Consider the following 57671-nt stretch of genomic DNA (forward strand, 5'->3'; position numbering starts at 1 on the left):
TAGCTGACTGTGTAGGGTCTCAACAGATTGCCAACTAATTTGCACAAAGCTAAGAGCCACCTAGAAGACCTGAGGAAGGCTGATTTTGCCTGCTGATTTTAACTTTGCTTATCTCTATGTTCCCGACAATTCCCCCACCTGCCATCGTCCACTCAATTCCCCAGAACATTTCTAATGGTAAATCTCCGAAGGAGATCGGCATCTTTAGCATTACTCGTGAATCTATTGATGAAAAACGGATTGCTTTAAGTCCATCAGTACGCGATCAACAACAAAAGCCATCGAGTGCTGATGCACAATCAAGCGTTAAATCAGATGCAAAACTGCTGGGACAACCGTTATCCATTGACTTACAAGATATAGAGTTTTTAGTTACAGAACCTCCATCTGTGCATATTCCGGCAACGCAGCCTGAGACTGTCCCAAAGATTGTACCTGAGTCTTTGGCTTCCGAAAAAGCGAGTCCAGTTGAACCTGTGACTGTTGCGCCTACTGGTTCCGAAAAGGCGAGTCCGGTTGAACCTGTGACTGTTACGCCTACAGGTTCCGAAAAGGCGAGTCCGGTTGAACCTGTGACTGTTGCGCCTACGGTTTCAGCAAATTCCGCCACTTTGCCAACAAGCGATGCGAAGATGCAGACACCAGAACCGAATCTGTCTCCCATTGCTCAGGTGCCGGAGGGCTTTACAGTATTTCCGGTGGGTATCAACATTGGCGGGCGCAACGTCAATGACGGGGTTTCTGTTCGGGGGCAGGAAAATAGCTCGAAAGCGCTCGATCTAGAACATTGGTTATTGCCCTATGATGCCGTGGTGCAAGCACTGAAATTAAGCACAAAAGTATTACCCGACAATCAAATCGAATTACGATCGCCCAGTCTTGCCGTTCGTATCGATCCTGCCAAACTCCACACCGATCCAAAATTGGGTCTGGTTTTTTCAGTGGGGGAGATGCGATCGCTATTTGGAGTTCAGGTTGAGTTTGATCTCAAAGAGTACGCGATTGTGTTTGACGCACCCTGGTTGACGGCACCGGAAGAAAGCTCATCACTGGAAGAGGCTCCTGTGCAGCTTGAAGGGCTACCCCGAATTGCATCGCCAGATATTTCTCTAGCTGCGATCGAACAAGGGGTCGGCGTCAGTGGTGGAGATTCAACCCCAACTGCTTTCCGCGGAGACTTGACTGCGGTGGGTAGCATTTTGGGCGGCAGTTGGTTTGTGCGAGCAGACCAGCCCAAACTATTTAGTTCCAATAGCTGGCGGATTACAGATGCGCTATTTCAACGCCAGACCGATGCTAATGATTATTTTGTGGGTACTCAGCCCCCCTTCTGGCAGAACCTCAGCCCTAACGACTATGTAGGCTTTACCTTCATTCAGCGCCAGGGCTACACACCACCGCCACAATTTTATGGCGAAAGCGATCCGCGCCAACGCCTGCAAGCAGCACAGGTGGGACGAACGGTGTCCGGGCAGGCAGAACCAGGGACTTTAGTGCGATTGGTAAAAGGATTTAGCGATCGCATCATTGCCGAAACCCTGGTGGATTCGTCTGGCGTGTATCGGTTTGAGAATCTCAAATTGGAAACCCCAGCGCTGGGCGGCTACTACCAGGTCTTCCTCTATCCCAAAGGACAATTAACTGCCCAACCAGAAATTCGAGACGCGACGTTTTCCAATTTAGCTGGTCAACTTCCTGCTGGTGCTTCCGCGTTGATCGTTTCCGGTGGAGTGAATCGAGATTACAGCAAACAGGATAATAACAATCTCTTTGGCGATTTTTCCACATTTCGGGGTGGCATTGCTCAACGATGGGGCGTCTCGAATAGCGTGACGCTAGGCGCAGGCACTGTCTACGATCGGTCTTTAAGAGGACTAGCCGAACTCTTCTGGCAGCCAGAAAATGTCCCCTTCAAGGCAGCAGTTTCAGCTCTAAGCGGTAGCGATAATTCAGCATGGGACATCAATGCAGATGTCAGTTACGACCCATCGCAAAACTTCAGTGCCCGGTTCACCCACGATCGCTTCTCTAGCCGATTAGATGCCTATTGGCAACTGGCTCAAGGCATCACCTTACTGGGCAACACCAATAGTAATGATGCCACCTCTGGAGGTATTCAACTAAACTTCAGTGGCAGAGATTCTTTTACCTTTGCCCGCCTTACCTTTGACACCAAAAGTCACCTGCGCTGGAATCTGATTCAACGGTTGGGAAAACTTGAACTGAACTCTATCGGCAATGAAATCAGTTCCCAATCGGCACTAAGTTTTTACCTGGGAAAGCACAGCGATTTTACAACTGGACATTCCTTAGTTCTCGGCTACGACACCTACAACCAAAATAGCAATGACGATCTAGTTAATCTCGCTTGGCGTTATCGCTCAAAAGAACGTTCCATTGATGGCACGCTGTTATGGGAAGCCCAATTAGGCTATGGTATCGGCTCACGGGGTTCTGGCGTACTTGCCTCTGTGGGCACTACAATCATCCCTGGCGTAATGCTCCGCGCCCGCTATCAGGGCGTATCAGTGACAACAGGCGAATCGACTTTTGGTATCGAGTTAGTATCGGGGCTGAATCTTCAAGGTGGTATCACTCCTGGGGATCGTCATGCCAACTATTTACGGACTCAGGGTGGTATTCTGGTGCAGCCGTTCTTTGATCGCAATAACAACGGCCAACGCGATGCAGGTGAGGAATTTTACACAGATCCCGATCTCGTGACGATCAATAATCAAATGGTTCAAGCTGCTAGGACACAGGTTGAGAGCGATCGCATCCTGCTACGTTTGCTGCCCAACACCTATCGTCTGGATCTGGATGCAGCAGGGCTGCCCCCCGATTGGCAGCCAGCAACCAGTGCTTATGCAGTTGAGGTTGTGGCTGGTAGCTATACTCCTGTGCTAGTTCCCCTCGTCCCTGCCTATTCGCTCTCAGGCATTGTCACAGATAGCCACGGAACCCCATTGAGTGGTGTCCGAGTCGAAGCAATTCAGGTTGGCTCCGGCGTGGATTCCGGGCAGCGGCTCATATCAGTTACAAATGATGCCGGGGTCTACTTTATAGAACACCTGCGGCAAAGTAGTTATACGTTACAGGTGAATGGCAAATCCATTCAACCGAGTACAATCAAGCTAACCGAAACGTCTCCACCCTTTCAAGAACTCAATTTGCAACAATTAGAAATATCTGCTGTGTTGCAAAAACCATGACATTAACTCGCTTTCACCAACCATCTTCAGATGACTCAAGTATTTTACGCTTAACCCGGATTTCTCACAAAGAGATAAAAAAGGGGGTCAAAAACTGCGAAAATTTATATATAGTAAGTATTTCAGCAGTTAGAAGTATGACCCCATCTTCAACAGATCGTATACCAAAACAGTTCAGATTTGAACAGCCAAAGTCAGTCCCAGTGGTTGCTTAAGCTGAAGTTAAATTCCTTTTTATGTATTTCTAATAAATGATACTTTGGGCTTGGGTTGATTCAAGTTTTGTTTTGGAATGCAGGCATTTTATGAACAGAGCATTCTGATTCGAGTACCAATACAAATAGAGTAACTATTATAGCTTAATAACTGCGGCTTTATACTTAATTCATCTTTGCGCCTAAATTTTGATTGATGATATATCAAAAAAAAGCCTCACATCAGGTCATGTAAATTAATTTTTTACTGCTTGTGAGAACTGCGGGCTAGTATTGACAAAATCTACTCTTTTTTAACTTTAGGACTTACGCAAAATATCTCTCAAACTCTCATTTCTCTGTGACGCGCCAGTTGCTTCAAGTCGGGAAACCCGCCCAACGCACTGGCTTCTCTGCGCCTGGAGTGGTAGCCTGCGGCAAGCCGCTCCGCGTCTACGATTTTCCGTTAGCTGTACGTAAGTCCTGAACTTGTGACAAATGGATACAGACTGGTTTTCAAATTTTCGGACAAGTCTATTCATTACAGGAGTTAGATGCGTTCGCCTTGGATGGGGTAGCCCTACCAGCTATGAGTTCCATTTGATTTGTAGGGATTATAACAGTGAAGACTGTACCTATATTTACTTGACTGCATACCTTAATTTCACCGCCATGCAGGTCAATGCATTTTTTGACAATTGAAAGCCCTAAACCTGTTCCGGGAATATTCCCTACATTCTTAGCCCGATGAAAGGGCTTAAACAAGTGGTCTCGATCGTCATCGGGAATCCCAATACCTCGATCTTGAATTTTGAAGATCGTTTCTTCATTTTGACAAATCAGGTTGAAGTCAATTGCGCTTGCTGCAAAGGAATACTTGACAGCATTCGACAACAAGTTAGTCAAAATAGATTGGAGTAACTTTTTGTCGAGTTGAGTATAACTATTGCTGCCTGCGTTCCGTTTGTCGGTAATAAACAGCGTAATCTGATGGCTAGGGGCACTCAGTTGTATTTCTTCTACTAGATCGTGGCAAAACTGCATAACATCGATCGCAGTTGGCATGAATTCCACTTTCCCACCTTCTACGCGGTTAATCATCAACACATCGTCTAGTAGTTGGGTAATATGAGTGATAGATTTTTGGACGTGCTGAAACTGCTTTTGGCTTTGGTCTGGATTGAGGCGGTGTCCATAGTCTTCTAAGATGCCGATGGAAGATGACACGATCGCCAATGGCGTGCGGAACTCGTGAGAAGCCATTGAAATAAAGCGCGACTTCAATTCATTTAGTTCTCGTTCTTTCTCTAGTGCTTTACGCACTTCGGCTTCTGCTTGTTTTCGCTCGGTGATATCTCGACAGGTGATCACAATGCCTGCTACATTTGGCTCATCTAGGAGGTTTTTCGCGATCGCCTCAAAATCATGCCAAAAACCATCCGCATGATGCAAACGAAATTCTACTGTTGTTTTTTGAGATGGATTATCAATGGCTCGATACAGCAGCGCTGACGCAGAAAGGCCATCGTCTGGGTGGACTAACTCAGGAAGATTTTTAGCAATCCAATCTTCTGGCTGATGTCCTAGAATATGCATCAAAGAAGGGCTAACATAAACAACCCGTCCACTTGATTCTAAGGTAGCGATGATATTCGATGCATTTTGGAGCAACGAGCGAAATCGCTCTTCACTTTGCTGCAATATCTCGGCTTTAGCCAGTTTAATCTCGGTTTTAATTAGTTGAGATTGTGCCTGCTGCAACTGTTTGAGAGCTTGTTCTAGCTCCTGGTTTGCTGCTTCTAACTGAGCTGGACTCGATAACGCTAGCGCCTTAGGAATCAGAGGAATGAGTTCCAAAGCTGTATACATTGAAACAAGGGCTGTCAAGGCTTTGACTACACCTGACAGCCAGTAAGTTGGATACCATAATGTCCAGATATCCATCAGATGTCCGGTGCCACAGGCAATAATGAAAGCACCAAACATCAGAAATATCCAGTTAAACGGAATATCGCGTCGTTTGGAGACAAAGTAGACGAGCAAGCAGGGAATAGAGAAGTAGGACAATGCAATCACACTATCAGAAAGCACGTGCAGCCACACCAATCCTGGTTTCCAGAGATAGCAATGTCCGTGTGGAATAAAACTGTTTGAATTTAAAAGAGGATGGAGTAAATCTAGCATCTTGAAGCCTCTTCTCAAGTCCTTCAATATGATTCAATTTGTATCTGGCCGATCTTCTTGAGAAGTGAGTCGCATTGGCAATGCAACCCGAACAATAGTCTGTTCGCCAGTTATGCTTTCGATTGTCAACTCTCCTCCATACAATTCAATTAAGCGTTTTGAAGTAACTAGCCCTAACCCAGCACCATTGTGTTCGTACAACTTATGATGAAACTGTATATAAGCACCCACATTCTTAATTTGCTCAGAGGTCATGCCACGACCGCGGTCTATTATATAGAGCGAATAAAGGTTATTGCTTGGAAGGCCAAGGACACTGACTTTAGAACCTGACAGAGAAAATTTGAAAGCATTGTTAATCAATTCTTTCATAACTTTCTTGAGACTAGTAGGTGAAATCTGTACGGCTTCATCTTGTAGATCGATCTCTAAATCTGATGTTCGCTGTGCATTCTGGGCTTCCTGGTATGCAGTCTCTTCAACTATCATTTTGAGAGAGGTCTTAGGGGCATATTCTCGGAAACTAGCAACTTTTTCTGCATCAGATAGGGTTACTTCGAGTTTGGCGTAGAGCAAAAAGTTTTGAGTCAAGCCATAAAGCTGCTTGCCGGATGTATAAACTGCCTCGATCATTTCTAATTTCTCAGTATCTGACGTACATTCCCAGTCTTCGATTAATAACTGTGGTAATGCAATAATAGTTTGCAATGGCGTATGCAGTTCGTGGGGTAATGACACCGTAATCGTGTTACACAACTGCTGAAATTTTATTTGGTTCTTTTGAGCAATCATCGTTTGCTTTTTGAACTGAACCTCAATTGCTCGTCGCAGTTCAGAAGGAGTGAAGGGTTTGGTGAGATAGTCATCCGCACCTAGTTCCATTCCGTATCGCAAATCAGTTCGATCGGCTTTAGCGGTGAGAAAAATCACAGGGATAGTGGCCATTTTCGGGTCTTGACGGAGCGATTGGACAAACTCGTAGCCATTTAATTCCGGCATCATCACATCGCAAATAATCAAATCTGGCATCTCTTCTTTGGCCTTTTGCAAGCCAATCAAGCCATTCTCAGCCGTAGTTCGATAAAACCCTTCAAACCCTAAAATTGAGGCAATATTCTCGCGGACTTGAGGTTCATCTTCGACAACTAAAATCTTTTTGAGAGTAGATTGCATGATGATTTTTCCTTATGCTGCTAGAGTAAGATGTTTAAATGAAGCTACTACTGATTTTTCGTAATTTGCTGATTGGATTTGTTTCCCCTTTAAGGGACTTCCAAGTAAAAAAATATTCCATAGCAGAGGGACAAGGAAGACAAGGGGGACAAGGAAGAAAATAAGTCTAGTTGAGTAAACAAATTGGATAATTTATTTTTTGGAGTTCTTTAATTCGGAATGCAAGCCAGAGCGCGATGATGGAAGCACATAAGGCAAAAAGAATCGAGGCAATAATAAAAAGCAAATTATAGTCAGCCGTTCCCTCAAGTCTCATAGCAGACATGCCGGTGTAGTGCATTGCGCCAACTCCACTTCCTAGTAAAATTCCCCCTATGACCAGATTGAAGATTGTCTCTCGGTAGCTGGTAATAAACAATGCTCCTCCTGATGCAGCGATCGCCACCATTAGGGACAAAATAACGATAGGCAGATCGTAAAAAACTGGGACAGGGAACTGGTAAGCCAGCATAGCAATAAAGTGCATTGACCAAATTCCAATGCCCATTGCAGCCGCACCTCCAGCGAGCCAAAAAAGACGTGTCAGATTACGAGCTGCCATGATTCGTCCTGCTAGGCCGAGTGCTGTATAAGCAGCAAAGACAGCAATGCAGAATGAAAGGATCGCGAGGCAAATATCGTAGGTTAGCGTCATAATTAAACCCTGAACAATGAGAGTGGAGTTGAATTTAAAACTCTACTCTTTAACATTAGGGCTGAGAGGATTGCCCTTAAAAGAGAGTAATTCCTTAATCTTTAATGGATTTTGCCTTTGCGGTATTATTTACTTAAGTGCATCAAGAACAAATTTTTATCAGTATTGGGGGAAGTACTGGATGCTAAATACTGTTTTCGTAGAATTACTGTGAAACTTATACCAATTCGCAATTCCCTGCTTTTGGCAATGGGCTATGCTCTAAGCGCAGCTATACCGCAGGCTTTATGCAATGAAGATGGGTCAGATATGGCAAGCCTTTTGGGGTTTGAATATGTTGCCTTATCTCGTTGAACCAAGAATCCTCATGCCTTTAGGCACAGGAGTGTCAATGAGCGAAAATTGGTATTAGCCACTTAATTTACTGACTTAGCTTTCTGAGAATTCAGTATAAGCCGAGAGACTGCTTTTGCAGAATAGGCTAGACTGAATCGTTAAACCAATCTCTAAGTAGTAAGTAAGTCGGCACAATAAAACCAAATTGTGTAGATAAAAGTAAACAAGGGTCAAACTTTTTTCCCCCTGCCCCCTGCCCCTTTTCCTCTTGTTGACCAACCCGATGTTTCTCATCTCAGTATTGTGGCTGGAAATGTTATGTTCTTGCCCCGCTCATTTCTGTTAAGGCTTGTCCTAGAAAACACGATCGCGCCGCCCATCACTGTTGCCCCAGATGTGCTGGTGACAGATGCGATCGCACTTTTGAGTTCCAGTTCTGCTTTGCCTGCAAGTGGCAATGATTCCGCCACGATTAACTGCACTGGCTGTTTGGCTGTAGTGAGCCACAACCAACTGGTGGGACTGTTCGGCGAACGAGCCGCGATCCGCTTGGTTGCCAGTGGGCGATCGCTTGCTGGAGTCACTTTAGCAGAGGTAATTGAACCACCAGCGATCGTTTTACGGCAATCTGAGTTAACTAATCCTGAAGTTGCCCTGAATCTCTTACGACACCACCAGCACTTGCCTATATTAGACGACAACGGGCAGTTACTTGGGCTGCTGACCTACGAGAGTTTATGCCGTTTGCTGCAACTTGTAGAACTTGGGCAGGCAGATGAGCCATCAATCGCAGCTTTGAAACTTCAGACAGAGCAATTGCAGCTGTTGATGGCAGTCTCAACGCGGATTCGGGCTTCGCTGAGTTTGTCAGAAATACTCGACGCCACGGTGTCTGAAGTGCGGCAGTTTTTGGATTGCGATCGCGTGTCGGTCTATAAATTTTTGGAAAATGGGCATTTTCAAGTGGTGGCAGAGTCGCTGGCCGCCAATCAACGCTCCTTTGTCAGCGAAGCGATTTACGATCCTTGCTTTGCTCCAGATTGGACAGAACGATACGGCAAAGGGCGAGTGCGAGTGGTTTCTGATATCTATACGGCAGAGATGACCCCCTGCCATGTTGAGTTATTAGAGCGCTTGCAGATTAGAGCTAAAGTTCTGGTGCCGGCGATCGTTAACAACCAATTTTGGGGACTCGTTAGTGCCAGTGAATCGGCTGTACCTCGCCATTGGCAAGCGTCTGAGGTCGCATTTTTAGAACAACTTGCCATTCAGGTGGCGATCGCCATTCAACACAGCGAAGCGGCAACCCGATTCCAGCAACAAGGGCAAGAGCTTACCGCATTGCTAGATCGTTCCCCTGACGTGATTTTTCGGCTCAATCGAGACTTACACTACCTCTATGTCAACGCAGCAGTAGAGGTCGAATTGGGCTACGCGCCAGAAGCACTGATTGGTCAACCACTGCTCGCTGCCACCCTTGCCCCAGAACATCTTGCTGATTGGCAAACTCTCACTCAACAAGTAGCAGCAACCCGCCAAGAACAAACGATTGAATATCAACTTCGCCTTCACTCACGCTCCATCTGGTTTCAAACCCGTGTCGTTCCAGAATATGACATGGATGGAACCGTTACGTCGTTTTTGTGCGTGGCGCGCAATATTACCCAAAAGAAGCAAGCTGAAGCTAGACAAGCCGCCTATATCAACGTCTTGCTAGAGTGGCAAAACCGCCATCATGCTGCCCAGCTAGCCACTAAACAAGTGCTGTATGAATGGGATACATCCTCCGATCGTATGACGTGGGGCATCAATGCCGAGCAGGTGTTTGGCTATAACGCCTCTGAAATGCCCCAGACATCAGCCGATTGGTTTGCTAATATTCACCCAGAGGATGAGAAACAGGTACAAACAGCCGTCGCAGAGTATTTTGAGCGTCAGGGACATCTCTACTTGCAATATCGGTGGCAACATCAGGCTGGGCATTACATCTGGATTGAAACTCAGGCACAGTTTTTTGCAGATGCTAACGGCAACTTAACTCAGATTATCGGGTATGTCACTGATATTAACGACAAAAAAAGGTTAGAAGCCGAACGCACGCAGCTAGAAACTGACCTCAGAGAAAGCGAAGCCCAACTCCGACAAATTTTTGACAACAGTCAGGATGTGTTTTTTCTCAAATCCCTCGATAGTAAGCAGATGATTTATACCAGCCCAGCCTGGGAATATCTTTACCAAACGCCGTTGCAGCAAACCTATGACAATCCTCAAGCTTGGCTCGATTTTATTCATCCAGACGATCGCGATGCCGTAGTCACGTTTAACCAGCAAGCTTGTCAAGGGAAAGAAGTTTGCTCCTTTGCCTATCGGATTATCCGTCCCGATAACTCCATTCGCTGGCTGTGGAACCGCAGCTTTCCGATTCGCAACGAAGCCGGAGAGATTTACCGTCTTGCTGGGGCCAACATCGATATTACTGAGCAAAAAAAACTGGAACTGGAATTAAGCGTAGTCAAAGAACGCTATCAACTCGCCATTCGGGGTATCGGCGAAGGAGTTTGGGATTGGGATATTGTCAGCGATCGCATCATTGGCAGCGATCGCTATTGGGAAATTTTAGGCTACTCACCCCCAGATAAAAACGCCTCCAAGTTTGCCTATGAGGTGCTTAGGGAAGAGATCCATCCCGACGATCGCGATCTGATGCAATTAACCTTACAGCGCCACCTGCAAGACCATTTGCCCTATGAAGTAGAATTTCGCAGACGTAAGCAATCAGGTGAGTATATTTGGTGTCGTTCTCGTGGAGAGGCAATCCGGGATCAAACTGGCAAGCCGATTCGCATGGTGGGAGCGATCGCAGATATCACAGAACGGAAAGTAATGGCAACTGCTCTACAAGCTAGTGAAGAAACCTTGCGCCTGGTTGTCAATACAGTTCCGGGAGTGGTTTATACCTATTGCCGTTCTGTGGATGGAACGAAAAGTTTTCGATTTATTAGCCAAGGCATTATCGAGCTTTGCGATCGCACCCCAGAGGAAATCCTCAACGACTCCCAAGTGCTTTGGCATCTGATTGTTCCAGAGGATGCAGAGAGGGTGCGGGATTTGATTGACCAATCTGCTGCAATGCTCACCCCTTGGACGGCGGAGTTTCGCCTGATAACTGCTAGCGGGGTCTTAAAATGGGTTTCCGGTGATTCCATCCCCTCCCGACAAGCAGATGGTAGCATTATTTGGCACGGCATTCTAATTGATATTAGCGATCGCAAGCACGCCGAAGCCAAACTGCGTCAACAGGAAGAATTTCTCCGTACCATCTACACAGGAGCAGAACTGGCGATTTTTGTGATTGAGGTGAGCATAGATCGAGAATTTCGCTTCCTGGAATTCAACCCTGTGGCTGAACGATACGGCTCAGTTACCTGCGAAGAAATTCAGGGTAAAACGCCAGAGGAAGCATTTGGTGAGGCGGTCGGTTCAGCAATCCGGCAAAAGTATGACCTATGTCTAAAATCGGGTCAGAAGATCAGCTATGAAGAATATCTTCCTTTTCCAGAGGGTTCAATTTGGGCGCTCACCAACCTATTTCCAATCCGGAGCGAAGCGGGAAATATCCATCGCATCATTGGTACAGCTATTAATATCACTGATCGCAAACAGGCTGAAGCCGCTCTGCGAGCGAGTGAACAAACCTTAAGTCAGGTCATGAATACCGTGCCTGGAGCGGTTTTTAAATATCGGCGGTCGGCGGATGCGGCAGATGGTTTTGTATTTATCAGCCAGGGCATTGTCGATCTGTATGAGCATACACCGGAGGAAATCCTCAACAATGGATCAATCGCCTGGGATATCGTCCTACCCGAAGATATGGAGCAGATGAGTGCTTCGAGAGACCGATCGGCAGCAACCCTCGAGCCGTGGGAAATGGAGTTTCGCATCCAAACTGCCAGCGGTGTCTTGAAGTGGATTTTAGGACATTCTATCCCCTCCCAAGAAGAGGATGGCAGTATTGTCTGGTGTGGCATTTTCACCGATATTAGCGATCGCAAACAAGCCGAGCTAGAACGCCAGCGCAGCGAAGCTGTGCTTCAGGCATTGATCGCCGCATCTCCAGTTGGGCTAGCTCTGTTCGATCGCGAACTGCGCTACCTCTATGGCAACGAGGCATTAGCCAAAATCAACGACCTGCCGTTAAGCGAGCATTTGGGACGCACCTTATGGGAAGTTGTGCCGGAAATGGCATCTCAGTTTGGCCCCATGCTGCTCCAGGTTATAGAAACCCAAGTACCAATTATAAATATGGAGTTTAGCGGTGAGGTCAGTCCCGGTGCATTTCGCAGCGCCATCTCCAATCACTATCCCGTTTGTTTACCCAATGGGGAAGTAATCGGCGTTGGCGTATCCGTGATGGACATCACCGAACTTGTCCAGGCACAACAACAACTGAGGGAAAGTGAAGCCCGGTTCCGTACCTTGGCAGACAACATTTCTCAGTTTGCCTGGATAACTGACGAACATGGCTCGATTGAATGGTATAATCAGCGCTGGTTTGACTACACAGGCACCACACTGGCACAAATGCAGGGCTGGGGATGGCAGCACGTACATCACCCCGATCATGTCGAGCGGGTAGCGAAGAAAATTAGCCACTGCTTTGAAACAGGCGAAATCTGGGAAGATACCTTTCCTTTGCGTGGCCGAGATGGGCAGTATCGCTGGTTTCTCTCTCGTGCTATTCCCATCCGAGATGAACAGGGTAGGGTGTTGCGGTGGTTTGGCACCAATACAGACATCACCGAACAAAAACAAACCGAAGTTGCTCTGCAAACAAGTGAGCAAATGCTGCGTCAGCTTACTAATATGGTGCCTGGAGCCGTCTATAAATATCAGCGCTTGCCGGATGGGTCAAATAACTTGATCTTTATGAGCGAAGGTATTGTCGATTTGTATGAATATACGCCAGAGGAACTCCTCAAGGATGTGCAAATCGTGTGGGATATTATTTTCCCAGAAGATATAGAAAAAATCGGCGCTTCCATCGATCGATCGGCTACAACGCTCGAAGCATGGGAGATGGAGTTTCGCATCAGAACTCCTAGCGGCATCTTGAAGTGGATTTTTGGACATTCTATTCCCTCTCAGGAAGAAGATGGCAGTATTATTTGGTTTGGTATACTTACGGATATTAGCGATCGCAAACAAACAGAACTGGCGCTGCAAGCAAGCAACCAGCGTTATTTAAATTTGGCTGAACTATCACCAGTTGGTATTTTCCACACTGATGCCAACGGAGACTGTCACTATGTCAATTCGCGCTGGTGTCAATTAGCAGGACTCTCCGCCGAAGAAGCAATGGGTATGGGGTGGACGCGAGCGCTGCACCCCGAAGACCGGGATTGGGTCTATTACAACTGGCAATTAGCAGTCCAGTCCCGGACTCCCTTTTTAATGGAGTATCGCTTTCAAAGACCAGATGGAAAGATGTACTGGCTGTTTGGTCTGGCGGTCGCGGAAACTGATATCACTGGCAAAGTCACTGGCTATATCGGAACGATCGCTGACATCACCGAGCGCAAATTCTCCGAACAAGCCCTGCAAGAGAGCGAACGACGCTACCGCGACTTGGCAGAAGCGATGCCCCAGATGGTCTGGTTGTCAGATGTCACGGGTGCTGTTTACTACTTAAATCGGCGTTGGTATGACTACACAGGGCAAAGTGAAGCTGAGGCAATGGGATTGGGTGCAGCAGCAGTGGTTCATCCCGATGAGCGCGATCGCACCCTCCAGGAATGGGCACAAGCGATCGCCACTGGCAGTTTATTTGAGTGCGAATATCGCCTCCGTCACCATCAAGGACTATACCGCTGGTTTCTGGGGCGGGGAATACCAATCCAAAACCAATCAAGAGAAATTACAGGCTGGGTAGGCACAGTTACTGATATCGATGACTTTAAACGCGCTCAACTGGAACGCAAACAAGCCGAGCTGGCTTTGCAAGCTTCAGAGGCAAAACTGAATGATGTGTTGAACAGTGCAGGTGCGTCAATTGGGCATTTTCGATATTATCCAAATGGTTTTTGGGAAACTGATTATCACTCTAAGGGATGCGAACGAGTGTTTGGCTATCGACCAGAGGAATTTCTGGCGGAAGTTTGGTTATCAAACATTGTCCCAGAAGATTGGGCAGTCATACAGGAGCGGATGCAGGCGGCGATTAAAGCCGAGAGAGAAACCACACTTGAGTATCGTTTTTATCATCCAGATGGCTCGACTCGATGGGTTTTAGATACGCTGACATCTCGCTGGAATGAGAGCAATCGCTGCTGGGTTGTAACGGCAATTGGTACAGATGATAGCGATCGCAAACACGCAGAACTGGAACTACAAAAGCTTAACCAGGAGCTAGAAGCCAGAATTGCTCGCCGCACAGCAGCATTGAGTGAGAGTGAGGTGCGCTATCGGTCTTTGTTTGAACAGGCAGCTGTCGGCATTAGCCAATCTCACCCATCAGGACGTTATATCCAAGTCAATCAACGCTTTTGTGAACTGACTGGCTATACTCAATCTGAGCTACTGGATATGTCTTGGCAAGACTTGATCCATCTAGAAGATTTAGAAGTAATCCAAGGTGAGTTGGCTCATTTACATCACGGTGAGTTGGCATCAATAACCCTTGAAATCCGCTATATCCGCAAAGATCGTCGGCTAAAATGGGTTAGTCTTACAGTATCGATGCTGTATAATGCTGCGGGTACACTCATTGCTGACTTGGCGGTGGTGGAAGACATTAGCGATCGCAAGCATATTGAGAAACAACTCCAAAAGAGCGAAAAGCGCCTTAAAGAAATCATTTCTAAGACAGTTGATGGCATCCTGATTCTGAATTCCCAAGGACAGATTCTTTTCAGCAATCCGGCTGCCGATCGAATTTTCAATCGCCAAAAGCCAGACTACCAGGGTGCAGATTTGGGAATTTCCATCACGCTCCAAAAGACGTTTGAAATGGAGATTCCGCATCCCACTGGCAGGGTGACTACAGTTGAAGTGCGCGTTGAGGAAATTACCTGGCAGAATCATCAAGCCTTTCTAGCCGCAATCCGAGATATCAGCGATCGCAAGCAAGCTGAGATGGCGCTGCAAGCGAGTGAGCTTTCCTATCGCACCCTGGCTGAAAACCTACCGGGAATTGTCTACAAGCTGTATCCTGCTGAAAATAATACATTTGTTTTTTTTAACGACCACTTAACGGCGTTATTCCACCTTGACCCCCTGGATCTCGCCAATCAAGGCACTCTCTGTCCAGTCAACTCGCTGATTGTACCAGAAGACCGCGATCGCGTTATCGAAGTCATTCAAGGGGCGATCGCCAATCAACAGCCCTTTCAGGTCGAATATTGCATTTACATCCCTGCAACCCAAGAAAAGCGATATTTGCTCGAACAAGGCAGCACCGTAACTGACGACATTGGACAAGCACTGCATATCGTTGGCATTATTTTTGATGTCACCCAAATCAAACAGACTGAGGAACAACTTCGGAAAATTAACGAACGACTGACCATTGCCAATGCAGAACTAGCCCGTGCGACTCGCCTCAAAGACGAATTTCTGGCGAATATGAGCCACGAACTTCGTACCCCCCTCAATTCCATCTTGGGACTGTCTGAAGTCTTGCAAGAAAGAACTTATGGGAATTTAACCGAACAACAACACCATACCTTAACCACAATTCAAACCAATGGGCAACATTTATTAGAACTAATTAATGACATTCTCGATCTAGCCAAAATCGAATCCGGTAAGCTAGACCTACAAATAACACCCGTTTCAGTGGAGCAACTTTGTCGCAGCACAATTCCTTTTATCCAACAGCAAGCCTTCAAAAAGCAAATTAGTTTTACCCTCGAACTGTCTCCCAATCTGCCTGACATTGAGTTAGACGAACGACTGATACGCCAGGTATTAATCAACCTGCTGACCAATGCCATCAAGTTTACACCCAATGGTGGTGCTGTCATCCTCAAAGTGCAAGGCAATGCAGCCGAACAAACAATGAGCTTCAGCACCATCGATACGGGCATTGGCATTGCTCCAGAAAACATTGACAAATTGTTTCAGCCCTTTGTTCAAATCGATAGCAGCTTATCTCGGCGTTATGCTGGTACGGGGTTAGGTTTAGCCTTAGTCCGGCGGATTATCGAACTACACAAAGGCTCCGTGAAAGTTCGTAGCACCGTCGGTCAAGGCAGCGAATTTATAGTGATACTTCCCTGGAAACAGGTCAATCAGCTTAACTCAGACAAGCCTGTCCATCGCACCACTGCTATTGCCGAAATTGCTTCACCCTTCTTACTTGTAGAAACAAAAAATACAGCAGAGAATGTAGTAAAGAAACCTGTTGTTCTCTTGGTAGACGATAACCTCGATAACATCGAGACGCTACAAGCTTATTTAGAATTGAAAGGGTTTAACATTGTGGTTGCCCGCAATGGTTTGCAAGCGATTCATCTCACCCAAATGCAGTCTTTCAACTTGATTTTGATGGATATTCAAATGCCAGATATGAATGGACTAGAAGCGATTCGCCAAATTCGATCGCAGGAGCAATACAAGCACACTCCGATTTTGGCGGTAACGGCTTTAGCCATGTCAGGGGATAAAGAAAAGTGTTTAGCCGTTGGAGCGAATGATTATTTGACCAAACCCATCAGTCCCATCCATCTCGTCAACACGATGAAGAAATATCTCCAGTTGTGCCAACTGAATATGTCTGGTAGTGATATCATGTCCGGCTAATCAGTTGCGTCCATTAAAGTTATTTTGAAGGCTAGTACAGCACGGCGTAAATAAAGCAACCATTAGTAATATCATGTCCGGTGAAAGACTTATCATTAAGGCAGCAGAGGTGCAGAGGGGCAGGGGAGCAGAGGGGAGGGGTTTTTGGGTTTTGTGCATAGATTCGGGAATTATAACTAATTATCCGGACATGATATAACAGACAAAAAGCTTATACCAATTTGAAAAATGTTTGCGACAGATGAATTGATAGAAGCTATACGCAGACAGCAATTCCCAATCTAAAATCCAAAATGGTATTACAATAAGAGTTTTTGCACCTTCTGCCCTCTGCCTCCGTACTTCTGCCTTCATGTACTAGGAGTATAATCAATTTGGCTCAGTCTGGTTTACACTTTAGGATTGTTCGTGCATGAGTGAATTTGAAATAGTCAATCAAGAACTGACGATTCTATTAGTGGATGACGAACCCGATAATTTTGAAGTTATCAGCGGCATTCTATACAATTGTGGCTATCATTTGGGATATGCATCGAGTGGTGTTAGTGCCTTAGAACGGCTACAAAGAAGTCAGCCCGATTTGATTTTGCTCGATGTGATGATGCCAGGGTTAAATGGCATTGAGCTGTGCCGTCGCATCAAGACTAATCCAAATTGGAAGCATATTCCGATCGTTATAGTCACTGCATTGAATGGGAAAGAAGATTTAGCCCGTTGCCTCGAAGCTGGCGCAGATGATTTTCTCAGTAAGCCTGTAAGTGCATTAGAGTTACGCGCCAGAATTCGCTCGATGCTCCGCATTAAGCAACAGTATGATGCCCTCAAAGCTTCTCTACAAATGCGATCGGACATGGCAAATATGATTGTACACGATTTGCGTAATCCTCTGACTAACATTGTTTTGTCTTGTGAAATACTCAGCCGAGCGAATTTGCCAGAGCAATGTCAAATTCGGATCGATCGCATAAAAATAGCGGAACAACAGTTGCGATCGCTAACCGAAAGCCTACTGCTCATGGCAAAACTAGAGTCAGGAAAAATGCTCGTAAATCTGGAGACAATCGAGCTGAATCGCCTGATTGATAGTTGTATCAGCGATATACAGGCGATCGCCAATCAAAAAATGATTCAGATAATTTCCCACCTCCCAGAACCCGAAAGACCGATTTACGCCGATAAGCTCGTGATGCGTCGAGTTTTAGACAATTTATTATCAAATGCAATTAAATTTTCTCCGTCTAAAAGTCAAGTTACGGTGCAAGTCAATTATTTAGACGAGCTGACAACCCAGATTCGAGTGATTGATATGGGTGTTGGAATCAGTGACGAACTCAAGCAAAAAGTCTTTGAAAAGTATGAAATTGGGACTCTGATGAAAAACATCGAGCAAGTTGGCTTGGGCTTGGCATTTTGTCAGATGGCGATCGAAGCTCATGGCGGCAAAATCTCAGTGGAAGATAATCAGCCTCAAGGGTCAGTCATTTTAATAGAAATCAGCAATCTCCTTCTAGGAGCAAAACACGCTTATTTTTGAAACAGGGCGATCGCTCGGTTGAAGATTAGAGCTTGAACAATAAGGAATAATCAGAAGTTTTGCCGTACAAAATAATACGTTGTCAAGAGAAAAATGGTTATACTTTCTTCAAAGCTAGGTGATATAAGATATTGCTAGTAGTCATACGAATTCGCAATTCAAAAATCCTTACTTGATAAGAGTTTCCAGTTTTGGATCTGTTTCAGGATTTTAGTGAATTGGTATCACAGAAGTTTCTTGTCAAAAACTCTGGTTGTATAAAAATAAAAAGCATAGCTTCGATAACCGTATTGTAAGTTTAAGTCAACCATATACGTCCGAATGGCACTAATAAAAGCGGGGAAAATCGTGGAATGTGCCGCAAAACTGTCTGCTAATTGCTTTGATGAATATGTATTTTTTAGACTATATTAGTTAAGATAACTTTAATGAATAACGAAACTTTAAAGCACTTTTTAGTCACCTCGAAAAACTATACTAGTACACTAAGGTATAAATATGGACACCCTTTCAAAAGCCCAAAATAAAGGCTTTTTGGCTTTTGATCCTTCGACTACGCTCAAGGTCAACTTTTGACTTTCAACGTAGCGGTACTAGTTATTGTCCAGAATCCGTTGATGTTGACAAAAATTATCCCACCAGAGAAAATTCAGTTTATGCAAAGAAGGAGATATTAGAAGTACTGGTTCACCTTTGAGCAGACTCCAGAAGACTGTAAGTAACGAAAAAAAGAAGCAAATTTTAGAATTCCAAATATTGGTTTTCAAACTGGCAACATTGTTAAAGCCATAGTTACTAGCGGCAATAAAATAGACATCTATGCAGGACATTTGCTTTGTCGAAAATCTGGAAGCTTTGATATTTCAACTAAAAACGGTCGGGTTGCAAGAATCAGTCACAAATACTGTTTCGCAATTCCTAAAATGGATACAGTTATGCGTTTTAAGACGGCGTTTATTGACTTTTTTATTACGTTTTCAGTAAGCCCTAAATATTATGGATAATCCAAAAATTCTGGTTGTAGAAGACGAAGTTCTGATTGCGAGAGAATTAGAAACCAATTTAATGAGTCTGGGCTACACCATAGTCGGAATTGCATGGGATGGAGCAGAGGCGATTGCCAAGGCGGCAGAACTTCAGCCTGACTTGATTTTGATGGATATTATGTTACCGGGAGAAATCAACGGTATTGAGGCGGTAGAGCGCATTCATCAGACTGCTCCAATTCCGGCGATCTATATCTCTGCCTACGATGATGAAGCTATTTTGCAACGGGCAAAAGCAACCCACCCTCTTGCTTATCTAATCAAACCCTTCAACGAGCGCGTCCTGAGAACAACTATTGAGATTGCGTTGGCATTGCACACAGCTGAATCCGAGATGAGAAAAGCGATCGAGATAGCTCAAAGGCAAACCAAGGCTGAAAGCCAACCCAAGCAACAGCAATTAAATCCTTTGTTTCAAAACTATTTGGGCATGGTAGTGCATGAAATAGGCAACTCTATCAGTGTGATTCAGGTCAGTGCCGAACTATTGAATGAATTTGAGGCTCCACCCTTGGTAAAGCAGCGTGCCATTGAGCGTATTCAGAATGCGGCGCTCCGTATGAACTGGTTACGCGAGGATTTACTGGTTCTGGCGCAAACCGGAACAAATCAGTATCAGCTGCAACTGACTGAGATTGAGTTGTTGAGTACGGCTCAACAATTAATCGAAATAGTGACAGTACAACAACGGCAAGATCGATTGCGGCTGCTGAGTCAGCAAGAGACACTTGTTGCCTTGATGGATGAACGATTGCTGAATTATCTGTTAAAGAATTTGTTGTTAAATGCTCTGAAATATTCGCCTGAAGATACGTCGATTTTGCTCCTGCTTGATCGCCAAGCAGATCGAGTTGAAATTGAAGTTCGAGATCGAGGTATTGGGATTCCAGCCGATTATTATCCTAATATCTTTCAGCCGTTTCACCGAGGCAGTAATGTAGTTGATATTCCAGGCACAGGCTTGGGTTTAGCAATTGTGAAGCGCTGTGTTGATTTGTTGCGGGGAAACATTACTTTCGACAGCGAAGTTGGTAAAGGTACAACGTTTAGGGTAACTTTGCCTGTAACCAGACCGTCGAGTGAACAAAAAATCTCTGTTGATACTGGCGTTCGGTAAATTTGAGTTCAAAACGCGTTCCTGGTTGGCAACTAAATTGGCTAACTTCTTTTAATTAGTTACGAGAAGCCGTATGGAAACAGTTAGATAAATTAACTGCTCAAGTTAAATCTATTGCTGGCTGGAATTTTATTTTGGAAGCGTTATTTGTATCAGGCTTTTCGTGAAATGGTATAAGTCCTAATGATTATTGTTTTGTTTGGAAGTCCGCCGTTTGCGGAATTGGCTTTCTGGAGTTTAACTAAAAATCCCATTGGCGATCGCTTGCGTGGCTGCTTGGCTGGTCAACGGTTTAGAGAACAAGTAACCCTGTCCCAACTTACAATTCAATTCTTTTAATTTTTCCAGTTGAACTAAAGTGTCTATTCCTTCTGCCACAATGTTAATATCCAGGCTGTCAGCCAGGGTAATAATAGCTTTAATGACGGCATTTTGCCCATCTTCATCAATCTGGCTAGTAAAAGAGCGATCGATTTTCAGGGTTTCAATTGGGAACTGATGCAAACAGTTCAAGCAGGAGTATCCCGTGCCGAAGTCATCAAGACATAACTGAATTTGCAGCGATTTCAGCGATTGGAGGACTTGATTTTTATCCTCTGTCATTTCTAACAGATAACTCTCAGTCACTTCTAATTTTAAGTACTCACCTGACAAATGGGAGTGCTGCAATATTTCTGCCAACCGTTGACTAAAGTCAATTTGATTCAATTGCAGGGCGCTGATATTGACATTCATAATCAAGTCAGCGTGTTGAGGAAACTGTTGTTGCCAACTTCGCAGTTGCTCACAGGCTTCTTGGAGAATCCACCAGCCCAATTCGTTAATTAGTCCCTTTGCTTCTGCGATCGCAATAAACTGAATCGGTGGTATGAGTCCTTTTTCAGGATGATCCCAGCGAATCAATGCTTCAAACCCGATTAACTGATTTGTAAACAAATGAACAATCGGTTGATAATGCAAGCAAAATTCTTGCTGTTTACCCGAATATGCGCTTTTTAAAATCGCTCGTCTCAAGTCTGTTTCTAACTGTAACTGCTCGGAAAGATTGACTCGTATTGCCGGATCGAACACAGTATATCCGCTGCTTGCTGTTCTGGCATGATGCATTGCTAAAGAAGCATCTGCAAGCAGATCGATGGCGTTGCTATAGTTAAATTGGCTGTGCGTAATCCCGATACTTATGTTGTTGAATACTTCACAACTTCCTAAATCGAGCGCCTGTTTCAAGCTTTGTTGATGAAATTGTTCGGCTAGCTTGGTTGCCGTCGATAGATGCTGAAGGTTTTCTAGAATAATAATAAATTCGTCACCGCCAAAATAGGCGAGGAACTGCTCAGGTGCAAGGATTTGCCCCAGTTGAGTAGCTACAGTTTGGAGCAAGCGATCGCTCATCAGTTGCCCAAAAGCGTCGTTGATTTCCTTAAAGTTATCTAAACCCACAAATAACACGGCATACTGAGAGGTTGTATTTGTGGGTGTCTGTTGAGTTAACCGATTGAGTTGCTCGATTAAGTACGCTTTGTTGGGTAAGTTGGTCAACGAATCCCAAAGTGCAGAGTGCTGCTGCGCCTGGAATGCCGCTTCCTGCTTGGCGAGTCGGGCAGCGATCGCTGCTAATAATTCATCGACACTAAAGGGTTTCGTCAAATAATCGTCTGCACCGAGATTCATACCCTGACGAATATCTTCATGGGTGCTTTTAGCTGTTAAAAAAATAAAGGGGACTAATGTAGTATCTAGATTCTGCCTTAATGTCGATAGCACCTCGTAGCCATTTGCGCCTGACATCATCACATCGCACAGAATTAGTTCGGGATGCTGGGACTGAGCCAAAGAGATCCCTGTTTGACCGTCTTCGGCTTCCACGACCTCAAAGCCTTCTGCTTCTAAAATATCTAGAATTTCTTCGCGCAATGAAACTTCATCTTCAATGACTAATATTTTGGACATATTAAGTAAGTTGGCACAAGAAAACTAAAAATGGATTACCTTCATTGAAAGTCGGGGGAAACTCAATCGAATTGTGGGTGGAGAGGGATAGCCGCCCGCCGACTTGGGGCATTGGGCATGGGAGCAATGCGATGAGAGTGAGCAGGGGGAGCAGGGGAGGCAGGGGAGGCAGGGGAGGAGAAATAAATTAAGTGTATTTTGAAGTATTTATAGTCGCGTATGTTACTAAATTCTCTCTTTACTCCCCCTGCTCCTCCTGCTTCAAAAAGTGATGATCTCACATTTTCGCGTTGCTCCCTTGGGCATTGGGGAGGCAGTGCTTTGGGCGGGTTTCCCGACTTGTAGCAACTGCCGTTATTGGTGGCTCTTTTCCATGCCTAAAAACTCTACCCACAAAAGGATGGAATTTTTCATTTATTAGGAGCCAAGGTAGTGGGCAGATTAGTTTCAATCGGTAGTTGAAGCGTAAACTGAGTCCAACCCGCTTTACTACTAATTTGAACTTTACCGTTCAGTCGTTTAGCCAATTTCTCAATCAGTGTTAAGCCTAGACCATTGCCGCCTTGCTGCCAGCGATCGCTCTCTGGAACTCGATAAAACGGTTGGAACAGATTGGGAATGAACTTATCGGGAATCTCTGCTTCGTTGCTAACAATAAGCATAATCATCTGACCATCTGGATTTATTGCCTCGGATGCAGTCAAATCACAACGAGCTTCTAAAACAATTTTACCACCAGGAGCAGTGTATTTACAGGCATTGTTAAGCAGTTCGCTCAAGATGCGCTTGAAATCTGCGGCATCGATTACAGGCATTGGCAAATAAGGTGGAATGTTGCTCCAGAGAGTTTGTTGGCGTTTTCGAGCCTGGGTTTTGAATGGTTCGACGATCGCAGGAATCCAGGTTTGTAAATTCAATTTTTCGGGTTGCAAAGGACGTTCGTTTGCGCCTAAATAATGCAAATCGAGCAAGTCATCGATCAGATGAATTTCGCGGTAACACTCTTGTTGCAAGCGATCGATGTAGCGTTGGGTTTGCTCTGGGTTGGCAGCTTGTTGCAAGAGTTTCAACGCCATCATTATATTAGTCGCTGGGCCTCGTAATTCCTGTGATGCAGTCCCAATAAACTCGTCTTTAAGCAAATTGGAGTGTTGAAGCTGGGTAACTTTCTGATGAATCTGGACGATTGTTGCTTGTTTAGTCAATCGACTTGTAATCGCGTTAAGCAACTCATCCATCCTAAAGGGTTTTGTCAAATAATCATCTGCGCCTAAGTCCATTCCCTGCCGAACATTTTCGCGGGTCGCTTTAGCGGTGAGGAAAATGAAAGGAATCAGTGCTGTGTCCGGATTTTGTCTCAGTCCCGATAACACTGCATACCCATCAGCTCTGGGTAGCATTACATCGCAGAGGATCAGGTCAGGGAAGTTTGTTTGAGCTGAATCCAGCCCCTCTAACCCATCTTCTGCTCCCATTACATCAAAGCCTTCAGATTCTAAGATATCGAGGATTTCTTCGCGTAATGATGGCTCATCTTCAATTACCAGGATTTTGGTCATGAATTTGCTCTACTAAAGCAATTGGCAAGGTTACTCTAATTAAAGTACCCTGATTCACTTGACTAGTAACATTGATTACACCTTGACACTCTTCCACAAATTGCTTAACAATTGCTAGCCCTATGCCCGTCCCAGGCAAATTGCCAACATTGCTACCGCGATAAAACGGAATGAATAATTTATCCTGGTCTTCTAGGGGAATGCCAATACCCCAATCTTGAATAGAGAATCTTACATATTCGGGAGCAAAAATCAAGTCAAACATCACCTTTCCAGAGTCAAGAGAATATTTAATCGCATTGGAGAGTAAGTGGGTAAGTATGAGTTCCAGCACAGTTGGATCGAGGTAAATTTGCCGACTATTGCCCTGACTTTCAAAGATAATCGGGTGTTCGCTGGTGGTTAATGTGGCAATTAATTCTTGACAGAATTTTTCTAAGTTCAACGGTACGGGGTTGAGTTTAGCTTGATGTGCCCCCGAACTATTCATAACCAGCATATCGTTGAGCAGCTCAGTCATGCGCTGCACTCCAGCAATGATGCGATTGTAGCGAATCTGGTTTTTTTCTGGAGTCCATTGATGAGCATAGCGTTTTAACGTCTCTGTTGCTACCAAAATCACACTCAGAGGTGTCCGGAATTCATGGGAAACCATCGTGATGAATTCAGACTTGAGTTGGTGCAATTCTCTTGCTTGCTGCAAAGCTTGTTGCATGGCGGCTTCTGCTCGTTTGCGATCGCTAATATCTCGGAGAATGCAGACTGTTCCTCCATACGGTAACAATGAGATTGACAGTTCTTGGTCAAAGGGTTGACTATTACATTTATAACCAACGGTTTCTCCTCGCCAAAATTTCCGTTGCTGTAGACTTTGCTCAATTTCGCCCCTCAAGCCAGCTTGTTGATTCGGGTGATAGTGAATTTTCCAATTGGTTTGTAGCAGGAGACTGGAATCTTTGTAACCGTAAATTTTGGAATATGCTTCGTTGACATACACATAGTTCCATTGGGCATCTAAAATGGCAATTCCTTCACTTGATACGGCGATCGCCACTGACTGTTGATGCATTATCTGTTGCATTCGCGATCGCTCGATGGCATAGTGAATGGAGCGAATCAGGGCATGGGTGTTAATTTGCCCTTTGACGAGATAATCTTGTGCGCCTTGCCGCACTGCTTCTAAAGCGATCGCTTCGTCTTTGAGGCTGGTGAGTACGATAATCGGCAAGGTTGGAGCTGCTGTATGGAGTTGGGCGATCGTCTCTAAGCCATGAGCATCGGGCAGGGACAGATCGGACAAAATCACATTAAAACTGTGGCAATGCAGTTTTTCGAGGGCTATTCTCAGTTTTTCTACGACTGTCACCTTCCAACTAGTTCGATCTGTGTTTTCCAGAAATTCTTGTAATAGATCTGCATCTTCTAGGCTATCTTCAATTAATAGAATTTGTAGAGAATCATTCTTCGTCATGAGTTTTGCCCATAGTGATGCCAAAACCTATCTTAAAAGAGATATCCCCAAAATAGTAACATTCTGCCATAGAAGAACTTTCAAGAGCTTTTTTGACAAAAATAGATAGTGACATATTGAATACAATACTAAAGCAACAAAGCGTTTAATTATTGTGAAGTACGAACAGTTACAACAATTCATCCAAAATGCAGAACAATTGCACCAGGAAAAACGAAAGTTATTACAATCTGAAAAAGATAGAATAATCCTAAATACTACTAGCAAAAATATCCACGTTTTTACTAGATTAAAATTATTATATAGCTTCATTTTTCGTTTGAGAACCCAACCCCCAATCCCTAATCCCCAATCCCCAGTCCCCAGTCCCTTTTACAGAATTGGATCTATGGCGATACTTGCGGCGGTCGTAGCCATTGCTTCTTTCCCACTGTAAGTAGAAAACAGTAATAATCGAAACCTGGTACTAACTTAATAAGCTATTCTTAATGCGATTATTTAAAAGTTTAGGTTTTATGGAACAGAATAATAAATAAAACCTAAAGATAAGCTAGATTTATTGCCGTGACTGGGTTTTAAGTTTTTGAGCGTTTCTATAAAATTATTTTGGCAAAGTATTGCCTAATACAAGGGCTTTGAATGCACCAGAGGTTATCTAAAGCCTACTATACAACTTTGGGAAACTTAACAGCCGCCAGCCAAAAAAATTCAATCGAACGAATCACCTTAGCAAATTCTTCTAGACCCACAGGTTTGGTTACATAACAATTGACGTTGAGTGCGTAAGTTCGCAAAATATCTTCATCAGCCGCAGAGGTTGTTAAAACCACAACCGGGATCAACTTCAGATCGGGATCGGTTTTCAGTTCCGCTAAAACTTCTCGACCATCTTTTCTTGGGAGATTCAAATCCAGTAAAATCAAATCTGGACGAGGTACATTGGCATAATCGTCCTGCCGCCGCAAAAATTTTAGGGCTTCAACGCCATCCTCCACCACATGAATTCGGTTGAGAACTTTAGCATTGCCCAGGATTTCAATCGTTAAATCGGCATCTTCCGGTGAATCTTCGACTAAAAGGATTTCAATAGGTTCAATCGGGTGAGAGTCTTTGCTCATTGGGAGTTTTCTTTTTTTATGGGAATTGTAAACCAGAAAACAGATCCTTTCCCTACCTCTGATTCCATCCAGATATTTCCGTGGTGACGCTCAACAATTTTCTTACAAATGGCTAAACCCAGTCCTGTGCCAGAATATTGGCGACGGGTATGTAATCGCTGAAAGATGATGAAGATACGCTGTGCATATTGCGCTTCAATCCCAATCCCATTATCCTGCACTGCAAATAGCCATTTGTTATCTTTTTGGGTTGCACTGATGTGAATTTGAGGTGGCTGTTCTTGACGATATTTAATCGCGTTGCTGATTAAGTTTTGTAATAAACGGCTAAATTGCTCTTTGTCGGCTTCGATCGTCGGGAGGCGATCGCGCGTGATGGTGGCGTGGCTTTCGGCGATCGCAACATGGAGTGTCTGAATCACTTGGTCAACTATCCGATCGCAATCGGTTGAAACTAATCGAAAATCGCAACGACCGACTCTGGAATATGATAGTAAGTCTTCAATTAGTGCTTGCATTCGAGTCGCAGCATTGACAATATAAGTGATGTATTTATCGGCTTTCTCATCTAACTGTTTTTGATATTTCTCTGCCAGTAGTTCGGTATAGCTGACAATGACCCGCAAGGGTTCCTGTAGGTCATGGGAAGCAACATAGGCAAACTGCTCTAACTCTTGATTAGATCGTTGCAGTTCGTTTTCGGTTTGCTGGCGCTGCTCCACTTCATTTTGCAGTTGCCGAATCGTTTTCGTTAGCTCTTCAGTGCGTTGAGCCACTCTTATTTCCAGTGCTTGATTGAGTTGTTCAAGGGTCTGATTTGCAATCTCTAGTTGAGCCGGACTGGGTAATGTTAAAGCTTTAGGAGTTAACAAAATCAGCGTCAGTGCTGCATGGAGAGAGACGATCGCTGTCACTGCTTTCATTCCTCCTGTGAGCCAGTATACTGGATGCCACAGCGTCCAGATTTCTAGCAGATGAGTGGTTCCACAACAAACAATGAAGGCTCCAGATAGCCAAAAAGCCCCACGAAAAGGGATATCTGAGCGTTTATAAGACAAATAAATCAGAAAGATGGGAATGGAATAGTAAGCCAGGGCAATTAACGCATCTGACATTCCATGCAACCAAACTAACCCTGGCTGCCAAAGGTAGCAATGTCCATGCGGTATATAGTCGGATGAAAAAAATCCTTGTAAAAATGCTTTCATCTTTTTAGCTATTAGCGAATGGTTATGTGTGTAGGACTTACGCAAAAACCTCTCTAAGTTTTATTACCAACGAAGTTCAAATACCTGCGCCAAGCCGCAAAGTGTCTACGGCAAAAGCAGCCGCTCCGGCTTCTCTGTGTTTTCTGCATCCTTTGAGATTTAATTTTACATTACCTGTGCGTAAGTCCTGGTGTGGTCTAAGAGTAAAGGAGGACTAAGAATACTCATAAATAACCATAATCTTATTTCATTAGACTCATAGGCACTGCGGCTTAAAAATTAAAATGTGTAAATAATTACTTATAAAATTACTAAAACTGCGGTTTATGCTGAAATAAATAATAGCACCCTGAGAAAATTACTGAGATTGGGATGGGTAAGTTCAGTAAAAGCGTAAAACTACAGATCGCACCCTTGTTTAAGGTGATTGATTGCTAAAAAGATTACTGAGTTCGGGATGAGTAAGTTCATGAAACCCGTAGAGCTACGAATTACGAAGTTTCTTAGGGTCATTAAATTAGAGAAACGAGTGTGACTGAAAAGAAAGTAGAAAAGTAGAAAGGTTGAGAGCAAGAGTTCATTCAATCAAAAACATAGTGTGGATAAATCCATACAAGGGAAATACCTGAACTATGAATTTTCTAAACCTATTTGCGATCGCACTCAATTTATCTCTTGCATCAGCCATCTTTGGAACGCCATTAAACACGCATTCAATTATAGTCAAAACAAACAGCTAAATAGGGCTAACAAACAAGGTGTAAGCTTTGCTAAATAAGGCTTTTGAATAATTCAAAAGTAAAACTAACAAAAGTTTTGAAGATAAAAACAAACTTCTATGAATCCTAAATTTATGTTGGACACAATACCTACTGCGATCGCTACTAAAAACCTCGATTGGAAAATTTCTGCTAATCGCCTAGTTATCATTGACCCCAAGGTAGAGAACTACGAAACATTAGTAGCAGGTGTCTTACCGAATACTTCTGTTGTAGTTCTAGATAACGATAGAGATGGCATTGAGCAAATTAATCAAGTACTAGCATCCTATCAAGAAGTTAACAGCCTGCATATTGTTTCTCACGGCGCACCAGGACGAGTCTATTTAGGGAATAGTCAACTCAGCAACGAAACACTCAATCGCTATGCAGAGGACGTGCAAAGTTGGTCAAGCCTTCTCTCCTCTGCCTCTGTACTCCTTTATGGTTGTAATATTGCATCTGGAGAAATTGGCGAAGCCTTTTTGTCAAAGCTCCACCAACTGACTGGGGCAAATATTGCAGCTTCTGCCAACCCTACTGGCAGTACTCTTAAAGGAGGAGACTGGGAACTGGAAGTTACAATTGGCAAGATTGACACTTCCTTGGCGTTTTCAGAAACAGTAAGGGAAGCTTACACCTCTGTGCTGGCAATCATTACTTTAACAGGACTAACAAACCCTCTGACAGAAGGCGGTGCTACAGATACTTTAGGGGTGAGTGTGAATGTCGCCAGCCTACTTAGTAGTCTCGGTGTTGTCGGCAAAACTTTGGTTAATGGTGGAGCGCCAATCAACCTGACTTTGACTCCCGATGCTCAACTGAACTTGAATGGTTCAAACTCCTCGGTGACTTTAACTATCGACCCGACTCAAACCACCCAAGTTTTCCCCTCAGTCAGCGTCGCCGCCATCAATGATAATCTGACAGAAACTAATCAGACTGGTAAAATTAGCGCCACGATTACAACTAGTAACCCTACTCTCCAGGCTATTCTCAACCCCATTTCCTCCCTACTGTCTGCAAATGTTACTGCGAATATCCTCGATCCGGTAACACCTCCAGCAATTGTCTCCCCGATTACTTTAACAGGACTAACAAACCCTCTGACAGAAGGTGGTGCTACAGATACTTTAGGGGTGAGTGTGAATGTAACTGACCTCCTTGCGCTCTTGCCGGGTGGTGTACTCTTGCCGGGAGCTAAAGCTGAGGTCATCCTTAGTAATTCCGATGGTCAACTGAACTTAAACGGTTCAAATAACCCGGTTGCTATAGCTATCGACACAACTAAATCTACCAAAAACTTATCCGTCGCCGTCAGCGCCATTGATGATGGTAAGACAGAAGCTGATACTGATAACAAAGGTATAATCAGCGCCACAATTGCAATCGATGGTGTCTCTTTGCTTGGACTCAATCCCATCACAGTCACTGCTAACATCACCGATCCATTAGTTTCTGGAGGTGGTACTTCTTCTGGAGATGGCACTTCTTCTGGAGGTATTAACGACATACCAACCCTGACAAAGAATGCTAATAACGATATCTTTACTATTAAAGGTAAAGGTAATAGCGAAAAAGCAACACTTTCAGTCCAACTGACAGGACAAAGTTCTAATCATGTTTATGAATTGGGAGTATTTGCTGTAGATGATGAACAAGGGAGAATTCAAGGTATTGCCTCTAGCGATCCTGGTTACGTGGAAGCAGCTTTGAAACGATCCAAGGTTATTCTCTCCTCACTTACCAAGTATCCAATTGGATTCAATGCTGATTTAGCTAGTTTGTCGGAATTTACTTCTGGCGAACAGCTAAAGTTTTACTTAGTACGCGATAATACCACAGATAATATCTTGGCTGGACAAGCTGCTGTTACAGATGTACTGATTTCCGATCCGACAAATCTTAAAGTTACAAGCTCAGGTAATAATAACTTCTCCTTGTCTTGGAAAGCTAGCAACAGCAGTGAATTCAAGGATTTGATGTTCAACATTCAGGCAACAGATAAAAATTTGCCTTTGGGTACAGGTTTACAAGGAAACCAACAAGGAGAACTCCTTGATTTACGTGGTGTGACACAACAGGTAAAAGCTGATTTTGTAGTCAATAGAGAAGCTGCATACGATGATGTTATCGGTTTCTATAAAGTGGCTGATACAAATGGTGGTATCGACACCAACGGGGATGGTACAGCAGATATTCTCGTAGGGCAAGCTGGTTATGCCGAAGCTGCTATCCGTGGAAGTGTTGCAGGTATAGACTTGACGGGGAATAATCAAGATACAGCAAGTTCCTCTGGGAATATCGCACCTGATTCTCTGTATGCACCGTTTATTATTGTTAATGGTAGACCTGATGCCATTCTTGATGGCAATGCGAATAACAATCCAGCAATATACTTCGCATTTTTGGGTGCTAACTCAGACAAGACAGATCACATTCGTCTGCTAGAAAATAACACCTTTGGTTTTGAGGATTTAGCAAATGGTGGTGACAAAGATTTCAACGATATGATTGTGCATGTCAATTTGAATATTCATTAGGCTGAAAAATTTTGCGATCGCTCTTGGGTCATCCGTGAGAGGTTAAGCTGAACTTCCCTCTGTACGAATGTACTAAATAGACCTCAAAAGCCTGTGTTGAGAGCAATACAGGCTTTTATATTTGCATAAATGTACCCATGTAACCCATTCGTGAGAGGTTAAGTAATTGCACATTTGTCAAGAGGGTGCAGGAAAAGGGGATAAATCCAGCCTGGAGACTTGTTTTCGTAAGGCTTTGACAACTCCTAAATCTTGATTTTCAGGAGCAGCAAAGTCAGTAGACCGAAAAGTTTTCCAGAAGCCTTACCAGTCCTTGATTTTTGCTTGAGAATACCAGAAGCCAAAATTAGCTTGTAATCTGCGTTTCAATAACTTTTGTTTTGGGTGGACTTCAGAACGATCGCAACTGGTTATGATTGCCAGTCCCAAAACCGATGGTTGAAACCCTCATTCTTTCGTCAACTTCCAAAAGTTTTCGATCTACTGAACTTATGAATTTACCGAATAATGTTGCCCAATTTTGATAAAAGTATTGGGTCGTGACAACAGTTTTTAAATGAAAATTTCGGGTATTCAAAAGTTTTTTGATAATGATAATCAAACAACGGGGAAGGAGGCGAACGACGCTCATCTTCTTCCCCCACCTCCGCACACGATTATCATTATTATTTAAATTATTTTGGGTATTTTAACGGGTTGACAAAATACCTTTTATCTGAACCTATCACGGATGGAAGATAACTGGTGCCAGTGATTGAAAAAGATGTAGATGGATATAATTCTCTACCATTAGCGTGCGATCGCCAAAATCCGAACTTAGGACGTTACTCTGCCTGTCGCCGCGTCGCTCGGACAATTTACTTTGGTTCTGCCCCCACTTTAAGAGCAGCCAATCGCGGTGTAGAAGATCATCGGATCAAGTTGGGGTGTGTTCAACCAGGGGAAAGTGCGGCAACTTTTGGCGACGCTTTGCGCCGACTTACCGACCAGTCCACACATCTTTATGTCGATAGCACTCGTTACTGGTTCTCAACTTAGCCTAGTGTCACCAGACTTGCCCAAGACAGAGCCGAGCAAATCCAACAGGATCAGGATAAAGTTTGGGATGAAATTATTCTCCGATTAAAGGCTGATAAGCAACGCGGTGAGTTTGCTGGAGTACATATTGCTCCCGACTCCTCCGCAGATGTTCCTGATGAAATGGCCGTAAGGCTGGTTGTCATGGGGCCACAACATCCCCATAAAAATAAGGAAAGCGAAACCCAAGCCCGCACCAGAGCCAAAGAAATACTGAACCAAAAAGGAGCCAGTCCTCGGTATTGCAAAAATATGTTGCTGTTCCTGGCACCAGATAAAGCAAAACTGGAGCTATTAGAACAATCTGTTTGCCAGTACCTCGCCTGGAATTCGATTATTCGGGATAAAGAAGCCTTAAACTTAGATGTTTTTCAAAGTAATCAGGCGACGACTAAACAACAGCAAACCGACAAAGATGTAAAAAGTTTAATTCAGGAAGCTTATATCTGGCTTATGGTGACGATGCAACCCGATCCCCAAGGAGAGATTGAATGGCAAGAAATCCGATTGCAAAAGCTATAAAATCCTGCCCTTGCCATTCAAGGCTGATACTGCGAGGAGCCAGCAACCAAGTTAAATTACCAGGTCGTTTCGTAGGTATTGGGTATAGTTTTTCTAGTTGCTTGAGCGTCATCCAAAGTCCTGCTATGCCAGCACGATGTATCCAAGTTATGCTTGGGTCGCCCAAATTTAACCGAATTTTGGGGTTTACGACACTAGCCACTACAGACATCTTATTTATTTCTGGGAAAGATTCAAAAACTTATTTAGATGCATTGAAGGTAAACGCTCTCATACTTACATTGAGTAGTAGCCAAAACCAGCTTTAACTTACGTTTCCCTTTCTCTTCACTGGTAAAAAAACGCCACAACCCATCTTGCGCTTTCCCGCAATGCCATATCTGAGCAATGTTAGCTAATCATCATTGCTGAGATTAATGATTTCTAACGGGACTTAAACAAAAATTAAGCCCAAATGTAGCCTAAACTAGCTTTATGAAAGGCAAACAGGTCAGGATTTATGGTCAGCCAATCGAAAAACCGAAAAGACATAGCTGTTCTGAAAGCTTCTAAAGCTTCGGTAAAAGTGTTCAAAGGTTTATTAGCCCATCTGCGCCTTAAACCACCAGTCAATTGATGCCAAAGAATAAAAGTGTAGGCACAAAAAACTAAAATAAAATGCCTAAGTAACTTTTTTGATCTCGAACTTGGTATTCTTTTAGCCCTAACCAACATGAGAGCTTCTCGATAAAAAACTTCTACCCAATTTCTCTGCCCATAGGTGTCAACTATCCATTGTGGAGTGACAATTGATGAAGAAACGTTGGTAATGAAATAGTCAATATCAGTAGAACCAGAGAAAGTCGGAGCGTTCATGACGATAGCAATATTACGCTTTCCACTGAGTCTTGATATTTCTACTTCTGCTGTTATTATCCATAGTGTTTTGGGTTGTTCTAAATCTAGATGAATTTCTGTAAAAGCCTCTTAAGATAAGCTCTGTGCCAACTCATCTAGTCGAATTGTTTGTTGAATATTATCTGTAAGTGTAACTGTTACTTTTCTATTCTTAGCCAATCCTCCTAAATATTTTAATTTCCGTTTCTCTAGTTCCAATAAGAAGGATGCATTGTTACCATATCCGGCATCTACAATTATTATTGCTGGTTGATGCTTTCTCTCTATTGTTCTGTCTATTAGCTTAATTGCTAATTCTGTTTTCTTCTCAAATAGGGGGTCTTGTTTTCCTTGAGGTAGAGAACTAGCGTGCTGATATAACTCTATATCTAATGGTAAGCTTTTTCTCCCATCATATAAATGCGTTGTTACCACTACTATTCCTAAATCTATTTTACCTATTTCTCCAATATATTGCCTTCCTACTCCCGCCGTGAAATTTCCACTCTTTCTATGACCAGAATCGTCAATTATTAAACTAAACCCTCTACTTATTTTGGTTTGGCTACATTTATTCATCAGCTGTAACCGACGTTCATTGACCTGAGAACTAGACCAAGGTGCTTCAGTCAGAAAGTGGTTAATCGGTGGTAAGTTACTCCTACGGCATTTTCTGCCATCTGGGTTAGGTTTTTTTTTCACTTTCTCCCAATAATCCCCCTAGATAGTGTCTAAACTCTCTTTTTTGAGCTTTATGAGTAAACACATCATCAAATCTTTGACACCATCTTTCAAAGCATGGAGGCATCGCTGCGGGAGTGGTTTCTTTCATGAGCTTCTTTCAACGTGAAAGCTATGCTATTTAAACATTTTAGCCTTTTTTACTCTCTTATTTTGCTCAAGTATCGATAGCCGTGGTCGAGAGGTACTGTCTCACCAATCAGGTTAAAAATTAAATCTATGTATGGTAACTCAGACGTTAAAAGCTTTCTTTGCTTTGAAGGTGATTTTGAGGAAAATTGTGCAAGTAAGCTGCGATCAACAATTAAGATAAAGAAAAATATCAGTTTGGTTATTTAATATTATAAATTTAAAATTTTTTCAATAATCTCTTGGCATTTTGTTACATTTCGGAAGGTATTTGCAGGATAGGAATTGGGATATAAATTGCTAGTTTTACTGATAATATTTACTAGGAATTTTGAAGTCATAGCTTGAATTTCATCGATTTGTGCTGAAGTAAAATCAGATGATATGCTGAAAAAGTTATCTGGTAAAGCTTTGTAAACAAGGTGTAGGATAAGACGATTGCTATGAATAGCAAATAATCTTTCTCTTCCATCTCGTTGTTTTTGTTCTTCTGATAATTTATTATCTACTACCCTTAATATTTGAACTAATTTCCAAACTTCAGAACCATTTACGGATCTATTAAATAGAGTTTTGTATGGAGCTTTCTCTATATTCTCCCACAAAGCGCTAATTTTGTCTTTGGCTCTAGTAGCAAAAGACACTTCATTCTGTTTGCACGCTCGACTAATTGTGGCTTCGTTTAAATCAAAACCTTTTTGTCCATCTGGGATTGATTCACCTGATTTATAAGTATAGATAATTCCTTCTAATTGCAACTCATTTTTGATTCTTTCTTGTTCAGGGTCGAGAGCCACAAACTCTCGACGATCAATTCGGTTTTGAGTATTGTTGAATCTAGTGATTTCTGTAGCAAATTCTTCAGGGCAATTTTCTAAAGAGATAAAACGAATAAGAACTCTTGCTTTTTCAACCTGCTCAGGAGAATTTTGATATGCTCTTGCTATTGAACCAACAGTTTGAGCACCATTTACTATTTTGACATCTTTACACTCAAATATCCCCGTGTCTCTTCCACTCCCTCCCAGTGGTTTTTTACCAATACTAGAACACAAAGCTGTTATACCGTTATTATAATACCAAAATTTTTCTGGTTCTTTTTTAACTGTATTTATAATGCCTTCGTTGACTTCACTATCTCTAACAAATAGTCTAATATTTGAAGAGAACAATTTAGGAGAATGTTTAGTCCACCAATCAGCTACTTCCCTGGCAGAAATTTGTCCATAATATGATTGATAAGGTTCTTTTGTTTGTCCCCAATCAAAAAGGCAAACATCTAAATTTATAGGATTACCAGATGCTCCTTGAGATATTATGTTATATATATTGGACTGGTTAAGAACTCTCATACTTACAATATCTATTGGATCGTTCATTTCACCTAATAAATCATCAATTTCTCTTTTAGGCTCATCTGCTAAAGGAGTTTGACCTGAATAGGCAAGAATTATCTCAAACCTTGTTCCTGCGTCATTCAGTGCTTCTTCAATATCTTTAGTTTTATTATTGAATTTTGAGTTAAACCTCTCATATCTAGCATTTACCAAATCTTTAAATCCTCTAGTAAATTTCATCACCTCATCTGTTTTTATACTTCCTTTACTGTCCTGTTTCCATTTAGACTGCAATATATACATTATTTTGTCTCTTCTATCAAAATAAATGGAATCTATTCCATTATCCTGTCCTCCATCAATTATTGATTTTGATGCTTCTTGAGGAGAAATATCAGCTAAAACCATCAATGTAAATGCAGCTAAACTTCTTGTTAAAAAAATTAACTCTCTATCTGTTTCCGATTTGTTTTGATAATCTGATAAGTCAATCAAACCATTAAATATTTTTTGAAGGTAAGACTTGATTTGACGTAGATGGATTTCACTCATGATATTGGTAGATTTTATTAATTTTGATGTTATCGAATCAGATTTTTACCAGCTTAAATATGGTATAAATATATACTAATTTTCTGCGCTCACATTTGGACAATTTAAATCTTCACTGTAAAAGCCGCACCAGTTTTGTCGTTTTTAAGCTAAAGTATGTTTAAATAATTTAATCAGAAAAAATAGCTTCTGCAAGTGGTATAATAAATTGTTCAGAAGCTATTTCTATTAAAGATAAGCAGTATAAAATTATACTATTCTACCGTAACACTTTTTGCCAAATTCCGGGGCTGATCGACATCCAAACCGCGACGGGCAGCAATATGATAAGCCAATAATTGCAAAGGAACTACTGTGAGAATCGGAGAAAGTAATTCTTCTACATGAGAAACGGGAAGAAGATCGTTAAAGATTTCCGCAGCTTCGCCATCGTTGACGGGAGTCACGCCAATTAACCGAGAATCTCTGGCTTTGGCTTCTTGAGCATTAGAAATAACTTTTTCGTAAATACTACCAGGGATTGCGATCGCAACTACTGGTACTTTCGCATCTAAAAGTGCGATCGGGCCATGTTTCATTTCTCCAGCCGGATATCCTTCAGCATGAATATAGCTGATTTCTTTTAATTTCAACGCCCCTTCTAAAGCAATAGGAAAGTTAATTCCTCTCCCGATAAAAATAAAATCTTGGGTTTCGGCGAATTCGTGGGCTAGCTGTTCGGTTAAACGTTCCTGACTTTCCAAAGTTGCCTCAATGTCTTTGGGAATCTGCCGCAACCCATTAATAATTTGCTCTAATGTATCTTGTGAAACTGTCTGACGACGAGCTGCTAAATCCAATGCCAATGCATAAAATGCCATCAATTGGGCGGTAAAAGTTTTCGTCGCTGCTACCCCAATTTCAATTCCCGCTAAAGTACTAATAATATGCGGTACTAGATGACCAAGGCTACTTTCGGGGCGATTCGTAATACCCAATAGTCGCGCTTGATATTTAGCTTCTTTCCCCTGGCGACGTTCTTTTTCCATCGTCAAAGCTGCTAGAGTATCGGCGGTTTCACCTGATTGGGTAACACCGATGATCAACGTGTTAGCTGTCACAGGTGATGGTGCATAACGATACTCAGAAGCGTAATGTACCTGAGTGGAAATTCCTGCAAGTTGTTCGAGTAAATATTTTCCGATTAATGCTGCGTGCCAACTCGTACCACAAGCGAGGATCTGAATTTGTTCTAAATCGGTGTATAAATCCGCAGGTAAACCAAGATTGATTGGCGATTCGGTAGATTCGGCAGTATTAAAGTAAGCGTCTAAACTAGCTCTGACTACTCCTGGTTGCTCATGGATTTCTTTGAGCATGAAGTGTTTGAATCCCTGCTTTTCTACCATTGCCGGATTGAAGTTGAGCAGCCGGGGTTGTTTTTTCAACCTGTCGCCAGCAAAATTGTAAATCTCAACGCCCAAAGGTGTGAGGCGGGCAATTTCGCCATTTTCCAGAGGTAGCACTGCACGGGTGTAAGCAACGATCGCAGGCGTGTCAGAGGCACAAAAGAATTCCCCTTGCCCAAAACCAATTACCAAAGGTGCTTGTTGACGAACCACAATCAATTCATCGGGATAGTCAGCAGAAACAACTGCGATCGCAAATGCTCCACGTAAGTGGTTAACGGCTTGACGAATTGCCTCTAGGAAGGGAGATGAGGAAGATGAGGGGGAAAGATTCTTTAAAAATTCGGCGATCAGATGGGGAATGACTTCGGTATCAGTTTCAGAACGAAATTCGTGTCCTTTGGCTTTGAGTTCCTCACGTAACTCGCGATAGTTTTCGATAATGCCATTTTGCACTACCGCCACTCGCTTTGCCGTATCTAAATGGGGATGGGCGTTGTACTCTTCTGGTTTACCATGAGTTGCCCAGCGTGTATGACCAATACCAATTTGGGCAGGGGTTTCTATTTGTTCGAGTTTAGAACGCAGGTTATGGAGTTTGCCCTTTGCCCGCACACAATTTACTTCACCTTCCCAAATAGTGGCGATTCCAGCAGAATCATAGCCCCTGTACTCTAGTTTTTCCAGCCCAGCTAGTAAAATGTCTGTCGCCGCTTGAGTGCCTATATATCCAACAATTCCGCACATTGTTCACACCACTTTTTTTCAGGATGATTAAATCCAGTATAGTGTCTAGCACAAACTCGACGTTTTGCAAAGAAAAAAGGGAGTAATTTACTCCCTTTACCACTAGGTATTGTTATGGATTTTAGAATTTTCCAATGGATTCTTTGCCAGCTTTTGACCTGACGGTACAAATACAGCTTCTAGGATTTAGATACCCAGAGATTATATCCCCAATCTAAAATTACAATTTCGTAAGGCGGGGATTGTCCACCTACGATTCTAAAGATGCTTCCTATTGAGACACTTAAAAGTCTTGAGTGCCGAGTTCCGAGTTCCAAGTTCCAAGTGAAGAATCAAGAAATGGTATTTCTGATTTACTTCTTTCTGTCTCAGCACTAAGCACTCAGCACCCAGCACTCAGCTTTTTAGTAAGCTAGACCCATACTGCGAGTTGTTTCAGCGCCCAGGTAAACCCGGATGCTCAAAAAGTCGGTGGGACAAGCGGTTTCGCAACGCTTACAGCCCACACAGTCTTCTGTACGGGGTGAAGAGGCAATTTGAGCAGCTTTACAGCCATCCCAAGGAACCATCTCCAGTACATCAGTAGGGCAAGCGCGGACGCATTGGGTGCAGCCAATGCAGGTATCGTAGATTTTTACGGTATGAGACATTGAAAAAACGGCTCCTTTCGAGTGTTCTTCTCTGCGAAAGAATCATAATCAACGCATAGTCTACCGCAGTGGTTGACAGGCTGTAATCAAAAGGCTACATAACTTCAAACAATGTAATAAGCACCCAAGATATTTGTTTTTACGAGATTGCCCCTATTGACTGATTAATCAGCAACATCATCAGAGCGTATTTACCCTATTGCTTTACCAGAATGTGGTGAAAACGTAAAGATTTATGAAACAAAAGTAAATCTATAAAGATTACATCGGAGTTATCTATGGTACTTGTTGCTTAATAACTATGTATAGTCAATCAAAACAAATTTGTAACATAATATTAAATATTATTTAAAATTCCCAATTTAGTGTATTTAGAGTAATCTGATTTTGCGATCGCTTACCCGCCAAAACTAGGCGATCGTAGTCATTGTTTGCGTGATAATTGGCATAAAATATACTAATATTCTTAGTACAGTTGAGAAATATAGGACTTCTATTTTGATTTTTAAAATACACCTAAGATGTGGTTTGCCCACTAAATCCAGGTTTTGATGGGTAAAGCCTATCTTATATTAATTAAAATTTTTCACATCTCATTTAGGATTGCTATAGCAATGTGATTTGATTTATGTTCGCGCAGCTTGGCGTAGCCATACTTATTTGCGTAGGAAGCAATAGGCAACAGTCAAGAAGGCTCTTTGAGTTATACTGAATTTTTTCAGAAATCAAATATGAGTCCTATATATATAGATGTTTACTATGACTAAACCTCAAAATAAAATAATAGTTAAATATAGTGTTTTATTTTCTAAAATTTTTAGGTATGTCAGATATTATCCTGAAGATATAATTCGTATATTTTGGTTTGCTATTTTTTTAGTATTGTTCTACTTTTCTAATTGGCGCTTACCAAATAATGAAGAATTTGTTCATTTAGTTTATGCATACTTTTTACTTTCTCCACTTTCAGAGGAAGAACTTGCATTTTACAAAGATAATCTTGATAAAGGTAATTTTTCAAAAATTCAGGTTATTCTCTCTTATTTAATGTTACCAATTGGGATTGAACAAAAACTCTTTTCTCGAACAGGCATAGAGGCACATCACTTAGCAAGGGTCAAACTTGTACAGGAGATATTGCCACAAGCTGAGTATATTCTCGATTTAGGAGGTTCTTGCCCTGGTTCGCCAGAAGGTGCCCTCATGGTTATGGGTTATCCGTACCATCCACAACAGTTGGATATTGTTGATCTACCACAGGAAGAAAGAATTTATAATCCGCAATCTGAGGAACATCCCCAGCAATTTATAACTCCAGATAATCTCACAAAAATTAATTATATCTATAGCTCAATGGCAGATTTGTCTAATGTTCCAGAAAATACCGTTGACCTGGTGTGGTCAGGACAAAGCATTGAGCATGTAACAGAAGAAGAAGCCGAAAAAGTAATTGAAGAAGTGTTTAGAATCATCAAACCAGGTGGATCATTTTGTTTAGATACGCCAAATCGTCAGATAACAAAGCTTTTGGTACGTAGAGGATTTGTACATCCTGAACATAAGATTGAATATACACCTGATGAATTGATTGCCAAAATTCAAAAAGCTGGTTTTATTATTAAAAATAAATTAGCTGTTTCTCCAATGCCCTATAGTTTAAAAACCAAAAGATTTAGCAAACTGGAATTGATGAACAGTATTGGCTTTTCGGAAAATATAAACCAAGGTTTTTCTTTTTTCATCTATTGTAATAAGCCAGATAACTGATAAGATGTTCACATTTTACTTGCAGAATTAGGTAGGCAAGACTTCGGCGTGAGTTGTTTGGTATTGAACAAGGCGATCGCAATCAGCAATTTTTTTGCGATCGCTCACTGAAAACTTGTATATTTGACTTTTTAAATCTGACAATCTCATAATTTTTACTTTTACATATCAGAGTATTTCCGAAATCGCAAATTCATCATTTATAGTAGCAATTTGTGTTTGGATATTTGACTCACTATCCGTAACTTGCAGTTGTTCTTCTAAATTGTTAGCATCAGTAAATTTATCTTTTACATACTCATTTTCTCGGATTTGTCGAGCAATACTTTCTAACAGCCAAAGTTGTTCTTCTACAGACAAGGCACGGACAGAGCGCTCAATTTCTAATAAATTCGGTGAGATCATTTTACTTCTGATTCCTAGTAAGGTGTATTTTTCAAAGATATTATATTCAGTCTATCTAGTTAAGCTAGTACATCGCAAATTCCCGATTATTTCCCCCACGCCTATCTTTTCACAAATCATCAAAGATTGCTATAAAAAATTAAAAGCCAGTTTTATGACTTTTTAATTACATATTACTGGTGAAGCATAATGTACGTTAAACTGGCTACATGAATTACGAAACAGCTCGGAAACTCCTCATAGATCAGACAATCACAACCGAGGAAAACCCAGATGCGCTGTTGATGCGTATGAAACAGGGCAAACCACCGGTACCCGGTCAGATCACCTCAATTTTGTTAGCATTTAAAGTGGTGTTTGAAGCCCTCAAAGAGGCAAAGAGCCTAGACCGAGAACTGGCTTTGGCCCTTTATCAGTTAAGCATTAAGGCGCAACAGTTATTTAGCGCAGGGCGTAAAGCCGGGGTTGATTGGCCACCACTACTGAAAGAAGATTTACTAAGAATTTCCTTAGCATCTGAAAGTATCTTTTCGGGTACGTGGCAAACCCTAGCTCAGATGGAATTAAGGAAGTTATAGAATACGGATTCAGTAATCTTTAAACAACAGGCGATGAGTGACACAAGGGTGACAAGGGGAATAACCAATGCCCATTAACGAATTTGCAATTCATTTTCTAACTTGTCTAGGTCAGTTTTGAGCAAAACCGTCATTTGACCAGTAAAAGCTTTGCCAGTCTTGGGTTGGGCAATTTCCACCCAATATACATAGCGATCGCCTACTCGTAATTCTCCCTTCAAGGCTTCCCGAATCGGAGTTTTGGCTAGACGCGCCGAATTAACTACCTTTTGGCTGGGATATTGATACACTACTTGGGCGCGATCGTAGTCTTGATAAATCTCCAAGCCATAAATCACCCGCAAGGATTCTTGAAGGCGCTCAAATGTCATGCCGTTAATAGCATCATACATAGCAATGCGCTCAGTCCGAATTGTGCTTCGGTCTTTAGAAAACTCCACCCGACCAGGAGGCAATACCGACGCTTGAAAAGTGAATCGTTGGGCAGCAGTATCAGTCTTTTGCACAAATAATTTTTCCCCACTTCTGGGGCGGAGTGTGGGATGTGCTTTAATCCAGGTGCCTACTTCTTCTGTACTTTGCCCTGGTAAAGCATTGGCTTGGGAATCAAAAAGCGTTCCTACGCACAGCCAGGGCACTAGAGAAACAGGCAAAATCAAACAGTTAAGCAGAGATTTTTTGAGCATTTTGCTATTCAGGACTTTTATGAAAATTTACCCATTAGGGAGTAATCATAGTCTTCCCGTTTTTCAGCAAGATTACTTCAATAGGTCAACCCAACTTAAGACATCAGGGATCTTACTTATCAACGCTTTATCATAGAAAAAGCCAAGAATGGAATTGTTATGAGCATTACGTTCAGTCCAGAGCAAAAACAGATAATTCAAGCTTTGCTAGCAACAGGTAGATTTCACAGCGTTGATGAAGTAATTCAAACTGCATTGCACCTTTTAGCAGAAGAGACTCTTTCTCACCAGGCATGGCTTGAAGAAACTCGCACCAAGATTGATGAACGGATAGCATCACTTAAAAGGGGAGAAGGAATTGATGGTGAAACTTTTGTGAATCCGCTTTTAACAGTAAAAGAGGCTTAGGTCTGTCAGAGTTCCACATTTATGTAAGTTGTAGATATGTGTCCTGACGAATTGGAAAAACTAATTCAGCAGCATGGTGAAACTGCTAAATCCTACGCGAATGAGGCTATCGAAATTGGCAATACATACATAATTCCAAACTTTGGTTTTGATGCAGCAATGCAAAATTCTCTAGATTTAATGCTAGGTGGCAGAAAAACCTGGAACCACGGAGTAGTTGATATTCGAGTTTTTACAAAACCTGAAGATTTTAGACTGTTTGATTGCGACGAAGAGACTACAGAAATTGAAATTATTGATTTATTGACACTTTGTCGAAATTTTTATCCAGATGAATATGATTATTCCCAATTACCTGAATGGTGGACTGAAGAAGATATGCAAAATGCGGCTGAGGTGCTTGAGGCGCTTGATTTTGCAATTTGGATGCAAGATACATTCCGTCCAGATGAGTCAGAAGAGGAAGCACTTAATATATGGCTCAAGTCTGTGCAACCTTGGTTAGGAAAGGAGATTATCTTCTACAAAATGGAAGATGATGATGACTCAAATTGTGGTTTTGCGCCATACCTTTTTATAGGAGATCGTTGTCTTATTCTTGTTGCACGATGTTGGCAGCTATAGACATTGCTAGTTCAGGCATCAAAGACGAGGATCGTCTACAGGTGGGTGCCAGCCTCCTTGTATCCATAACTGCCTAGATTCTTGGATAAATCCTTGGTTGTGAAATTCATCATTGATATCTAGTCGATGACAAGTTGCTCTACCTGTAGCACCTTTACCAATGATCTTTAGTCCATCGCCTGTCCAGATGAAGTGATCTACCCACCGTTGTTGTCGAGGATTGAATAAAGCGACTTCTTGCTGAGTTTCAGGATCAACGCCGATTGTGAAGTTGTAACGCCGCTCATTACAGCGACGACAAGCTAGAGCTAAGTTGTCAGCTTCATCTGAACCACCTAATGATTTTGGAACAAGATGATCGATTGTAAAGCGATCTGAACTGGAGCGTTCTGGAGAGTGGCAATATTCACACACATATTTAGCTCTTTCGCGCACAAACTGCCGAGTACCATCTTTAACACCCACGACTGGCAATCAGTTTAGCGTTAACAAAAGTTAGGATGCGCTCTAGTTCAGCAATTCCAGCATATTCGGCTTCTTCTTCAGGAGTCAGCAATTCAGCTTTCCGTTTCTCAAGCAATTCTTCTAGACGAGTATGTAACTCATCTGTGAACTTAGCAAGGTTAACATTATCAACTTTTTCAATGGTGATGCCAGAACGTAGCCATGATGAAGGCTCAATCATCAATACTGGGGTAATGACTTGAGGAGTCATAGTAATTTAGCCTAAGTCTGTGTTGCTATATCTAGTTATTGTAGTGTGCCCGATGAATTGGCTGCCAAAATACTAAGGAATCATTGCTACCTTAATTACTTTACGCGCCTTCATATCAGAAAACACCTGTTCTAAATCTTTTAATGGTCGCTGTTCACTAATAAGTAACTCAAAGGTAATTTTACGACTAGCTATCAGTGCTAAAGCCGATCGCACATACTCTGGTGTATTATGAAACACGCCTTTGAGGGTAAGTTCGCTATAGTGTAGCTGTTCTGTACTGACAGTAATATTGGTATCCCGTGGACATCCACCGAATAAGTTGACTGTTGCACCAGGACGGGCGCAGGCGATCGCAGTTTCCCAAACACTTGCTACACCAGTGGCTTCAATGACTACATCTGCGCCCCATCCTTGGGTAAGTTCTTTCACCACACTGGGAATTTCTGGGATTTGATGATAATTAAAGGTCTGGGTTGCACCCAATTTCTGACCAATTTCTAGTCTGTGGTTATTACCTCCCCACAGCAAAACTTCAGCTTTCTCACTCAACGCCGCCACAAACATCAACCCGATCGCCCCATCTCCCAAGATGACTACTTTATCTTTGGGCTTAATATTAGAACGCGCTACACCATGCAACACACAAGCTAAAGGTTCCGTCATCGCTGCCAATTCCCACGACAACTCATCGGGAATCTGCAACAAATTATGCTCTACTATCGGTGCAGGGATTTTTAGGTATTGGGCAAAAGTCCCATTATTCCATGTCAAATTTGGACATAAGGAATATTCTTTTCGTTGACAAAAAAAGCACTTCATACAGGGTGCAGAATTATTAGCGACGATGCGATCGCCTACTTGCCAATTTGTCACCCCTGTACCTAAAGCAACAATTCGCCCAGCACCTTCATGACCAAACAGCGTTGGCGGTATCAGCATTTTGGCATGACCACCACGCCGCCATACTTTCAAATCTGTACCACAAGTTGTTGCTGCCCCTATTTGGATTACAACCTCACCAGCCGCCGGAGTGGGGTCAGAAACTTCCTCTAGGCGTAAATCTTCTTGACCATGAAGTAACGCTGCTAACAAAACTTTAAACCTATCAATTAGCTCCATCTGATTTTACCAGTTGAAGTTAGTTGATAGGTCTAAACTAAATCAGTATTGATTTTTAGTATGTTTTATATGATGTTGAAAAACTAGGTATTCACCGCCGGCTGGGGAACCACTCCGGTGTTCCGGGTTTCCACATTAGGCAGGCGAGTAGCAGTTAATAACGGTACTTCTTGTCGGCACGACAGGCAAAACCAATATAGTTCACCATGACGGGCATGACGCAGGAGGGAACCACCGCAGCATGGACAGGTGTTGGCTCTCGTACTCATACCAATATCCTCCTTAAAAAATTGTTGTTTTAAGCTCAGTAAAAAAAGCAGTTAATTAAAACTGAATGTTAGCTGCATGAATGCGGCCATTCGATTCTATGCGGTCTTTAATAATTTGTCTGTAAATAGCTTCATATCCGTTAACCATTTGGCTAACGCTAAACTTATTTTCCACATATTTTCGACAGGTTTGACGATTGAGTTCCAAAGCTGTGGAATCATTGCCGCCATTTCTGCATAGCTATTGCAGACAAAACCTGTTTTACCGGGGGCAATCACCTCAGGTACAGATCCTAAATTCATGGCAATTACTGGTGTACCAGTTGCCATTGATTCAGTCATTACTAAACCAAAAGGTTCTTGCCAGCTAATGGGGAAAAGAGTTATTGCAGCATTGCCCAAAAGTTCTGTTTTTTCGGTGTGGTTAATTTCACTGAGATATTCAATTTGCTGACCATCTATGTGGGGGGTAATCTCTTGTTCAAAAAACTTAGAGTGTACTGCATCAACCTTTCCTGCCATCTTCAAGCGCCAACCACTCTGTTTAGCAATGGCGATCGCATGTTGCGGGCCTTTATCTAGCGAAAAACGACCTAAAAATGCTAAATATGCAGGTTCTGACGGTTGGGCTACAAATGGGTAATCTGCTAACTCAATTTCGTTATAAACCGTGCCAACATAATTGAGATCGATTTGACGCTGCAAGTTCCTAATACTGAAGTATGGTTGCTTTCGGTAGTAGCTAAATGCGTGACGGTTATCCGTTGTAAAATTATTGTGCAGGGTGTGGACTGTAGAAGTTGTTGTTATCAAACTCGCTAAAGGTAATGCCGAAATCCCTATATGAGAATGGATAATATCGAATTGGGCAGTATGTTGGTAAACTTGGCTTAGTTCTATCATTTCGTACACTGCATACTCTTTCACATTTGGGTCTAAGCGCAATGTACGTGGATAAACTGCTTCTAAATGAGCCAATGTTTGAGAATCACCAGAGGCAAATAAAGTTACCTCATGACCGCGACAAACGAGTTCATCAGTCAAGTGACTTACTACCACTTCTATTCCTTCATAGTTAGGAGGTGGAACCCTTTCCCATAAGGGGGCAACTTGAGCGATTTTCATAAGTTTTTCTGGTTCAGTCTATGAAATTGTCCTCAATATAATGAGCTACATCATTATTTTATGAGTAAAGAGCATTTGTACTTACTCTTTTGACATTTAAATTAACCTAATAGGCTACTAAAAGCGCAATAAAGGTTAACCGTACCGCAAATTTTTTACCGACAAATCTAACGGACTATCGGTAAAAGTCAACCCTGAGCTACACTTATAACTTATAGCTAATCTATTACTTGTTGCATCTGTCTTGGGGATCATAATGAGGTAGAATATTTTGTAGCAGAACTTACAAAATTGAATATTTTGTAACTGCAAATACTAAAATCTCCAATGGGATCAAGTCATTAAAGCTTCTTTTAAAGGTAATTGGGAAAGGGAAGAGAAATTATAAATATTAAGTAACTGTACAATAATTACATAATTTGTAATTAGTAATTTACAAAAATTCTGATAATTAACTAATGAAAATAGCTACTTGGAATGTCAACTCAATTCGCACTCGTCTGGAACAGGTTATCGATTGGTTAACCTTAAATCCCGTTGATGTTCTCTGCTTGCAAGAAACCAAAGTTGTGGATGCTGAATTTCCGCGATCGCCTTTTGAGGAGTTAGGCTATAACCTTTATGTATCAGGACAAAAATCTTATAACGGCGTAGCCTTGATTAGCCGCCAGCCACTCGTAGATGTCAGTAGCGGGTTTAGAACGATTTTGCCAGATTTGCATCACGAATGGGACGAGCAAAAGCGCGTGATTACTGGTGTAATTGATGGTGTGCGGATTGTGAACTTATATATTCCCAATGGTGCAGCAGTAGGAACTGAGAAATATGATTACAAACTACGCTGGTTGACAGCGCTACACGAGTATTTGCGGTTGCTTGTGTTGTCAGAAGCTGCAATTTGTGTGTGCGGCGACTTCAACATCGCCCTAGAAGACAAGGATATTCACGAGCAAGTGAGTACAGAAAATCACATTATGGCAACAGAAGCAGAGCGCCAAGCCTTAAGGGATATTCTGAAACTGGGGTTTGCCGATGCTTTTCGCAAATTTACCACAGAAGGTGGAAATTATAGCTGGTGGGATTATCGCGCCGCCGCTTTCCGTCGCAACTTAGGTTGGCGGATTGACCATCACTATCTCACACCTATCTTGTATGAGCGTGCTAAAAGTTGCATCATCGATGTCGCACCCAGAAGATTAACCCAACCCAGCGACCATACGCCGGTAATTGTGGAATTTTGAATTGGAGATTGGAGGAGCAGGGGGGCAATCAATTCAAAATTCAAAATTCAAAATTCAAAATTCAAAATTAAAGAACTCCTGCCTTCTATCTCCTCTTTCCCAATGACTAATGACTAATGACTCCCGGTTCGCTCATTTTTTCAGGAGTTAGAAGAAAGGCTACTCAGGGGTAAAAGATTGACCACCAAGTTGAGTGTAAATAGTAATCGGGAACCCAAGCAAAAGAAGAATATGCTGCTGTAAAGGTGAAAGAGCAGTCAAATGAGCATAAACTTCGTTTTTCACCTCAATTAACAGCAGCGTAATTTCTTTAAATGCAGTAAGAAGTATTTCAGCAGTGGGACGTGATGTTTCTCGCTTCGGATTACCAACATAAAGTCCAGCAAGCTTTTCTTGGTTTGTTTCTAGATGGCAACGAACCTGAAACTCTAAAAGGGTCAATATTCGCAAACCAATTGAAAGTAGGCGAATCAAACCAGTAACATGGTCTTCACGTTGTAAATAAATCGGAGTTAAAGAAAGAGGAAAGCTTTGAAGTCGAGCAAATCCTCGTTCTGTTAAGTACTCATCTCTATAAGCACGAACTGCTTGCTTCAAAGTCAGTTGAGTTTCAGTTTTATTAGTGACATAAACTCGCCAGCCTAAAAGTTGAAGTTGTTGTCGAAGAGCATCTTCGTTAATTTGAAAATCTAGGTCAAATGAAATTTCTTCTACTGTTTGAGGTTGGCGTTCTAGATATCGTCTTTTAACTTTTTGAACTCGTTTGGTTTGAATCTCAATTTGAAATAAGCCACTAGTTCGATAACGCTTGAGAATACATGCTACAGCCGACTCCCACTCATCTGATGAAGTGAGTTTTTTCTTGCCACGCCGAGGTATTTTTAGTTGTTCGAGAGATAGTAAGGTTTTTTGTATACGTTCGCGTAGATACTTTTCTTCTGTCTGAGCTATAGCAAATGAACGTACTACTAATTGTCGCTCCTCCCAAAATATTTCTTGGTTATCAATTTCTACCTTTTGGAGAAGTTTTAGTTCAAATCCTTCAGCAATATCTCTAGTTTTTCCATCTGCATAGTCATAATCAATAGTCGTTAACTCTTGTTTCCCTTCCTCAACTGAATGAAGATATTCTCTTAATTTTTCCGGAGGTGCTTGTTTAGTGTTTAATGGACATAAATAAAAATCCCCACCATCGACAATATGGGTTCTCGTTCCCATTGATCCTATTTTGCAGTCGCCAATATATAGTAATCCTGGCTGTTTTAGCGTCGAACGTACTCTCTCAATTGCGGGGATATATAACGGGTCATCCGCTTTTTCTCCTGACAAGATTTCCGTCGCAATTGGCATTCCTAATGGGTCTAATGTCGATAACATGATTTTGACTTGTGCCAAATCTGGGCGGTGGTCTTTACTATGACCCCATTGAAATAGTCCTTCGGCATTCACCCCACAATGGCTGGAAGCTGTTGTACTATCCAGACGTACCCGTTCTGGTTTTAGCTCGTAAACTTGCAACAGACTACTTCCTAGTTCTTCCTCAAACGCATACCAGTTTGTGTCACAGTTCAAGTAACGTAATACTGCTTCGAGCCGATCATCCGTTAGGTCGAGTGAGTCTAATGACTCACCCATGAATGTTTTCAATGTGTCTAATCGTTTAGAAGCCCAAGCTCGGACTTGATTTAAACGATGGTCTGCTTGCGATAAGATATGTGCTAACCAAATTACTACTACATTCCCCAGACTTTGTCCTTGCCAATTTCCGTGTGTTGGGAAGTTTTTGTCCATTAGCCTTTGTACACCCATACGCTCCATCTGTGTTAGAAGTACGGGTATATCATCGACTCGTTCGTTTGTAATTATGGGTTCATTCGCCATAACACCGAACATCTACTTGCTGATTTGTGAGGTGATGTCGCTTAGTATACTTCTGATTGCCCACTTTTTCTAACTCCTGAAAAAATAAGCGAACCGGGAGTAATGACTAATGACTAATGACTAATAACAAATAATGCCCCATGCCCAATTAATCAATCAATTTAATGGCTTATATATATCCTCAGAACTGGGATTGAGATAAGGACGCTGCAAATCTATTAGATGCCGCGCAAAGTGTTGGTCAATCGTCCTCATCCGCTCCTCCATCGCATTTTTACCTTTTTGCCAAGCTTCCAATAAAGCATTGGCGACGATTTGGCAACGGTTCATCCCAAAGCTTTCTTGTGCGGCAAATTTTTGGGTTGGTTCTTCGGCTAAACCTAACCCTGGGGCTAAAAATTTGGTAAATAAGGGGATTTCGGGCTGGAAATGAGATTGATTTTCGATATAAACAGCCTGAAGGATTGTGCGGATTGCTGGATAGTCGGGGAGTTCAAAGTAAAGTAGCCCCGAATCATAACGTCCGTATGCAGAGGGGTTGTGGAGAACCTGAAAGCTAAAGGGAATCGAGGCTGCATTTAGTTGCAGTGTCAAGCTTTCCATGAGAGCGATCGCACCAGATGGCGTAAAGTTAAAGTAAATTCGCCCTGCTCCTAAATCGGCATCGGGATTGTTTTGCCGTTCCTGCCCGACATTGCTAACTGCTAAGTAACACCCATTTTGCAGCCGATTTTTGGGCATCCAGATTGCTACCATATCACCCACTTTAGTAGATTTCTTACTGGATTCTAAATGGCAGTCTGGCTCAACATAAAGTGTTAAACCGCCTTTAGTTACCGCCATAGTCCCATCAGGCTCTTTCCGCAACACCTGCCATCGAGGGTCAAAGTAACCTATACCTTGATTACTAGCGTGCAGTTGCTCGTAAAAATCCCAATCAATCTCCAAAATTGAATTCTCTGCTAAATTATGCTTTGGCGGGCGATTAGTACTATCAGTCTTGACCGCTAAAGTACTTTGCAGGGAACCATTGTAATAGATTCCATAAAGAAAATTTCGCAGCAGGAGAGTGAGATACTTTTGTTGTAACTCTACGGAATTTTGCTGAAATCTGTCGGCTATTTTAGTTGGCAGAGCAAAGGGTTGATAATTGGGATGATAAATACAAAAATTGGACTCAATCTGGATATTTTTAGCAATGTCAAATAGAGAATTTAGCGGTTGATTGATAGAGTAATTTAGCATTAATCAATTCAGAACTTAAACTTTAATAAAACAGAAATCAGGAGTCAGAATACAAAATTCAGAATTCTGGCTTCTTCTTCAAATTTTTCTGCTCTCTGCCATTAGCAACCACGCAGTTGAGTTTTTTCGTAATAAAGGCGAAGTAACTGCTGCTCCTTTACAGGCTGAGTAAATTTATGGATTTTTGCCACAGGGTTCAGTATTTCTGACTCTGATATTCCGAAAATTGTCAGTACAGCTTGCTCTGGCATCGTCAGTAAACTTTTAGCTACTTTGAGCATAGACAGGTCAGCATTATTAAAATATTTTCGGCACGTAATCATATTCTGAATTTGATGAATCAGTGCCAACCCCGCAAACTGAATAACCCGCAAAATAAAGTCACTGCGGTATTCCAAAATCATCGGGAAAGCATTCACATAAGCCCTAATTAGAGCAATAATTGAAGGCTGTAAAATCTCTAACGGTGTCAACGCCAAATGTAGAGATTCTTCTAACTCAATGGTGGGGTCTACTACCAGACTCTTGAGCCAAATTCCTAAGTAGCTTGCCAGTAACGTTCCTAAATCAAAGGCTGGGTCTCCCCAAGAACAAGCTTCCCAATCAATTAGTCGTACTAGGCAATTGTCTAGTTGCTCCCACCTGGAATGAACCAAAATGTTGTTCAATTTCAAGTCGTTGTGAGTCAAGCAGCAAGGATTCCAGCTATATGCCAAATCCGCGATCGCTGATTCCAAACTCTCGTACTGTTGATATAGAAGATAGAATTTCAGTGCATCCGTAGGAACTGTCCCAAAAATATCCGGCCCAATTGACCCTACCCCTTGCGCCGGATTGTAAAAGCCATAGCGAAACTCTCCTTGGGGAGCAGTTGCCATAAAATCCCGATATTCTCGGCGGTTGTAAGTGGCGCGATGCAGTCCTGCTAAAGTAGTGCCGATCGCAGCAGCAATTTTTTGTGGAAAAATCTCATTGTTGTGGTATAATGTCGCAAGCTCCAGATACTCACTCAGGTAGTTACGGACGAGAATTGAATTTTCTTCGTCAAAATGCACCACCAATGGCGCAATCGCTGAAGTATTACCTAGAACTGGAAACTGTTGAAGCAGCTGGTGAAATAGCCACTCCTGAAACAATTCATGAGGTGCGCCGTCATTGTTGTTAATGTTACGTTCTTGTTTAAGGAGCAGTTTCCGATTATCTGCTAAAGTCACTAGTAAATTGAAATTGTTCTGACTACTTCCTGGCAACTCAGATTTGTCTGATACGCCATCTTCTGAGCTACACAGACCTGCGTCTCGCAGATACTGGCTAACATTATGAGAAGACAGTGATAATACCATGTATTATTTCCTACTTCGTTAAATTACTTAAACTTATCCGTGTCAAATTTGCTTGGTATTAACAGTTTTCAGTAGATAGTAACTAGTGCCAAAAAGCAGATGTGAATAACAATAAAGATTTGTACAATCTACTAATATCCCATATTTGGGAGAAAAACCTGCCAAAATGGCACCAAGTCCTTTGCAATTCCTTTAAAATTTGCTCCCAGATACCGTCACATCTTTACACTTTATCAGCATAGTTACTTAGATACATTTAAAGTAAGTTTTGTGGTAGAGCATTTTGATGTAGCTCTATCTCCTTTCTTTGTGGCAAAGAAGCATCCCCAGCAAAAAACTGATTGGCAGCGAATGTTGTTTGATGTTCAGTAATCATCCTGAAAGCAGCGAAGAATTTCAGTAATCCTTCGCAGTACGAAGCATGACATTCAACGCTATTACTTTTATTTATCATCACAAAGCGAAAAAAACCGGAGTTTTTCGGTAATTAGTAATTATTTTTTGATTTAACTTTCAGAATTTATGTCTGTAAGCCTTGTTATAACGTCATTTTATCATCTACAAATTGTAAATGAATCGGGGCGATCGCAGACAAAGGCTACATGAGTGCATCTTATGGAACTGCATTTTCGTCAAGTTTGAAACAGGACATTTTGCAAATATGATTTCTGATGATGCGCTTGCAATATCTGGCGACAAGTCCCTTTGCGAATACTTCTTGGCAAGCTATTTTCCGTTTCTGGAGAAGCGCAACGCAAAGCCAAGCGCGAAAAGACATCTTTAGCAGAGAATAATTTTAAGGGACTTCTAGTGAAAAAATCCTCCAATACGCTTCGGTTAAAGGGAAAAGGTTTTGAATACATCCTTTCCCCAGACCACACTCGATTGTGAAAAATGCTAATCCGAACCGTATTGTGTGCGCCTCTACCAATAGACTTCTTGGCAAAAGTCGGGAAAAGGGAAAGGGGAAAGGGGGAAAGGTTTGTTATTTTCCCTTTCCCCTTTAACCTTTACCCTTTTCCCCTCTCTTGCAAAAAGCACAAATGCCAAAAGGTCTAATGTACAAATAATTTGGGACAATTTATTTTTTGGGAGTCTCTGAAAGTTATTAGGCAAGGGTAACAAGTCATAGTAATATAAATGTACTAGTATAATTCAAGGCAAAGAGAGTCATACTGTACCAAAAAACAGGAGGGTGGTTATTGCTAAAAGACTGATATTACCTTAAAGCCACCATTTGATTTACCATTACCGCCAATGCCAGTATACCCAAAATCGTCATTAATCCCGCAGGCATAAACTTGCGTGTTTTAGCAAGTCTAAATGCAAAGAAGACTACTAAAACAGCAGTAACTAACACTGCTAAAATTGAACCCCAGGTTTGCCCTTGAAGTTGCAAAAAAGCGGCAATTATTAGTAATAAACCGCTAATACTACCACTTATGAGTGAAACTCTACTTGTAGCTTGTATGTAGCCAATAACACCACCTGCCAGTGCTAATATGCCGTAAGCAAAAGCAGCAACTATACCTAAATTCATTGTTAAAACCTATGTAAACTTTGACTTTACTGCCAGGGTCAGCAGACAATTTACCATAGCTATTTAGCTATACCACACAGTTGATTAATGGATAATCAAGCGATGCCAATGGCAAATACTTCCTCATATACAAAGGTTCAATATCTCCAGCGCCAAGCGGCCTCACTTTTACTGTACCAGTCTGTTCTCCAAAGCGAAGTGGGGATGGCATTTCTAGAATTGTTGCAAGCTATACGTTACACTGAAGCCGATGCAAGGGGTTGTCTCCAAGCCTACGGCAGTTACTTCCATGCCTTGGCTGCTAGAAATCAAAACTGGGAAGACTATTTAATTACTCAACTTCTCTTCTGTGAGAATCCTTTTACAAAGCTTGCACAAGTGCGAGAATTTGAAGATTTGCCCCCAGCTTTAGTAGCAGCAGTTCAACATGATTTACAAATATTACAAAGTCTCCATCAATGTAGTAGCGCTTCTTTAAGCGAGTGGGTACAAGGAGTTGCTCATCTGCCGATTTCACCAGTAGTGTGGTATAAAGAGCAAGAATTAATCGGAGTAGAGACAAAGTTCGCTACATATCTACAAGAGTTAGATAATTGGGGTGATGCTGTTGAAGAGTTAGCAGTTTATTATCGGCAATGTGGCTCTGGTTTATTTGCAGAATATCGTGCTTTACGCTGGCAAGCTGGCCAGTTTATCGGTATCCGGTATTCTGACCCAATTAAGCTGAGTGCGCTTGTAGGTTACGAGTCTCAAAAAGATGCTTTGCTGAAAAATACAGAGTTTTTATTATCAGGAGAGATGGCACTGCATGTATTACTTTATGGTAGTCGCGGTTCTGGCAAATCTTCATTGGTGAAATCTTTGTTGAATGAATATAGCAATCGCAGCCTCCGCTTGTTGGAAGTAGCAAAATCTGATTTAAAAGACTTACCAGAAATTGTGGAACATTTACGAAGTGTGTCACAAAAATTTATTATCTTTGTGGACGACCTTTCATTTGAAGAAGATGATGATGCTTTTAAAGCCCTCAAGGTAGTTTTAGAAGGTAATTTAACCGCACGACCTCAAAATGTCGTTGTCTACGCTACTTCTAATCGCCGCCACCTAATTCGAGAGTTTTTTGTAGATAGACCGACTCCCAAGGATAACGAGGAAATCCATGCCTGGGATACGATGCAGGAGAAACTTTCGTTTAGCGATCGCTTTGGCTTAACCTTGACCTTTGAACCAGCTAATCAGAAAACTTATTTACAAATTGTACAACATCTAGCAGCACAAGCTGAAATTAATATTACTCAAGAAGATTTGGAATTTCAAGCATTACAATGGGCAACTCGCCATAATGGTCGTTCTGGACGTACAGCACGGCAATTTGTTGATTTTTTAAAAGCAGATTTAAAACTTCTCCATGCAAATAACAATACCTCCGACACCTAGCACCAAAATTAATTCATTGATTATTGCACTTTTTGGGAACTTAGAGAACAATTGTATGCACCGTAACTCAAACTAAAGATTTCAGAACGACTATGATAGCAAAGTTGGAAAAAACGCTTTCATTCCCCAAACAGAGCAATGGATTATAAATCATTTATATTCAGTATTTTATGTGGATGTGTTTTTTAATTATCAATTACATTACGAGTCCACGTACCCGTGCCAAGAAGCAAGCTACGCGAAGCGTCTCTTAGAGAACATCATTACGAATTACAAATTACGATGAGAGCTACTTATTCTGATAATTTAATTACTCTAAAAAACAGCAATATGCAATCAGTAATGATCAGCAATCGATTTATACTAGTAATAGTTGCCTTTAGTGTGAGTTTTGGTCTGAGCCTTGTCCCTAGTTGGGATTTTAATAAAGCCTTTCTCACAGGTGTAATTACTGCCGCTACTATTTATACAGCAGCATTATTCGTAGATAAGCGACGCCGAAATTATGAAATGTTCGTCTTAGGTTCTCTCCGTAAGCGAATTAAAGAGATGGAGGGATTAAAGGCTCGTGTTGTCAGAGAAATTAATCAAATTGAAGAACATCATAATTTATTATTTGCTGAGTCACAACAACTGCAAAATCAAGTTACAGAAAGCCGTAACCAAAGAGATAGTATACATCGAGAGTTAAGAACATTTGCCGGACAAAAAAAGCAGTTAGAGACCGAAATCAATAGCCTGCAAACTGAAATTAATAAATTGCAGAAAAATCAAACAGAATTGAACAATGCTTTTTCTGTCCTCACAGCAGAGAAGCGCCGTTTAGAATCCAACTGTAATGTATCTCGTGCTGAAATCACGCAGTTGCAAAGTCAAATTTCTGAACTTCAACAGGAGAAACAAGAAGTTGAAAGCAATTTAACTCTTTTAGGCAGACTGAAACCCCAATTAGAAGAAAAACTATACGAACTGCGAATTGCAATTCAAGACCTAGAAGTTGAGACAAACCAAAAAAATCAATTGCTTGTAGCAACAAAAACTGAAAGAGAAAATATCCAAGCTATCCTGAATTCTTCCCAAACTCAACTAGCAGAACAAAAAGCCGAATTACAACAGTTGCAAGGGCAAGTTTCATTACTGCAAGAAGAACGAGACTCATTGCAAAATCAAGTATGGGAATTACTTCAACAAATAGAAACATTTAATTCACAACCTTTGTCTGAAAATTCTCCAGAAGAGGATATTGAATTGTTTCCTTTTTCGGAAATAATTGAAACTTCAGCCATCATTGACACTTCGGAAGTTGAGACATCGGAAAACATACCCGAAGAATGGACTAATTTTCTAGAAAATATCCCAGGACATGAGTTACAAGTATTAAAAGCTATAGTTGAACAAGATAATCCCAAGGCTGCTATTAAAAAAATTGCCGAAGCAAACATTACTATGCCAAATCTATTAATCGATTCTATAAATGAACGGGCAAATGATACTATTGGTGAATTAATAATTAATACAGATTCGGAAATTCCAAAAGTTGATCACGAACAGATAATCCATGTCAAAAAAATGATTGCAATGTATGAAAACCTGATGGCTAGACATACTTCGTCAAATTAAATTATTATTGCCTTTGTCAGATTAGTAGTAAGGCAATATCTACCTTACCTAGTTACTGCGTGCTTCTGCGTTTAGAATAAAGTAAAGTGTAATACATGGCAAAGCTCAAAATCTCGAAAAAAATCTCCACTGCTTTAATCAATTCACTTGGTGCGGGGGTAGTACCAAGAGTAGGAGTTGAATATATCGCAGTTGGGCGAGAAAAAGAACTCAAAAGCCTATTACAAAATCTCGATGATATTGCAGAAGGTGTAGCAGCATTTCGCTTTATAATTGGTAACTATGGTTCCGGGAAAAGTTTTTTATTGCAACTAATTCGTAACCGGGCGATGGAGCAAGGTTTTGTCGTAGCTGATGCTGATTTATCCCCTGAACGCCGATTAGCTGGAAGCAATAATGAAGGTGTCGCTACCTATCGAGAATTAATGAGCCACCTAGCTACAAAAACTCGTCCTGATGGTGGTGCTTTAGTCTCGATTTTAGAAGGATGGATTAATAAAATTCAACAAGAAGTGGTTAAAGAAACTGAAATGCGTCCCAATGACGATGGTTTTGATGACCAAGTTGAAGCGAAAATTAGAGAAGTAGTTCAGTATATTGAAGATTTAGTTCACGGTTTCGATTTTGGTAGCGTGATTATCGCTTATTGGCGCGGCTACCGAATGGATGATGATAATTTAAAAAATGCGGCGATGCGCTGGTTGCGGGGAGAATTTACTACTAAAGTTGAGGCGAAAGCAGCTTTAGGAG

General features: G+C 42.0%; 37 protein-coding genes and 2 pseudogenes (1 of these 39 only partly in view). 15 read left to right on the forward strand and 24 right to left on the reverse strand.

What is annotated here, in order from left to right; all coding sequences use genetic code 11:
• Positions 1–116: 116 nt before the first annotated feature.
• Complete coding sequence (locus RMX98_RS16210; RefSeq protein ID WP_322676303.1) at positions 117–3212, forward strand: carboxypeptidase regulatory-like domain-containing protein; 3096 nt, start codon at positions 117–119, stop codon at positions 3210–3212.
• A gap of 728 nt (positions 3213–3940) precedes the next feature.
• Here RMX98_RS16210 and RMX98_RS16215 read toward each other — a convergent pair.
• The 3 genes from RMX98_RS16215 to RMX98_RS16225 all read right to left on the reverse strand — a co-directional run bounded on the left by RMX98_RS16215 (position 3941) and on the right by RMX98_RS16225 (position 7457).
• Positions 3941–5590 (reverse strand): PAS domain-containing sensor histidine kinase, encoded by a 1650-nt coding sequence (locus tag RMX98_RS16215; protein ID WP_322676302.1) that lies wholly within the window; start codon positions 5588–5590, stop codon positions 3941–3943.
• Positions 5591–5623: 33 nt separating this feature from the next.
• The gene (locus RMX98_RS16220) at positions 5624–6763 is read right to left on the reverse strand and encodes a response regulator (RefSeq protein ID WP_322676301.1); all 1140 of its coding nucleotides are present in this window, start codon (positions 6761–6763) and stop codon (positions 5624–5626) included.
• A 166-nt stretch (positions 6764–6929) separates the two neighbouring features.
• Complete coding sequence (locus RMX98_RS16225) at positions 6930–7457, reverse strand: MHYT domain-containing protein (RefSeq protein WP_322676300.1); 528 nt, start codon at positions 7455–7457, stop codon at positions 6930–6932.
• 654 nt (positions 7458–8111) lie between these two features.
• On the opposite strand from RMX98_RS16225, the gene RMX98_RS16230 reads away from it, so the two are divergent.
• From RMX98_RS16230 to RMX98_RS16240, 3 genes are all read left to right on the forward strand, one after another.
• Positions 8112–16592 (forward strand): PAS domain S-box protein, encoded by an 8481-nt coding sequence (locus RMX98_RS16230; protein WP_322676299.1) that lies wholly within the window; start codon positions 8112–8114, stop codon positions 16590–16592.
• A 412-nt stretch (positions 16593–17004) separates the two neighbouring features.
• Positions 17005–18126: a hybrid sensor histidine kinase/response regulator gene (locus RMX98_RS16235; protein WP_322676298.1), complete on the forward strand. Its 1122-nt coding sequence runs from the start codon at positions 17005–17007 to the stop codon at positions 18124–18126.
• A gap of 996 nt (positions 18127–19122) precedes the next feature.
• Complete coding sequence (locus RMX98_RS16240; protein ID WP_322676297.1) at positions 19123–20289, forward strand: ATP-binding protein; 1167 nt, start codon at positions 19123–19125, stop codon at positions 20287–20289.
• A 237-nt stretch (positions 20290–20526) separates the two neighbouring features.
• Here the strand turns inward: RMX98_RS16240 and RMX98_RS16245 are convergent, their stop codons facing one another.
• From RMX98_RS16245 to RMX98_RS16265, 5 genes are all read right to left on the reverse strand, one after another.
• Positions 20527–22239, reverse strand: a complete 1713-nt coding sequence (locus tag RMX98_RS16245) for a putative bifunctional diguanylate cyclase/phosphodiesterase (protein ID WP_322676296.1) — start codon at positions 22237–22239, stop codon at positions 20527–20529.
• Between the two features lie 410 nt (positions 22240–22649).
• Entirely contained in the window at positions 22650–23798 is a 1149-nt protein-coding gene (locus tag RMX98_RS16250) for a response regulator (RefSeq protein ID WP_322676295.1), read from the reverse strand.
• Complete coding sequence (locus RMX98_RS16255; protein ID WP_322676294.1) at positions 23776–25269, reverse strand: sensor histidine kinase; 1494 nt, start codon at positions 25267–25269, stop codon at positions 23776–23778. The genes RMX98_RS16250 and RMX98_RS16255 overlap by 23 nt, the downstream gene beginning before the upstream one ends.
• A gap of 665 nt (positions 25270–25934) precedes the next feature.
• Positions 25935–26387 (reverse strand): response regulator, encoded by a 453-nt coding sequence (locus RMX98_RS16260; protein WP_322676293.1) that lies wholly within the window; start codon positions 26385–26387, stop codon positions 25935–25937.
• Positions 26384–27595: a sensor histidine kinase gene (locus RMX98_RS16265; RefSeq protein ID WP_322676292.1), complete on the reverse strand. Its 1212-nt coding sequence runs from the start codon at positions 27593–27595 to the stop codon at positions 26384–26386. The genes RMX98_RS16260 and RMX98_RS16265 overlap by 4 nt, the downstream gene beginning before the upstream one ends.
• Positions 27596–28433: 838 nt before the next feature.
• On the opposite strand from RMX98_RS16265, the gene RMX98_RS16270 reads away from it, so the two are divergent.
• From RMX98_RS16270 to RMX98_RS16280, 3 genes are all read left to right on the forward strand, one after another.
• Complete coding sequence (locus tag RMX98_RS16270; RefSeq protein WP_409881530.1) at positions 28434–30896, forward strand: DUF4347 domain-containing protein; 2463 nt, start codon at positions 28434–28436, stop codon at positions 30894–30896.
• Between the two features lie 744 nt (positions 30897–31640).
• Positions 31641–31934: a hypothetical protein gene (locus RMX98_RS16275; protein ID WP_322682034.1), complete on the forward strand. Its 294-nt coding sequence runs from the start codon at positions 31641–31643 to the stop codon at positions 31932–31934.
• A gap of 162 nt (positions 31935–32096) precedes the next feature.
• Entirely contained in the window at positions 32097–32495 is a 399-nt protein-coding gene (locus RMX98_RS16280) for a hypothetical protein (RefSeq protein ID WP_322682033.1), read from the forward strand.
• A 444-nt stretch (positions 32496–32939) separates the two neighbouring features.
• Here the strand turns inward: RMX98_RS16280 and RMX98_RS16285 are convergent.
• The 4 genes and pseudogenes from RMX98_RS16285 to psaC all read right to left on the reverse strand — a co-directional run bounded on the left by RMX98_RS16285 (position 32940) and on the right by psaC (position 38915).
• Positions 32940–34203, reverse strand: a pseudogene (locus RMX98_RS16285) (IS701 family transposase).
• A 250-nt stretch (positions 34204–34453) separates the two neighbouring features.
• The gene (locus RMX98_RS16290) at positions 34454–36130 is read right to left on the reverse strand and encodes an AIPR family protein (protein WP_322682032.1); all 1677 of its coding nucleotides are present in this window, start codon (positions 36128–36130) and stop codon (positions 34454–34456) included.
• 254 nt (positions 36131–36384) lie between these two features.
• Complete coding sequence (gene glmS, locus RMX98_RS16295) at positions 36385–38265, reverse strand: glutamine--fructose-6-phosphate transaminase (isomerizing) (RefSeq protein WP_322682031.1); 1881 nt, start codon at positions 38263–38265, stop codon at positions 36385–36387.
• A 404-nt stretch (positions 38266–38669) separates the two neighbouring features.
• The gene (gene psaC, locus RMX98_RS16300) at positions 38670–38915 is read right to left on the reverse strand and encodes a photosystem I iron-sulfur center protein PsaC (RefSeq protein ID WP_012411495.1); all 246 of its coding nucleotides are present in this window, start codon (positions 38913–38915) and stop codon (positions 38670–38672) included.
• Positions 38916–39674: 759 nt separating this feature from the next.
• On the opposite strand from psaC, the gene RMX98_RS16305 reads away from it, so the two are divergent.
• Entirely contained in the window at positions 39675–40682 is a 1008-nt protein-coding gene (locus tag RMX98_RS16305) for a class I SAM-dependent methyltransferase (protein ID WP_322682030.1), read from the forward strand.
• Between the two features lie 27 nt (positions 40683–40709).
• Here RMX98_RS16305 and RMX98_RS16310 read toward each other — a convergent pair whose 3' ends face one another.
• Entirely contained in the window at positions 40710–40832 is a 123-nt protein-coding gene (locus RMX98_RS16310; protein WP_322682029.1) for a hypothetical protein, read from the reverse strand.
• An 18-nt stretch (positions 40833–40850) separates the two neighbouring features.
• Complete coding sequence (locus RMX98_RS16315; protein ID WP_322682028.1) at positions 40851–41087, reverse strand: hypothetical protein; 237 nt, start codon at positions 41085–41087, stop codon at positions 40851–40853.
• 209 nt (positions 41088–41296) lie between these two features.
• On the opposite strand from RMX98_RS16315, the gene RMX98_RS16320 reads away from it, so the two are divergent.
• Positions 41297–41665, forward strand: coding sequence for a Dethiobiotin synthetase (locus tag RMX98_RS16320; protein ID WP_322682027.1), 369 nt, complete (start codon positions 41297–41299; stop codon positions 41663–41665).
• A gap of 74 nt (positions 41666–41739) precedes the next feature.
• On the opposite strand, the gene RMX98_RS16325 is transcribed toward RMX98_RS16320, so the two are convergent.
• Entirely contained in the window at positions 41740–42351 is a 612-nt protein-coding gene (locus RMX98_RS16325; RefSeq protein ID WP_322682026.1) for a hypothetical protein, read from the reverse strand.
• A 159-nt stretch (positions 42352–42510) separates the two neighbouring features.
• Between RMX98_RS16325 and RMX98_RS16330 the strand changes: the two genes are divergently transcribed.
• Both RMX98_RS16330 and RMX98_RS16335 read left to right on the forward strand, forming a co-directional pair.
• Complete coding sequence (locus RMX98_RS16330) at positions 42511–42759, forward strand: type II toxin-antitoxin system ParD family antitoxin (protein WP_322682025.1); 249 nt, start codon at positions 42511–42513, stop codon at positions 42757–42759.
• A 36-nt stretch (positions 42760–42795) separates the two neighbouring features.
• On the forward strand, positions 42796–43383 hold the full coding sequence (locus RMX98_RS16335; RefSeq protein WP_322682024.1) for a hypothetical protein: 588 nt from the start codon (positions 42796–42798) through the stop codon (positions 43381–43383).
• 18 nt (positions 43384–43401) lie between these two features.
• Here the strand turns inward: RMX98_RS16335 and RMX98_RS16340 are convergent, their stop codons facing one another.
• The 5 genes and pseudogenes from RMX98_RS16340 to RMX98_RS16360 all read right to left on the reverse strand — a co-directional run bounded on the left by RMX98_RS16340 (position 43402) and on the right by RMX98_RS16360 (position 46614).
• Positions 43402–43848, reverse strand: coding sequence for an HNH endonuclease signature motif containing protein (locus tag RMX98_RS16340; protein ID WP_322682023.1), 447 nt, complete (start codon positions 43846–43848; stop codon positions 43402–43404).
• A complete protein-coding gene (locus tag RMX98_RS16345) occupies positions 43838–44098 on the reverse strand; it encodes a hypothetical protein (protein WP_322682022.1) in 261 nt (86 codons plus the stop codon). Before RMX98_RS16345 ends, RMX98_RS16340 begins: the two co-directional genes overlap by 11 nt.
• Before the next feature lie 72 nt (positions 44099–44170).
• Positions 44171–45193 (reverse strand): zinc-dependent alcohol dehydrogenase, encoded by a 1023-nt coding sequence (locus tag RMX98_RS16350; RefSeq protein WP_322682037.1) that lies wholly within the window; start codon positions 45191–45193, stop codon positions 44171–44173.
• A 110-nt stretch (positions 45194–45303) separates the two neighbouring features.
• Positions 45304–45489 carry a hypothetical protein gene (locus RMX98_RS16355; RefSeq protein ID WP_104909358.1) on the reverse strand — a complete coding sequence of 62 codons (186 nt, stop codon included), beginning with the start codon at positions 45487–45489 and terminating at the stop codon, positions 45304–45306.
• Positions 45490–45544: 55 nt separating this feature from the next.
• Positions 45545–46614: pseudogene (locus RMX98_RS16360) on the reverse strand (glycosyltransferase family 4 protein).
• 458 nt (positions 46615–47072) lie between these two features.
• Here RMX98_RS16360 and xth point away from each other — a divergent pair.
• Positions 47073–47855 carry an exodeoxyribonuclease III gene (gene xth, locus RMX98_RS16365; RefSeq protein ID WP_322682021.1) on the forward strand — a complete coding sequence of 261 codons (783 nt, stop codon included), beginning with the start codon at positions 47073–47075 and terminating at the stop codon, positions 47853–47855.
• A gap of 159 nt (positions 47856–48014) precedes the next feature.
• On the opposite strand, the gene RMX98_RS16370 is transcribed toward xth, so the two are convergent.
• From RMX98_RS16370 to RMX98_RS16385, 4 genes are all read right to left on the reverse strand, one after another.
• The gene (locus RMX98_RS16370) at positions 48015–49736 is read right to left on the reverse strand and encodes a transposase (RefSeq protein ID WP_322682020.1); all 1722 of its coding nucleotides are present in this window, start codon (positions 49734–49736) and stop codon (positions 48015–48017) included.
• Positions 49737–49892: 156 nt separating this feature from the next.
• Positions 49893–50981, reverse strand: a complete 1089-nt coding sequence (locus RMX98_RS16375; protein ID WP_322682019.1) for a T3SS effector HopA1 family protein — start codon at positions 50979–50981, stop codon at positions 49893–49895.
• Between the two features lie 101 nt (positions 50982–51082).
• Entirely contained in the window at positions 51083–52324 is a 1242-nt protein-coding gene (locus tag RMX98_RS16380) for an aminoglycoside phosphotransferase family protein (RefSeq protein WP_322682018.1), read from the reverse strand.
• A gap of 1219 nt (positions 52325–53543) precedes the next feature.
• The gene (locus tag RMX98_RS16385) at positions 53544–53864 is read right to left on the reverse strand and encodes a TMEM14 family protein (protein WP_322682017.1); all 321 of its coding nucleotides are present in this window, start codon (positions 53862–53864) and stop codon (positions 53544–53546) included.
• Between the two features lie 87 nt (positions 53865–53951).
• Between RMX98_RS16385 and RMX98_RS16390 the strand changes: the two genes are divergently transcribed.
• The 3 genes from RMX98_RS16390 to RMX98_RS16400 all read left to right on the forward strand — a co-directional run.
• The gene (locus RMX98_RS16390) at positions 53952–55301 is read left to right on the forward strand and encodes an ATP-binding protein (RefSeq protein ID WP_322682016.1); all 1350 of its coding nucleotides are present in this window, start codon (positions 53952–53954) and stop codon (positions 55299–55301) included.
• A gap of 330 nt (positions 55302–55631) precedes the next feature.
• Positions 55632–56921, forward strand: a complete 1290-nt coding sequence (locus RMX98_RS16395; protein ID WP_322682015.1) for a tellurite resistance TerB C-terminal domain-containing protein — start codon at positions 55632–55634, stop codon at positions 56919–56921.
• Positions 56922–57016: 95 nt separating this feature from the next.
• Positions 57017–57671, forward strand: partial view of an ATP-binding protein gene (locus RMX98_RS16400; protein ID WP_322682014.1) — the beginning only. The gene runs 674 nt beyond the window's last position; the window shows 655 of its 1329 coding nt (coding positions 1–655); the start codon lies at positions 57017–57019; the stop codon falls past the right edge of the window.

It is taken from the genome of Nostoc sp. DedQUE02 (assembly GCF_034531035.1).
Lineage (GTDB): Bacteria > Cyanobacteriota > Cyanobacteriia > Cyanobacteriales > Nostocaceae > Nostoc.

Coding starts and splice junctions, on each gene's coding strand:
- RMX98_RS16210 (WP_322676303.1), top strand. CDS start 117: ATGTTCCCGACAATTCCCCCACCTGCCATCGTCCACTCAATTCCCCAG.
- RMX98_RS16215 (WP_322676302.1), bottom strand. CDS start 5,590: ATGCTAGATTTACTCCATCCTCTTTTAAATTCAAACAGTTTTATTCCA.
- RMX98_RS16220 (WP_322676301.1), bottom strand. CDS start 6,763: ATGCAATCTACTCTCAAAAAGATTTTAGTTGTCGAAGATGAACCTCAA.
- RMX98_RS16225 (WP_322676300.1), bottom strand. CDS start 7,457: ATGACGCTAACCTACGATATTTGCCTCGCGATCCTTTCATTCTGCATT.
- RMX98_RS16230 (WP_322676299.1), top strand. CDS start 8,112: ATGTTCTTGCCCCGCTCATTTCTGTTAAGGCTTGTCCTAGAAAACACG.
- RMX98_RS16235 (WP_322676298.1), top strand. CDS start 17,005: ATGAGTGAATTTGAAATAGTCAATCAAGAACTGACGATTCTATTAGTG.
- RMX98_RS16240 (WP_322676297.1), top strand. CDS start 19,123: ATGGATAATCCAAAAATTCTGGTTGTAGAAGACGAAGTTCTGATTGCG.
- RMX98_RS16245 (WP_322676296.1), bottom strand. CDS start 22,239: ATGTCCAAAATATTAGTCATTGAAGATGAAGTTTCATTGCGCGAAGAA.
- RMX98_RS16250 (WP_322676295.1), bottom strand. CDS start 23,798: ATGACCAAAATCCTGGTAATTGAAGATGAGCCATCATTACGCGAAGAA.
- RMX98_RS16255 (WP_322676294.1), bottom strand. CDS start 25,269: ATGACGAAGAATGATTCTCTACAAATTCTATTAATTGAAGATAGCCTA.
- RMX98_RS16260 (WP_322676293.1), bottom strand. CDS start 26,387: ATGAGCAAAGACTCTCACCCGATTGAACCTATTGAAATCCTTTTAGTC.
- RMX98_RS16265 (WP_322676292.1), bottom strand. CDS start 27,595: ATGAAAGCATTTTTACAAGGATTTTTTTCATCCGACTATATACCGCAT.
- RMX98_RS16270 (WP_409881530.1), top strand. CDS start 28,434: ATGAATCCTAAATTTATGTTGGACACAATACCTACTGCGATCGCTACT.
- RMX98_RS16280 (WP_322682033.1), top strand. CDS start 32,097: ATGGCCGTAAGGCTGGTTGTCATGGGGCCACAACATCCCCATAAAAAT.
- RMX98_RS16290 (WP_322682032.1), bottom strand. CDS start 36,130: ATGAGTGAAATCCATCTACGTCAAATCAAGTCTTACCTTCAAAAAATA.
- glmS (WP_322682031.1), bottom strand. CDS start 38,265: ATGTGCGGAATTGTTGGATATATAGGCACTCAAGCGGCGACAGACATT.
- psaC (WP_012411495.1), bottom strand. CDS start 38,915: ATGTCTCATACCGTAAAAATCTACGATACCTGCATTGGCTGCACCCAA.
- RMX98_RS16305 (WP_322682030.1), top strand. CDS start 39,675: ATGACTAAACCTCAAAATAAAATAATAGTTAAATATAGTGTTTTATTT.
- RMX98_RS16310 (WP_322682029.1), bottom strand. CDS start 40,832: ATGAGATTGTCAGATTTAAAAAGTCAAATATACAAGTTTTCAGTGAGC.
- RMX98_RS16315 (WP_322682028.1), bottom strand. CDS start 41,087: ATGATCTCACCGAATTTATTAGAAATTGAGCGCTCTGTCCGTGCCTTG.
- RMX98_RS16320 (WP_322682027.1), top strand. CDS start 41,297: ATGAATTACGAAACAGCTCGGAAACTCCTCATAGATCAGACAATCACA.
- RMX98_RS16325 (WP_322682026.1), bottom strand. CDS start 42,351: ATGCTCAAAAAATCTCTGCTTAACTGTTTGATTTTGCCTGTTTCTCTA.
- RMX98_RS16330 (WP_322682025.1), top strand. CDS start 42,511: ATGAGCATTACGTTCAGTCCAGAGCAAAAACAGATAATTCAAGCTTTG.
- RMX98_RS16335 (WP_322682024.1), top strand. CDS start 42,796: ATGTGTCCTGACGAATTGGAAAAACTAATTCAGCAGCATGGTGAAACT.
- RMX98_RS16345 (WP_322682022.1), bottom strand. CDS start 44,098: ATGACTCCTCAAGTCATTACCCCAGTATTGATGATTGAGCCTTCATCA.
- RMX98_RS16355 (WP_104909358.1), bottom strand. CDS start 45,489: ATGAGTACGAGAGCCAACACCTGTCCATGCTGCGGTGGTTCCCTCCTG.
- xth (WP_322682021.1), top strand. CDS start 47,073: ATGAAAATAGCTACTTGGAATGTCAACTCAATTCGCACTCGTCTGGAA.
- RMX98_RS16370 (WP_322682020.1), bottom strand. CDS start 49,736: ATGGCGAATGAACCCATAATTACAAACGAACGAGTCGATGATATACCC.
- RMX98_RS16375 (WP_322682019.1), bottom strand. CDS start 50,981: ATGCTAAATTACTCTATCAATCAACCGCTAAATTCTCTATTTGACATT.
- RMX98_RS16380 (WP_322682018.1), bottom strand. CDS start 52,324: ATGGTATTATCACTGTCTTCTCATAATGTTAGCCAGTATCTGCGAGAC.
- RMX98_RS16385 (WP_322682017.1), bottom strand. CDS start 53,864: ATGAATTTAGGTATAGTTGCTGCTTTTGCTTACGGCATATTAGCACTG.
- RMX98_RS16390 (WP_322682016.1), top strand. CDS start 53,952: ATGGATAATCAAGCGATGCCAATGGCAAATACTTCCTCATATACAAAG.
- RMX98_RS16395 (WP_322682015.1), top strand. CDS start 55,632: ATGCAATCAGTAATGATCAGCAATCGATTTATACTAGTAATAGTTGCC.